Source organism: Burkholderia pyrrocinia (genome assembly GCF_003330765.1).
Lineage (GTDB): Bacteria > Pseudomonadota > Gammaproteobacteria > Burkholderiales > Burkholderiaceae > Burkholderia > Burkholderia pyrrocinia_B.
This window is the reverse complement of record NZ_CP024903.1, coordinates 2,903,350-2,961,020: the sequence shown is the minus strand read 5'-3', so window position 1 is coordinate 2,961,020 and position 57,671 is coordinate 2,903,350. Positions and strand designations below refer to the sequence as shown.

48 protein-coding genes and 4 pseudogenes (2 of these 52 only partly in view) are annotated in these 57,671 nt (G+C 65.1%); 26 read left to right on the top strand and 26 right to left on the bottom strand.

Features of this window, described 5'->3' with window-relative positions; genetic code table 11:
* The 4 genes from CUJ89_RS31055 to CUJ89_RS38115 form a co-directional block, all read left to right on the top strand.
* Positions 1 to 348: the 3' portion of a MarR family winged helix-turn-helix transcriptional regulator gene (locus tag CUJ89_RS31055; RefSeq protein WP_114180374.1), read on the top strand. It extends 78 nt beyond the left edge of the window; 348 of the gene's 426 nt are visible here — the last part of the coding sequence; its start codon lies beyond the left edge, outside the window; it ends in the stop codon at positions 346 to 348.
* Between the two features lie 128 nt (positions 349 to 476).
* Positions 477 to 2,078, top strand: a complete 1,602-nt coding sequence (locus CUJ89_RS31050; RefSeq protein ID WP_114181064.1) for an APC family permease — start codon at positions 477 to 479, stop codon at positions 2,076 to 2,078.
* A gap of 51 nt (positions 2,079 to 2,129) precedes the next feature.
* Complete coding sequence (locus CUJ89_RS31045) at positions 2,130 to 2,363, top strand: hypothetical protein (protein WP_114181063.1); 234 nt, start codon at positions 2,130 to 2,132, stop codon at positions 2,361 to 2,363.
* Positions 2,347 to 2,514 (top strand): hypothetical protein, encoded by a 168-nt coding sequence (locus CUJ89_RS38115; protein WP_161556576.1) that lies wholly within the window; start codon positions 2,347 to 2,349, stop codon positions 2,512 to 2,514. The genes CUJ89_RS31045 and CUJ89_RS38115 overlap by 17 nt, the downstream gene beginning before the upstream one ends.
* A 157-nt stretch (positions 2,515 to 2,671) precedes the next feature.
* On the opposite strand, the gene pal is transcribed toward CUJ89_RS38115, so the two are convergent.
* Positions 2,672 to 3,175: a peptidoglycan-associated lipoprotein Pal gene (gene pal / locus CUJ89_RS31040; protein ID WP_114181062.1), complete on the bottom strand. Its 504-nt coding sequence runs from the start codon at positions 3,173 to 3,175 to the stop codon at positions 2,672 to 2,674.
* A gap of 404 nt (positions 3,176 to 3,579) precedes the next feature.
* Between pal and CUJ89_RS31035 the strand changes: the two genes are divergently transcribed.
* Both CUJ89_RS31035 and CUJ89_RS31030 read left to right on the top strand, forming a co-directional pair.
* Positions 3,580 to 4,767: an MFS transporter gene (locus CUJ89_RS31035; protein WP_114181061.1), complete on the top strand. Its 1,188-nt coding sequence runs from the start codon at positions 3,580 to 3,582 to the stop codon at positions 4,765 to 4,767.
* Positions 4,768 to 4,825: 58 nt separating this feature from the next.
* On the top strand, positions 4,826 to 6,145 hold the full coding sequence (locus tag CUJ89_RS31030; protein WP_114181060.1) for a chloride channel protein: 1,320 nt from the start codon (positions 4,826 to 4,828) through the stop codon (positions 6,143 to 6,145).
* A 172-nt stretch (positions 6,146 to 6,317) separates the two neighbouring features.
* On the opposite strand, the gene CUJ89_RS31025 is transcribed toward CUJ89_RS31030, so the two are convergent.
* Positions 6,318 to 7,829, bottom strand: coding sequence for a SulP family inorganic anion transporter (locus tag CUJ89_RS31025; protein ID WP_114181059.1), 1,512 nt, complete (start codon positions 7,827 to 7,829; stop codon positions 6,318 to 6,320).
* A 528-nt stretch (positions 7,830 to 8,357) separates the two neighbouring features.
* Between CUJ89_RS31025 and CUJ89_RS31020 the strand changes: the two are divergent.
* Positions 8,358 to 8,510: pseudogene (locus tag CUJ89_RS31020) on the top strand (IS110 family transposase); the annotation flags it as partial.
* 223 nt (positions 8,511 to 8,733) lie between these two features.
* Here the strand turns inward: CUJ89_RS31020 and CUJ89_RS31015 are convergent.
* Positions 8,734 to 8,844 (bottom strand): annotated as a pseudogene (locus CUJ89_RS31015) (IS5/IS1182 family transposase); the annotation flags it as partial.
* Positions 8,845 to 8,899: 55 nt separating this feature from the next.
* The gene (locus tag CUJ89_RS31010; protein ID WP_152036681.1) at positions 8,900 to 9,406 is read right to left on the bottom strand and encodes an RICIN domain-containing protein; all 507 of its coding nucleotides are present in this window, start codon (positions 9,404 to 9,406) and stop codon (positions 8,900 to 8,902) included.
* A 271-nt stretch (positions 9,407 to 9,677) separates the two neighbouring features.
* Between CUJ89_RS31010 and CUJ89_RS31005 the strand changes: the two genes are divergently transcribed.
* From CUJ89_RS31005 to CUJ89_RS30990, 4 genes are all read left to right on the top strand, one after another.
* Complete coding sequence (locus tag CUJ89_RS31005) at positions 9,678 to 10,634, top strand: IS5 family transposase (RefSeq protein WP_114181660.1); 957 nt, start codon at positions 9,678 to 9,680, stop codon at positions 10,632 to 10,634.
* A gap of 419 nt (positions 10,635 to 11,053) precedes the next feature.
* Positions 11,054 to 13,510 (top strand): GH92 family glycosyl hydrolase, encoded by a 2,457-nt coding sequence (locus CUJ89_RS31000; protein WP_114181057.1) that lies wholly within the window; start codon positions 11,054 to 11,056, stop codon positions 13,508 to 13,510.
* Positions 13,511 to 13,607: 97 nt separating this feature from the next.
* Complete coding sequence (locus CUJ89_RS30995) at positions 13,608 to 16,292, top strand: GH92 family glycosyl hydrolase (RefSeq protein WP_114181056.1); 2,685 nt, start codon at positions 13,608 to 13,610, stop codon at positions 16,290 to 16,292.
* 154 nt (positions 16,293 to 16,446) lie between these two features.
* Entirely contained in the window at positions 16,447 to 17,268 is an 822-nt protein-coding gene (locus tag CUJ89_RS30990; protein ID WP_114181055.1) for an SDR family NAD(P)-dependent oxidoreductase, read from the top strand.
* Positions 17,269 to 17,335: 67 nt separating this feature from the next.
* Here the strand turns inward: CUJ89_RS30990 and surE are convergent, their stop codons facing one another.
* From surE to CUJ89_RS30975, 3 genes are all read right to left on the bottom strand, one after another.
* The gene (gene surE, locus CUJ89_RS30985) at positions 17,336 to 18,115 is read right to left on the bottom strand and encodes a 5'/3'-nucleotidase SurE (protein WP_114181054.1); all 780 of its coding nucleotides are present in this window, start codon (positions 18,113 to 18,115) and stop codon (positions 17,336 to 17,338) included.
* A 181-nt stretch (positions 18,116 to 18,296) separates the two neighbouring features.
* Entirely contained in the window at positions 18,297 to 18,605 is a 309-nt protein-coding gene (locus CUJ89_RS30980) for an AzlD family protein (RefSeq protein WP_114181053.1), read from the bottom strand.
* Complete coding sequence (locus CUJ89_RS30975) at positions 18,598 to 19,332, bottom strand: AzlC family ABC transporter permease (RefSeq protein ID WP_114181052.1); 735 nt, start codon at positions 19,330 to 19,332, stop codon at positions 18,598 to 18,600. Before CUJ89_RS30975 ends, CUJ89_RS30980 begins: the two co-directional genes overlap by 8 nt.
* 125 nt (positions 19,333 to 19,457) lie before the next feature.
* On the opposite strand from CUJ89_RS30975, the gene CUJ89_RS30970 reads away from it, so the two are divergent.
* A complete protein-coding gene (locus CUJ89_RS30970; RefSeq protein WP_006486309.1) occupies positions 19,458 to 19,916 on the top strand; it encodes an Lrp/AsnC family transcriptional regulator in 459 nt (152 codons plus the stop codon).
* Positions 19,917 to 20,133: 217 nt separating this feature from the next.
* The gene (locus CUJ89_RS30965; RefSeq protein WP_114181051.1) at positions 20,134 to 20,703 is read left to right on the top strand and encodes a hypothetical protein; all 570 of its coding nucleotides are present in this window, start codon (positions 20,134 to 20,136) and stop codon (positions 20,701 to 20,703) included.
* Positions 20,704 to 20,749: 46 nt separating this feature from the next.
* Here the strand turns inward: CUJ89_RS30965 and CUJ89_RS30960 are convergent, their stop codons facing one another.
* From CUJ89_RS30960 to CUJ89_RS30920, 10 genes are all read right to left on the bottom strand, one after another.
* Positions 20,750 to 21,037, bottom strand: a complete 288-nt coding sequence (locus CUJ89_RS30960; protein WP_114181050.1) for a helix-turn-helix domain-containing protein — start codon at positions 21,035 to 21,037, stop codon at positions 20,750 to 20,752.
* Positions 21,038 to 21,079: 42 nt separating this feature from the next.
* Positions 21,080 to 21,712, bottom strand: a complete 633-nt coding sequence (locus CUJ89_RS30955) for a LysE family translocator (RefSeq protein ID WP_114181049.1) — start codon at positions 21,710 to 21,712, stop codon at positions 21,080 to 21,082.
* 124 nt (positions 21,713 to 21,836) lie between these two features.
* Positions 21,837 to 24,668: a nitrate reductase gene (locus CUJ89_RS30950; protein ID WP_114181048.1), complete on the bottom strand. Its 2,832-nt coding sequence runs from the start codon at positions 24,666 to 24,668 to the stop codon at positions 21,837 to 21,839.
* Positions 24,665 to 25,063 (bottom strand): nitrite reductase (NAD(P)H) small subunit, encoded by a 399-nt coding sequence (locus tag CUJ89_RS30945; RefSeq protein WP_114181047.1) that lies wholly within the window; start codon positions 25,061 to 25,063, stop codon positions 24,665 to 24,667. Before CUJ89_RS30945 ends, CUJ89_RS30950 begins: the two co-directional genes overlap by 4 nt.
* A gap of 29 nt (positions 25,064 to 25,092) precedes the next feature.
* Positions 25,093 to 27,543 (bottom strand): nitrite reductase large subunit NirB, encoded by a 2,451-nt coding sequence (nirB, locus tag CUJ89_RS30940; RefSeq protein WP_114181046.1) that lies wholly within the window; start codon positions 27,541 to 27,543, stop codon positions 25,093 to 25,095.
* A gap of 312 nt (positions 27,544 to 27,855) precedes the next feature.
* A complete protein-coding gene (locus tag CUJ89_RS30935; protein ID WP_114181045.1) occupies positions 27,856 to 29,256 on the bottom strand; it encodes an MFS transporter in 1,401 nt (466 codons plus the stop codon).
* Positions 29,257 to 29,626: 370 nt separating this feature from the next.
* Positions 29,627 to 29,773, bottom strand: coding sequence for a hypothetical protein (locus CUJ89_RS38110; RefSeq protein WP_161556575.1), 147 nt, complete (start codon positions 29,771 to 29,773; stop codon positions 29,627 to 29,629).
* A 21-nt stretch (positions 29,774 to 29,794) separates the two neighbouring features.
* Complete coding sequence (locus CUJ89_RS30930; protein WP_201752428.1) at positions 29,795 to 29,956, bottom strand: hypothetical protein; 162 nt, start codon at positions 29,954 to 29,956, stop codon at positions 29,795 to 29,797.
* A 118-nt stretch (positions 29,957 to 30,074) separates the two neighbouring features.
* Entirely contained in the window at positions 30,075 to 31,031 is a 957-nt protein-coding gene (locus CUJ89_RS30925) for a Rieske 2Fe-2S domain-containing protein (protein WP_161556574.1), read from the bottom strand.
* 30 nt (positions 31,032 to 31,061) lie between these two features.
* Entirely contained in the window at positions 31,062 to 32,207 is a 1,146-nt protein-coding gene (locus CUJ89_RS30920; protein ID WP_114181042.1) for a Rieske 2Fe-2S domain-containing protein, read from the bottom strand.
* Between the two features lie 120 nt (positions 32,208 to 32,327).
* Between CUJ89_RS30920 and CUJ89_RS30915 the strand changes: the two genes are divergently transcribed.
* On the top strand, positions 32,328 to 33,215 hold the full coding sequence (locus CUJ89_RS30915; RefSeq protein ID WP_114181041.1) for a LysR family transcriptional regulator: 888 nt from the start codon (positions 32,328 to 32,330) through the stop codon (positions 33,213 to 33,215).
* 153 nt (positions 33,216 to 33,368) lie between these two features.
* Here CUJ89_RS30915 and CUJ89_RS30910 read toward each other — a convergent pair whose 3' ends face one another.
* The 4 genes and pseudogenes from CUJ89_RS30910 to CUJ89_RS30895 form a co-directional block, all read right to left on the bottom strand.
* On the bottom strand, positions 33,369 to 33,701 hold the full coding sequence (locus tag CUJ89_RS30910) for a DUF2322 family protein (RefSeq protein WP_027782121.1): 333 nt from the start codon (positions 33,699 to 33,701) through the stop codon (positions 33,369 to 33,371).
* A gap of 53 nt (positions 33,702 to 33,754) precedes the next feature.
* Positions 33,755 to 35,188, bottom strand: coding sequence for an MFS transporter (locus tag CUJ89_RS30905; RefSeq protein ID WP_114181040.1), 1,434 nt, complete (start codon positions 35,186 to 35,188; stop codon positions 33,755 to 33,757).
* Entirely contained in the window at positions 35,169 to 35,717 is a 549-nt protein-coding gene (locus tag CUJ89_RS30900; protein ID WP_114181039.1) for a MerR family transcriptional regulator, read from the bottom strand. The genes CUJ89_RS30905 and CUJ89_RS30900 overlap by 20 nt, the downstream gene beginning before the upstream one ends.
* A 151-nt stretch (positions 35,718 to 35,868) precedes the next feature.
* Positions 35,869 to 36,162, bottom strand: a pseudogene (locus CUJ89_RS30895) (flavin reductase family protein); the annotation flags it as partial.
* Between the two features lie 234 nt (positions 36,163 to 36,396).
* On the opposite strand from CUJ89_RS30895, the gene CUJ89_RS30890 reads away from it, so the two are divergent.
* Together CUJ89_RS30890 and CUJ89_RS30885 are read left to right on the top strand one after the other, a co-directional pair.
* Complete coding sequence (locus CUJ89_RS30890) at positions 36,397 to 36,723, top strand: thioredoxin family protein (RefSeq protein WP_114181038.1); 327 nt, start codon at positions 36,397 to 36,399, stop codon at positions 36,721 to 36,723.
* Between the two features lie 10 nt (positions 36,724 to 36,733).
* Positions 36,734 to 37,153: a secondary thiamine-phosphate synthase enzyme YjbQ gene (locus CUJ89_RS30885; protein ID WP_114181659.1), complete on the top strand. Its 420-nt coding sequence runs from the start codon at positions 36,734 to 36,736 to the stop codon at positions 37,151 to 37,153.
* A 21-nt stretch (positions 37,154 to 37,174) separates the two neighbouring features.
* Here the strand turns inward: CUJ89_RS30885 and atsR are convergent, their stop codons facing one another.
* Genes atsR through CUJ89_RS30870 form a run of 3 tightly spaced genes read right to left on the bottom strand, consistent with a single transcriptional unit; the run spans position 37,175 to position 40,416 of the window.
* Positions 37,175 to 38,995: a hybrid sensor histidine kinase/response regulator AtsR gene (gene atsR / locus CUJ89_RS30880; protein ID WP_114181037.1), complete on the bottom strand. Its 1,821-nt coding sequence runs from the start codon at positions 38,993 to 38,995 to the stop codon at positions 37,175 to 37,177.
* Positions 38,992 to 39,495: a molybdopterin-dependent oxidoreductase gene (locus CUJ89_RS30875; protein WP_114181036.1), complete on the bottom strand. Its 504-nt coding sequence runs from the start codon at positions 39,493 to 39,495 to the stop codon at positions 38,992 to 38,994. Before CUJ89_RS30875 ends, atsR begins: the two co-directional genes overlap by 4 nt.
* A gap of 42 nt (positions 39,496 to 39,537) precedes the next feature.
* Entirely contained in the window at positions 39,538 to 40,416 is an 879-nt protein-coding gene (locus CUJ89_RS30870; protein WP_114181035.1) for a response regulator, read from the bottom strand.
* A 356-nt stretch (positions 40,417 to 40,772) separates the two neighbouring features.
* Between CUJ89_RS30870 and CUJ89_RS30865 the strand changes: the two genes are divergently transcribed.
* The 10 genes from CUJ89_RS30865 (at position 40,773) to CUJ89_RS30820 (ending at position 56,031) form a co-directional block, all read left to right on the top strand.
* Positions 40,773 to 41,360 (top strand): tetratricopeptide repeat protein, encoded by a 588-nt coding sequence (locus CUJ89_RS30865; RefSeq protein WP_114181034.1) that lies wholly within the window; start codon positions 40,773 to 40,775, stop codon positions 41,358 to 41,360.
* Between the two features lie 119 nt (positions 41,361 to 41,479).
* Positions 41,480 to 42,307 carry a hypothetical protein gene (locus CUJ89_RS30860; protein ID WP_114181033.1) on the top strand — a complete coding sequence of 276 codons (828 nt, stop codon included), beginning with the start codon at positions 41,480 to 41,482 and terminating at the stop codon, positions 42,305 to 42,307.
* Positions 42,308 to 42,890: 583 nt separating this feature from the next.
* Positions 42,891 to 45,923: an ATP-binding protein gene (locus CUJ89_RS30855; protein ID WP_114181032.1), complete on the top strand. Its 3,033-nt coding sequence runs from the start codon at positions 42,891 to 42,893 to the stop codon at positions 45,921 to 45,923.
* A gap of 54 nt (positions 45,924 to 45,977) precedes the next feature.
* On the top strand, positions 45,978 to 46,205 hold the full coding sequence (locus tag CUJ89_RS30850) for a hypothetical protein (RefSeq protein WP_236655006.1): 228 nt from the start codon (positions 45,978 to 45,980) through the stop codon (positions 46,203 to 46,205).
* Between the two features lie 386 nt (positions 46,206 to 46,591).
* Positions 46,592 to 47,266 carry a response regulator transcription factor gene (locus CUJ89_RS30845; protein WP_114181031.1) on the top strand — a complete coding sequence of 225 codons (675 nt, stop codon included), beginning with the start codon at positions 46,592 to 46,594 and terminating at the stop codon, positions 47,264 to 47,266.
* Between the two features lie 41 nt (positions 47,267 to 47,307).
* Positions 47,308 to 50,349, top strand: coding sequence for a hybrid sensor histidine kinase/response regulator (locus tag CUJ89_RS30840; protein WP_114181030.1), 3,042 nt, complete (start codon positions 47,308 to 47,310; stop codon positions 50,347 to 50,349).
* Positions 50,350 to 50,919: 570 nt separating this feature from the next.
* Positions 50,920 to 51,513 carry a fimbrial protein gene (locus CUJ89_RS30835; RefSeq protein ID WP_236655005.1) on the top strand — a complete coding sequence of 198 codons (594 nt, stop codon included), beginning with the start codon at positions 50,920 to 50,922 and terminating at the stop codon, positions 51,511 to 51,513.
* 54 nt (positions 51,514 to 51,567) lie between these two features.
* Positions 51,568 to 52,284, top strand: a complete 717-nt coding sequence (locus CUJ89_RS30830; protein WP_114181029.1) for a molecular chaperone — start codon at positions 51,568 to 51,570, stop codon at positions 52,282 to 52,284.
* Between the two features lie 124 nt (positions 52,285 to 52,408).
* Positions 52,409 to 54,916, top strand: coding sequence for a fimbria/pilus outer membrane usher protein (locus CUJ89_RS30825; protein WP_114181028.1), 2,508 nt, complete (start codon positions 52,409 to 52,411; stop codon positions 54,914 to 54,916).
* Between the two features lie 47 nt (positions 54,917 to 54,963).
* Positions 54,964 to 56,031, top strand: a complete 1,068-nt coding sequence (locus CUJ89_RS30820) for a fimbrial protein (RefSeq protein ID WP_114181027.1) — start codon at positions 54,964 to 54,966, stop codon at positions 56,029 to 56,031.
* A 71-nt stretch (positions 56,032 to 56,102) separates the two neighbouring features.
* Here the strand turns inward: CUJ89_RS30820 and CUJ89_RS30815 are convergent.
* A pseudogene (locus CUJ89_RS30815) lies at positions 56,103 to 56,814 on the bottom strand (pyridoxal-phosphate dependent enzyme); the annotation flags it as partial.
* A gap of 13 nt (positions 56,815 to 56,827) precedes the next feature.
* Positions 56,828 to 57,671, bottom strand: partial view of an acyltransferase family protein gene (locus CUJ89_RS30810; RefSeq protein ID WP_114181026.1) — the 3' portion only. The gene runs 242 nt beyond the window's last position; 844 of the gene's 1,086 nt are visible here — the last part of the coding sequence; its start codon lies beyond the right edge, outside the window — the gene reads right to left on this strand; the stop codon is at positions 56,828 to 56,830.

Here is a 57,671-nt window from a genome sequence, read left to right as displayed (position 1 = left end):
CTGAGGCGCTTTCTGCGTTTCTCCGAGGAGATGCTGCGTACCGAGGGGCTGACACCGTTGCAGTACATGTTGATGTTGCACACCTGTGCATTTCCTGACCGATCATGGGCGACCGTGGGCGAGATTGCCGAGCGGCTACAGGCATCGTCGCATGGCACGGTGGCGCTGGTCACGCGCTGCGAAGCGGCCGGGCTCGTCAGGCGCCAGACGAGCCAGCATGATCGAAGGCAGGTGGAGATCCATCTGACGCAAAAAGGGGCGGATTGTTTGCGCAAGGTCGCGGCTTTGCACAAATCGGAAATTCAATCGTTCGGCTGGGCGTTCCAGGACGTCACGGATACGAACTGAACGCCGCGACGTCGACGTTCGCGGTATGAGTGACAAAGTGGTGAACGCAATCGGCCGCCGTCGCGGCCGGCAGAGGGGGATAACGAACACACATGCAGCAGGGGGAGGTCGTTTGCAAGGAGTGGGAAATGAGCACGACCTCGAGCCTCAATCTGGAAGGCAAGCTCCGGCGTGACGCCGGGATCATCGGGCTGCTGTTCGCCAGCACGACCAGCATGGTCGGTTCCGGCTGGCTGTTCGGCGCCTATCACGCATCCCGGATCGCCGGGCCGCTAAGCATCGGTAGTTGGGTCCTGGGTGCGATCATCATCATGCTGATTGCACTTTGTTTCGCGGAACTGGCTGCGCTGTTTCCTCGCAGCGGCGCGCTCGTGCACATGAGTCACGCGAGCCACGGCGCGGGACTGGGGCGCATCTGGTGCGGACTTCTGTTTCTCGCTTATGTGCCGGTCCCGGCAGTCGAGGCGGAGGCGATCGTCACCTACGCGAACAACTATCTCCCGTGGTTCATCCAGCCGGGAAGCGCAGGCCTGTTGACGGCGATCGGCTTCATGGCCTGTGGCGGGCTGCTCGGCATCATGGCCCTGCTGAATCTGATGGTGATCCGCTGGCTGCTGAGCGTGAACTCCACCATTACATGGTGGAAAGTGCTCGTGCCGCTTCTGACGATCGCCGGCCTGCTCGGGGCAAGTACGCACTGGGGTGTGATGCAGGCCGCACCCGACAGTTACCATGTGTCGGGCATGTTCACCGCACTGCCGGCCGCGGGCATCGTCTTCAGCTATCTCGGCTTTCGGACTGCGATCGACCTCGGCGGCGAAAGCGCCAATCCGCATAGAAACATCCCGCTGGCCGTGATCGGCGCGGTGCTTCTCGCCGCTGTCATCTACATCCTGCTTCAGGTGGCGTTCATCTATGCGCTCGCGCCGGCCGACCTTGCCGATGGATGGAACAACCTCAGCTTCAAGGGCGAGATGGGGCCGTTCGCCGGGCTCGCCGCAACTCTCGGCATGGGCTGGATGGCAACGCTGCTCTACATCGACGCGTATGTATCGCCCGGGGGAACCGGACTGATGTATGTCACGGGCGGCTCGCGCATCCTGTTCGCGGCGGGTGAACTGGATGCCGGCCCGCGTATGCTGACGCGGCTGAATGCCAACAGGATTCCGTGGGTCGCCGTACTGATCATGTGGGCAGTCGGTGTGCTGTTCCTGCTGCCGTTTCCGGCCTGGCAGCAGATGGTGAGCTATATCACGTCAATTACCGTTCTCACGTATGGGCTGGGGCCTATCGCGCTGCTGGTTCTGCGACGCAACATGCCTGAACTGCACCGACCGTTCAGGATGAGCGGAGCCAGGTTGATCGCGCCGATCGCATTCGTCTGCAGCAATCTCGTCATCTACTGGACCGGCTTCAAGACCAACAACTTCCTGTTCTCGCTTGTCGCAATCGGCTTTGTCCTCTACGCGCTTCACCACCACGTCGTCGCGCGCCGCAGCCCTCGAGACTTCGGCTGGAAGCATATCGCATGGTTGCTGCCCTGGTTTGGCGGGCTGTGGCTGTTGTCCTGGCTGGGTGGAATCGGCGGTGGCCTGGGCGTGATCGGATTTGGCTGGGACATTCTGCTGGTCGCCATCTGGAGCGCGGTTGTGCTTGCACTGGCCATGCGCAGCGCGCTCGATGCCGGGGAGACGTCGGAGATGATGGAGCGCATGAACGAGACCAGTTGAAGGATCCCTTGGGTTGAAGCGGAGCACGCACATTCGACAGGAACCGGGGCCATGGCGGTGGTCGTGCCCCGTCCCGATGTGGATGGCATGCTGGAAGCCACCGGTGTGATCGCGAAGGAGCACATTGCGGATGCGGTGGCGAGCAGCATCAGGATCTTTCCGGAGAACCGGGGTGGAGAGGTTCGGTGGTGGCGGTCGAGGTCGCAGCATCATGATGGCCGCGTGCCGACGCGCATGGCCGACCCGGATTCCGCAAAAGAGGTTCCGCATGCAACTGAGCGTTGAACGGGTCGTGCTGCGTCGGCGGCTTGCGGTCGCCTTGCATCTCGATCGATGGAAGGAAGTGTTGGCCGGCAATCTGGACAATGATGCGAATGACGATCGCGAGTGGGTCATCGTCTACCGAACGGCGAATGGATATTGCTGTCTCTACTAGGGGAAGCCGATTGCGTTCGACGCGCTCTCCGACGTGCAGTCCTGGTCCGGCGAGATCGATGTTCGGACGTACTTCATGGGCTTGTGATCAAGGCGTCGATGACGATCCGTTCCCGCCTGAAATGTGTGGCGGGGGCGGGGCCCGCCACAGCGACGTTTCAACGATAAACGATGTCCGCGCGACGATTCTGGGACCACGACGCTTCGTCATGGCCCAGTGCAACCGGCTTCTCCTTGCCGAAACTGACCGCCTCGATCTGTGAGTCAGGTACGCCGAGCGTTTCCAGCGTGCGAAGCACGGCCTGCGACCGGCGTTCACCCAATGCGAGGTTGTACTCGCTTGTGCCACGTTCGTCGGTGTTCCCCTGAATCCGAACGTGCCGGCTCGGATGAAGGCGCAGATAATCCGCATGCGCCTGCAGCTGCGACTGGTATTCAGGTTTTACGTCATAGCTGTCGAAATCGAAATAGATGCTGCGTTTCGCGAGCGGACTGTTGGGGTTGTTCAGCTCGTCAGCCATGGTCGACGGCGTGCCGATCGCCTGACCATTTGCAGCGCTCTGATTCATCATGCCGGCGGTGCCGGACGTCTTGGTTGCGGAGTGGCACCCGCCGAACAGCACGAGAATCAAAACGACCGCATATCGCATCAAGCCTTTCATCACTGGCCTCCCGAAGGATGTCTTCAGCCGCACGGAATGCGTCGCGGATCCTTGGAACAGGCGACAGCGAAGCTGCCGGAAAGCGCAGTGGACTTCGCTGTTCTTTTTGATGTGCGACGGAGTTTTGTAAATTGATTGCAGGGTGATCCAAAGGAATTTCGTGGACGGGCGGCGGGTGGAAGGGATCACATCATGTAGCGTAGGAGAAATGTCACATCATGACTAGTTGGCGTGCTACGATGCGGGAATTCTGCAGTATTGTGAATTCAGATGTGCTCTCTCAGCTTGCTGAACTCGACGTTCGGCCGTCCCGATACGAAAGGCCGGGGCGAGCTTCCAGAACCCGGCTACCCAGCTGGGTTTTTTTGTCCGTTGTTTGGTCTGTTCGGTAAATCGCATCAACGATGTCACAGTCGTCCGCCACGTCTTCCCGCATGACCGCGCCCGAACTGCGCGCGACCACGTCGCTCGCGGCGATCTTCGCGCTGCGCATGCTCGGCCTGTTCATGATCATGCCGGTGTTTTCGGTCTACGCGAAAACCATCCCGGGCGGCGACAACGTGCTGCTCGTCGGCATCGCGCTCGGGGCCTACGGCGTCACGCAGTCGCTGTTCTACATTTTCTACGGCTGGGCATCCGACAAGTTCGGCCGCAAGCCGGTGATCGCCACGGGCCTCGTGATCTTCGCGCTCGGCAGCTTCGTCGCCGCGTTCGCGCACGACATCACGTGGATTATCGTCGGCCGCGTGATCCAGGGGATGGGCGCCGTGTCGTCCGCGGTGCTCGCGTTCATCGCCGACCTGACCTCCGAGCAGAACCGCACGAAGGCGATGGCGATGGTCGGCGGGTCGATCGGCGTGTCGTTCGCGGTCGCGATCGTCGGCGCGCCGATCGTGTTCCACTGGGTCGGGATGAGTGGGCTGTTCGCGATCGTCGGCGTGCTGTCGATCCTGGCGATCGGCGTGGTGCTGTGGATCGTGCCCGACGCGGCGAAGCCCGTGCACGTGCCCGCGCCGTTCGCCGAGGTGCTGCACAACGTCGAGTTGCTGCGCCTGAACTTCGGCGTGCTGGTGCTGCACGCGACGCAGACGGCGCTGTTCCTCGTCGTGCCGCGCCTGCTCGTCGAAGGCGGGCTGCCGGTCGCCGCGCACTGGAAGGTCTACCTGCCGGTGATGGGGCTCGCGTTCGTGATGATGGTCCCGGCGATCATCGTCGCGGAAAAACGGGGCAAGATGAAGCCGGTGCTGCTCGGCGGCATTCTGGCTATCCTGATCGGTCAATTGCTGCTGGGCAGCGCGCCGCATACCATCCTGATTGTGGCGGCGGTCCTGTTCGTGTACTTCCTCGGGTTCAACATCCTGGAAGCGTCGCAGCCGTCGCTCGTGTCGAAGCTCGCGCCGGGTTCGCGCAAGGGTGCGGCCACGGGCGTCTACAACACCACGCAGTCGATCGGGCTCGCGCTCGGCGGCATCGTGGGTGGCTGGCTGCTGAAGCACGGCGGCGCGAACACGGTGTTCCTGACGTGCGCCGGATTGGTTACGGTGTGGCTCGCAGTCGCGGCCGGCATGAAGCAGCCGCCGCCGCGCATTTGAACGATCTCGAAGTCGTTCGACATTCGAAACAGGCAGACCAGTGTTTGGGGGGAGACCGATGATTCGCATTTCCGCGCTCGCGGATCGACGTGCGTTGCTGCACGCCCGGCGTCTGTGGCTTCACTACGGCGTGTTCTGGCTGGGCGCGGTTGCCGTGGGCCTCGTGGCGGTGCTCTACGCGAAGCTGATCGATTTCGGCTACGGGTTTTTTCTGGGCTACGCTGCCCGGCACGCGTGGCTGCCACTGATCGTCACACCGATCATCGGTGCGCTCACGGTCTGGCTGACGCGGCGATTCTTCGACGGCGCGGAGGGAAGCGGTATTCCGCAGGTAATTGCGATGCTTCACGCGCCGGGCAACGGGGGCGCACGGTTGCTCAAGTTCCGGATCCTGGTCGGGAAGATTCTCGTTTCGTTCCTGGCCATTCTCGGCGGTTTCACGATCGGACGCGAAGGTCCGACGATCCATGTGGGTGCTGCGCTCATGTTCAACCTGCGGAGGTTCTATCCGCAGCGGTTTCGTGCGATACGCCCCGGCGTGCTCGAGCATCGGCTGGCTCTTGCGGGCGCGGCCGCGGGTCTTTCCGCAGCGTTCAATGCGCCGCTCGCAGGCGTGGTGTTCGCGATCGAGGAACTCACGCGAAGCTTCGAGCAACGCACGAGCGGTGTCCTCATTACGGCGATCATCTTCGCCGGCATCGTGTCGCTCGGCATTCAGGGTAACTACGTCTATTTCGGCACGATCGACGTCGGGACGCACCTGCCCGAGTCGTTGGCGCTGGCGGTCGTGCTCATCGGCGTGATGGCGGGTGTCATGGGCGGGATCTTCTGCTGGATATTGCTCAACACGCGACGCTGGATGCCGAGCAGGCTCCAGAATTTCCGTGCCAACCGGCCGGTTCTGTTTGGCGCCCTGTGCGGGCTGGTCGTCGCGGTCGTCGGCGTCGCGACCCATGGCCATACGTTCGGCAGCGGATACGCGGAAGCCCGGGGCATGCTCGAAAGCCATGCGAATGTCAGCATCCTGTATCCGGTATTCAAGATGATTTCGATGATCGGATCGTACCTGCCCGGCGCGCCGGGCGGCTTGTTTGCCCCGTCGCTGGCGATCGGCGCGGGGATCGGCAATACGCTGCATATCCTGTTCTCGGGGATGCAGTTGCAGATGCTGATTGCACTCGGGATGGTCGGCTATCTGGCCGCAGTCACGCAAAGCCCGATCACGGCGTTCGTGATTGTCATCGAAATGATCAACGGCCACGCACTCGTCATCTCGTTGATGGCCACGGCCCTGATTGCGAGCCGCGTGTCGCGATTCTTTGCTCCGCCGCTGTACGAAGCGCTGTCGACGCGCTATTTTGCCGACGACCACCGATGACCTTTTTGGCGCATCGCGCCACCGAGGTGCTCGAACACGCGAGCGCGCCAGGGGCAGAGCGGCGTGAGCCGGCACCCGCACCGTAGCAACGCCCGCCACGCGGCCGATGGCCGGATCGGCCGGCGCGCGACTTGCCGAACGGGCACGGTGAGGATCGCCCGGCTTGTCGCCGTTACGACGAGACGCCCGCCTCGCCAAGCCGCACGTCGGCCTGTGCGCGCGCCAGCAAGCCGTGGCAACGCGGCGAGAGATTCGCGAACACGAGATGCTTGCCCATGCGCTCGTAGCGCGCCTGCACGGCCTCAAGCGCCGCGATTGCCGAGTGGTCGGCCACGTGCAGATGCGTGCAATCGAGTCGCACCTGCGCCGGGTCGAGCTCCGGATCGAAGAGCATCTGGAAATGTGCCGCCGACGCGAAGAACAGCGTGCCGCGGGGCGCGTAGACACGCTCGCCCAGGGCTTCGTCGCGCGTCTCGCAGCGGAACTCGCGCGCGTGCTGCCACGCGAAATTCAGCGAAGCGATGACGATGCCGCAGAGCACCGCGGTCGCCAGATCCGTGCAGACCGTGATCACCGTGACCGCGACAATTGCCACGGCGTCGTTGCGGGGCACCTTGTGCAGTACGCGCAGCGAGCCCCATGCGAAGGTCTGTCCCGCGACGATGAACATCACGCCCACCAGCGCCGCGAGCGGAATGCGCTCGATCAGCGGCGAGAGGCACAGGACGAACAGCAGGATCATGACGCCGCTCGTCACGCCCGAGATGCGCGATCGCCCGCCTGAGCCCAGATTGATGACGGTCTGGCCGATCATCGCGCAGCCGCCCATCGCACCGAACATCCCCGCCGCCACATTGGCCACGCCCAGCGCCACGCATTCGCGGTTCGGCTGGCCACGCGTGCCGGTCACGTCGTCGGTGAGATTGAGCGTGAGCAGCGTCTCCAGCAGGCCCACGACCGACATCAGCACCGCATATGGCAGCACGATGCGCAGCGTCTCCATGTTCATCGGCACGGCGGGCACACTAAAGACCGGCAGTCCGCCCGCGATGTGCGCCATGTCTCCCAGCGTGCGTGCGGGCAGATGCAGGAGCGACGCCGCCGCGCCGACGCCCACGATCGCGACCAGCGCGGGCGGCACGGCCTTCGTCACGCGCGGCACGACGAACACGATCGCCATGGTGAGCGCGACGAGCCCGCACATCAGCCACAGCGCCTGCCCGTGCATCCATTCCATGCCCGCGCCGTGGGGGCCGGGCGCCTTGAAATGCTCGAACTGTGCACGCGCGATGATGATCGCGAGACCGTTCACGAAGCCGAGCATCACTGGATGCGGCACCATGCGGATCAGCTTGCCGAGCTTCAGTGCGCCAAACAGCATCATCAACAGGCCGCCGAGCACGACCGTGGCGAACAGATATTGCGGACCGTGCTGCACCACGAGCGCCACGATCACGACGGCCATGGAGCCCGCCGCGCCGCTGATCATGCCGGGCCGGCCGCCGAACAGCGCCGTGATCGTGCAGATGAAGAACGCACCATAAAGCCCCATCAACGGATTCAGATGCGCGACGAGCGCAAAGGCGATGCACTCGGGCACGAGCGCGAACGACGATGTGAGGCCGGCAAGCAATTCACTGCGCAACGAAGAAAGCCGGCTGGGGCCGGAATGGACGGATTCCATGGCGACGGTACGATTGACTGGACAAAGCGGAACGGCGGTCGGGGCGAAGGTCGCAATCGCGCGCCAGGCGCCGCCGCGAGGTGATTCATTGGCGTGCCGGCTCGTACGAGCGCAGCGGGATCGGCGGCGTATGTGACGCGGGCGGAACCACTGGCTTGCTGAGGCTTGGCCCGGGCGCGTCCGGCGAGCAGCAGCGGCGAAACGCCGGCCGAGGTTGGACGAAACCGCGCATCCTAACAGAATTGGCACATACGCACAGGCGAGCGCGCAGGCGCTCGGACGGCGCGCATCCCTTAATGGGGGGGGCGAACAAGGTAAATGATATGAACGTCCTCCACCCGCAAGAGGTGGCCAAGAGAGGCAAGACGGCGGACTTTCCTGAGCCACCACATCAGGGCGCCTGAGTGGAAGATCATGCATGTCTTCACAGGCAACCGGAGGGGCCATGATCAAGTGCGCGACAGTGGGTGCGGGTATCGCCAAAAACGTTTTTCAGGTCCATCACGTGGATGCGGAAACCGGCGAGAGGCAGTGCTGGCGCTACACCGGATGCGCCAGCAACGGGTGAAATCTCGCACGATGCGGATTGATAGTCTGCGTGAGCTGCTGACCGAGTACGGCGAAGTGATGGGCAAAGGTCGGGCTGCGCTGGACAAGGTGATGCCGGCTGGGCTGGGAAGGTAACGTTACCGGGGATCAGTAAAAGAGGTGACCTGGAGCATCCCGACCGGGAAAATGCACGCAAATCAAAGGCACCCCGATTAATGCCTGATCGCGAGATGGGAGTCGATTTCGGAGGCAGTGCAGATAGCGACGTGGTTCGCTCGCATTTGTTTCATCGCTCAGTTGGGTGTTGTTGCATTAATCGGGCGTAGTGACGAGGTAAGGGCCTATGGTCATGATTTCAGGCAATGCGAACGGATTGCGGACGTGCGAGGTCCGCCATGCGGTTCAGCACGCCCACGCGGATGGCAACCTCGGCTGCTTGCGATTCGGTGCGTCGTGCCCACAGGCAGTTACGATGGTGCGCCGAATAAGTAAATCGGCGCACCATCGAAGCATGGGTCAGGTCACTTCTTGAAAGAATCCTGGGGGACCGGAACCGGGCTCCAGATCTCCGCATCCGATGCGTTTGCCGCGAATGTCCAGATGGGCGTGCCGTTCGCGACCTTTCTCCATTGGAGGTCGAAGACAAGTTGCGAATTGGTCACGTTTTCGATGTAGCCCGATTGCGGGTCGTCCGATTGCGGGTCGAATTGCCATTGCTGAGAGGCCGTCGCGTGGTTTTTCACGTAGGTGTTCAGGGCAAGGTATTGTTCGTCGGATACCGTTCCGCAGTCGATGGCGAGCGTGGGGTCGCTGTGCAGCGTGATTCCGCCATCCGGTTGGAAGTCCCACTCGGTATGCAGGTGGTCCGTACTGGCGGGAACGAGCACCACCCTATTGCCTTTGACGCGATCGGTGACGCCGATGAGCCAGTTGGTATCGGCCGTGTAATAAATTTTTGCCATTTTTTCCTCTGAGAGGTAATTGGATGAGTCGATAAATGAATGCTTCCTTCCCGACAGCAGCCTCACACGGAAATCATCCTTGCCATGTATCTGCATATAATCGACGAAAAATCGTCGGCGCTTTATTGGCAAGGTTTGAGGATGGGCTTCTGCCTGGGATAAACATTAGGTCCGTCACATCGCTGAATCAATTACATGCAATTACACGACAGGATGGCGTTGTCGCATAAATCGGGCGAGCAAGCGGCCGGCTGACGTTTACGCACATCAGCCGGTCCGGCACCCTTTTTAACAATTCGGATTCCTGCGTAGATTCTCGATTTTGGGCTTCGAGAAGATGCGCAGGGACAAGGGCAAGACGAGCGGACCGAAGGCTCGCTACCGTGTCAGGAACTGGTCGACCTACAACGCTGGCCTGATCAACCGAGGTAACGTCACGATGTGGATCGATGAAGCCGCCCTTGCGGGCATACCGGAGGCCGAGCCAACGCGCGGCCGTCCGCGTCTGTACAGCGCCGCGCTGATCCAGGCGCTGCTGGGCATCAAGACCGTGTTCCGCCTGCCGCTGCGCGCGCTGCAAGGCTTCGCGCAAAGCCTGCGCGAGCTGGCTTTCGCCACCTTGCCCGTGCCGAATTACACGACGCTCTGCCGCCGTGCGCAAACGCTTGAGGTCCAACTGCCGATCGTTGACGACGGCGAGCCGATCCATCTGGTGGTCGACAGCACCGGCGTGAAGGTCTACGGCGAAGGCGAATGGAAGGTGCGCCAGCACGGATACTCGAAGCGCCGCACGTGGCGCAAGGTGCATCTCGGGCCCGACGCGAATACCGGTCAGGTGCGCGCCGCGTTGATGACGCATCAGGACGTCGCCGACGGTGACGTCCTCGCCGAACTGCTCGACCAGATCCCGGACGACGAACTGCTCGATGTCATCGGCGGTGACGGGGCCTACGACACCAAGCCATGCCATGCCGCGATCGCCGCGCGCGGTGCAACGCCATCGATCCCGCCGCGCGAAGGCGCTGCTCATTGGCCCGCCAACACGTCGGGCGCGATATGGCGCAACGACGCGGTCGATGCGATTGCTCGACTCGGCCGCCGCGAATGGGAGAAGGACAGCGGCTACCATCGGCGCTCGCTCGCGGAGAACGCGATGTATCGCTTCAAGACGCTCACGGGTAACTGCCTGTGGGCACGACGCACCGAATCGCAGGCAGCCGAGGTTGCCATCCGCGTGGGCGTGCTGAACCGCATGGCGGACCTCGCACATCCGCAATCCGTTCGCATTGCCTGAAATCATGACCATAGGCCTTACCTCGTCACTACGCCCGATTAATGCAACAACGCCGCTCAGTTGCAAAACTGTCACGTCAGCCGCAATTGCTCTGGCATCCTGCATGAAAACATAAACATCGAGTAAAAACAGATATAACATTATTTTGTTTAGATAAACAAAATAAAAATTCGTAAAAACACGGGGTAGAGAAATCGCGTTTATTTGGGCACGCTTGTGTCCATTGTCCGTTCATGGGCGCCGGTATTTCGACATGCCGGCGCGTCTTTTTTTCGGACACTCGAATGCGGAAATAAATACGCGCACCCGGGATTTTCGACCGATTGGCCGGGCAAGCGACAAGTCACGAAAAGATTCCTGATTTAAAACTCAGTAGTTCGAATCAATAACTTGATTAAAGAACGATACGGAGACAGGCGATGTCGAGGAACTGGGGGTTGGGAACTGCGCTGCTGGCGTTGTGCGTTGCCGTGACGTCGTGCGGCGGCGATGCGGATTCGCCATCGGCAGCGGCTGCAAAGATGTCCGCCGCTGCGCAGGCGCAGGGCAACGGCAACGATAACAGCAGCGGTAGCGACAACAGCAACGACAACGGCGCACCGAAGAAGAACGCCGACATCCGTGTCGTCCAGTACGTCAATCCGTTGATCGGCACCGACTACGCCACCGACCAGCCGGCCGACCCGGTCGGCTCGGGGCTGGGTGGCGGCACGTTCCCGGGGCCGACGGTCCCGTTCGGGATGATGCAATGGAGCCCGATGACGCCGACCGCGCAGTACGACAGCCGCAAAGGCGACGGCTCCGGTTTCTCCGGCGGCTACTGGTACGGCGACACGTCGATCAACGCATTCAGCATCCTGCACCTGAGCGGCACGGGCTGCTGGGCGAACGGCGGTTACCTGAACGTGATGCCGCAGCTTGCGCCCGGCGACGCCGGCACGCCGGCCAGCTTCAGCCACGCAAACGAAACCGCGCAGGCCGGCTATTACGGTGTCACGCTCGGCAACGGCATCAAGGCCGAGCTGACGACCACGGTCCGCACCGGCTTCGCCCGCTTCACGTATCCGGCGCTCGCGCAGGGCCAGCAGGCGACGATCGCGATCGATCCGACCGTGCAGAACAACCGCTCGCAGGGCTCGACGGCGGATACGGTGAAGCAGGTCGGCGATCGCGCGCTGTCCGGCACGATCGCGGGCAGCGGCTTCTGTTGGGCCGGGCATGCGGTGCCCGTCTACTACTACGCGGAATTCAGCCAGCCGTTCGCGGCGAAGCCGACGCTGGCCGCCAATCGTCCGCTCGCCGTCACGTTCGCGGTCGACAAGCAGCACCCGGTCGTGATGATGAAGCTCGGCATCTCGTTCGTCAGCGAAGCGAATGCGAAGGCGAACCTCGACGCGGAAAATCCGGGCGCCGCCGCGCATGGCCGCGCCGGCTGGAATTTTGACAAGGTGCGCCACGCAGCGAGCGCCGCATGGAACGCGCGCCTGAACGCGATCCAGGTGACGGGCGGCAGCGAGGCCGACAGGACGAAGTTCTACACCGCGCTGTATCACGCGTCGCTGCACCCGAACGTGTTCAACGACGTGAACGGCCAGTATCCGGACTTCTACACGTCCAACGGCACATCGACCGCGCCGACGCGTCAGGTCGAAAAAGGCCGCACGATGTACGCGAACTTCTCCGGCTGGGACATCGACCGCTCGTTCATGCAGCTCCAGGCATGGCTCGATCCGGTGCGAACCAGCGACTTTGTGCAGTCGCTCGTGCTCGATGCGACCGCGTGCGGTGCGTTCCCGCGCTGGGCGTACTTCAATACGGAGACGGCCGTGATGCCGGGCGATGCGGGTTCGATCATCGCCGCGAACGCGTATGCGTTCGGCGCGACGAACTTCGACACGCAGCGCGCGCTGTCGATCATGAAGCGCAGCACGGCGCCGGGCGCCGCATGCGCAGGCACGCCGGTGATGGGCAGCCGCGCGGACTACGACCGGCTCGGCTATGTGCCGTCGTCGGGCAACGGCGACAACCAGACCGCGTCGAATACGCTCGAATACGCGCTGCGCGATTTCGCGGTGTCGCGCTTTGCGACGGCGCTCGGCGATACCGCGACGGCCGGCACGCTGCTGACGTCGAGCGGCAACTGGCGGAACCTGTTCGATCAGGGTGCGGTTCAGCCGAAGACGTCGGCCGGCGCGTGGGTCGTCGACGGCTCCGGTTTCATGGAAGGCAACTCGGAGCAATACACGTGGTACGTGCCGCACGATCTCGCCGGCGTGGTCGCGCAGGCAGGCGGCGCCGCGTCGGTCGTCAAGCGGCTCGATACCTTCTTCACGCATCTGAACATCGGCACCGTGCAGCCGTATTTCTACGTCGGCAACGAAGTGACGATGGCTGTGCCGTGGGCCTATGCGTGGGCCGGCGCACCGTCCCGTACGCAGCAGGTGCTGCACGCGTCGCTCGCGAACGAGTTCGGCACCGGCGCGGCGGGGCTGCCCGGCAACGACGATCTCGGCGCGATCTCGGGCTGGTACGTGTGGGCTGCGCTCGGCCTGTATCCGGTCGTGCCGGGCGTGAGCGGCGTCGCGGTGTCGAGCCCGCAGTTCGAGAAGATCGACGTGCGCGTCGGGCAGATGGACGGCAGCTACCGTCTGCTGCGGATCGCCGCGCCGGGCGCGGGCTCTGCCGACACCGCGTCGTTCTACGTCAAGTCGCTGAAGCTGAACGGCGCGTCCTGGCCGACCGCCTGGTTGCCGCTCGACAGGATTGCGAAGGGCGGCGCGCTGTCGTACGCGATGACGGCCGATGCGGCCGCGACGACATGGGGCACCGACGCGTCCGCGATGCCGTCGTTCCCGGTAGCGACCAAAACCCGTTGATAAGAGGCGAAACACATCGAATGGGTGGTGCAGACGAAGGCAGTTCAACGAGCGGTTCTTGCCAACAGGATCGACGCGGAGAGAGGGGGACGAACGAATGAAGCTACGTCATGTGGTGGGTATCGGGTGCCTTGCCGTGCTGTCGGGTTGCGGGGGCGATCAGGGTTCGACGGATGCAAGCGTGCTGGCGCAGGTGTCGGGCGCGGCCGGAGCGGGATCGTCGCAGGGCGACCAGAATGATCAGGGTAATCAGAACGATCAGGGCGAGAACGGAGGCTCGGGCAAGCGGTCGGTGCTGCGCAGCGTCGATCCGAGGATCGGCACTGCGAATCTCGACATCAATGCGGACTGGGGCAGCGGCGTGCGCGGCCATGGCCACGTCTACCCCGGTGCGACCGTGCCGTTCGGCATGGTCCAGCTCGGACCGGACACGACCGGCGGCGCGCATACGTTGCCGTGGAACTGGGATCGCACGTCGGGCTACCAGTACGACGATCCGTTCATCACCGGCTTCACGCATACGCACCTGTCGGGCACCGGCATTGGCTCCGGTGGCGAAGTGCGGTTCCTGCCGACGCTCGCGCCGGTGGACAAGGCTACGCTGGCCAAGGTCGCCGCCGACGCGTCGATCACGTACAACGCATCGTTCAGCCACGACGACGAAAGCGCGAGCCCCGGCTACTACCGCGTGCGGATGTCGCCCACCGGCAGCGGCAACACGCCGTGGAACGTGCAGGGCGCGAAGATCCTCGCGGAGATGACGGCCACCACGCACGCGGGCGTGCATCGCTACACGTATTTCCCGAGCGCGGCCGGGCAGAAGCGCAGCATGATCGTGAGCATCGACAACCCGATCGGCGGCTCGACCGCCAGCGGCAAGATCCAGGTGATCGATGCGCAGACGATCGCCGGATGGGAGATCACGAACAACTGGGCGAACAACAAGCCGACATATTTCGTTGCGCGTTTCTCGAAGCCGTTCGATACGAAGAACGTCGCGTTCAGCGCGGACGGCTACACGGCCTACCTGACGTTCACGGCCGACGGGAACGAGGGCGGCGGCGCGGTCACGGTGAAGGTCGGCGTCTCGCCGTCGAGCATCGCGGATGCGCAGGCCAATCTCGCATCGGAAGTCGGCGCGAAGACGTTCGACCAGGTGCGCGGCTCGGCCGAGCGCGTGTGGACCGCTGCGCTCGACCGGGTCCGGATCAAGGGCGGCAGCGCCGACCAGCGGACGATGTTCTACACGTCGCTGTATCGCACGATGCTCGCGCCGACGGTCTACAACAACGCGGACGGCAGCTACGTCGGCACGGATTCGACCAACAACGGCGCGACGTCGCCGCCCACGACGAGCAAGCATGCGAATCCGGGCTTCGACTATTCGTCGACGTTCTCGCTGTGGGATACCTTCCGTGCCGAGTCGCCGTTGATGACGCTGGTGCAGCCCGAGCGCGTCGACGGCTGGGTCAAGTCGCTGCTGACGCAGTTCAGGCAGAACGGCAAGGGCGAACTGCCGGTCTGGCCGTTGGCGCAAACGGAAACCTTCACGATGGCCGGCCACCCGTCGATCCCGATGATCGCGGATGCGTATCTGAAGCACCTGACGAGCGCGGGCATCGACGACATCTGGACCGCGTTGACGACCACGCAAAGCGCGAGTGCACACGGCTTCGACCAGTATCGTCAGAGCGGCCATGTGTTCGCCGGCGACAACGCTTCCGTGTCGACCACGCAGGACTATTCGTTCGACGACTGGGCGACGGCCGCGGTGGGCAAGGCGGCCGGCAAGAGCACGGCCGACTACCGGCCTTACCTGCAACGGAGCCAGAACTACCGGAACGTATTCAACCCGGCGTTGAACAACGGCTGGAAGTTTGCGCAGCCGAAAGACGCGCAGGGCAACTGGGTGCCGGGTTTCGATCCGACGGCCGCCGAGAAGACGGACTTCTCCGAATCGAATTCGTGGGTCGATACGTGGAACATCTTCCACGACTTTCCGGGGCTCGTTGCGCTGCTGGGCGGCAAGAGCCAGTTCATCGCGCAACTCGACCGCACGTTCGATCCGGCCAACCCGCTGACCTTTCTCAACAACCAGGGCTTTCCGGACCTGACCGGCCGCAGCGGCCAGTTCTTCGCGGGGAACGAGCCGGCGAATCATCTGCCCTACCTGTACGACGTCGCGGGCGTGCCGTCGAAGACGCAGGATCGCGTCCGCTCGGTGATGGACGACATGTACTCGCTGACGCTGACGGCCGGCGATCGCGCATTGCTGAGCGGCGACAGCCTGAAGGCCGCGCTGAACGATCCGCGACGGGTGCGGAACGCGGCGATTCCCGGCAACGACGATTGCGGCCAGTTGTCCGCGTGGTACGTGCTGTCCGCGCTCGGCATCTATTCGCTCAATCCGGTGGGCGGCGTGTTTTACCTCGGCACGCCGCTGTTCGAGGAAGCGACGATCGACATCCCGGTCGCGTCGGGCGGCGGGGGCGGCAATGCATTGAAGTTCGGCGCGTCGCGGCGCTTCACGGTGACCGCGCATACGGCCAGCGGCGGCGCACCGTCGCCGGTTAATCGCTATGTTCAGTCGGTCAGCCTGAACGACACGCCGCTGCACCGGCCCTACATCACCTATGACGAGATGAAGGCCGGCGGCAAGCTCGATTTCGTGATGGGTTCGACGCCGAACGATGCGTGGGTCGGCCAGTGGAACGGCCAGGATCCGAACAGCGCGCTCGCGCCGTCGCTGGCGCTGGCCGGCAGTGCGGTCAGCATGCAGTAGCGGGTCGCGTTGCCGTGACAGGTCGCAGCCGGTAGCGCCGCCCGATTCACCGGGCAGGCTACCGGCATGCGGCCGGGCCCGGGTCGGGCGGCGCGTCGATCCTGCCTCCTTTCGCGCTTATGATGCGGGAACGCCACTGACAGGGTTCCCCGATATGGACGCGCCGCTCCCGCCGATGCATGCCCCGATTTCCGAAACGGAACCTGAAACCGAAGCCGCCGGCGAGCCGCGCGCGTCGCGCCTGCATCGGCCTGTCGCGCTCGTCACCGGATCGACGTCGGGCATCGGCGCGGCCATCGCGCGCCGCCTGTCGGCGGACGGCTACGCGGTGATCCTGCATTCCCGCAGTTCGGCCGACACCGGGCGCGCGATGGCGCGCGAACTCGGCGGGGCCTACGTGCAGGCCGATCTCGCCGACGATGCCGAGCGCGTGCGGCTGATCCGCGACGCGCTCGCCGTGCACGGACGGCTCGACGTACTCGTTAACAATGCCGGGATCAGCCGCGTGATTCCGCATGATGACCTCGCCGCGGCGACGCCCGACGTGTGGCGCGAGATGCACGAGATAAACGTGATCGCGCCGTTCCGGCTCGTTGCCGAAGCGCAGGCCGCGCTGCGTGGCGCGGCCTCGCACGGGCGGGCCGGTTGCGTCGTGAACGTCAGTTCGCATGCGGGCGTGCGGCCGAAGGGCGCGTCGATTCCGTATGCGGCGGCGAAGGCCGCGCTCAATCACACGACGCGGCTGCTGGCGCGCACGCTCGCGCCGTCGATTCGCGTCAATGCGGTCGCGCCGGGGCTGGTCGATACGCCGCTGACCGCCGACTGGACGGAGGCACAGCAGCTCTGGCGCGAGCGCGCGCCGATGCGTCGCGCGGCGACGCCGGACGACATCGCGCACACGGTCGCGATGCTCGTCGCATCCGATTACGTGACGGGCGAGATCGTGATGCTCGACGGGGGATTGAACCTGACGTGATGCAGCCGGGCAGCCGCGCGCAGGCATCGCGCGCGCAACCGCCGAAGCCGCGTGCCGGCATGCGCGATCAGCCGATGCTCGATCGCAGCCGCGCGAGCGCGTGGTCGTGCGTGCGCTCGAACTTCAGCGGCGTGACCGCGATATACCCTTCGCCCAGCGCGACCGTTTCCGAATCCGCATCGTCGTCGCGCGGTGCGCGGGCGAGCTTCAGCCAGTGATAGTCGATCTCGCGCGGGTCGCGCCCCGACACGATCTCGATGCCCTGCAGCGTGCCGGCGCCCTGGTTCGTCACCTTCAGCCCGCGCACGTCCTGCGCGGGGCGCGCCGGGAAATTCACGTTGAGGCACGCGTCGCTGTCCCAGCCGGCGGCGGCGAGGCGGCGAATGACGTCCGGCGCATGCGCGAGCGCCGTGCTCCACGGCACCGCGTTGCGATCGGTGAACGCCTGGCTCAGCGCGATGGCCGGCACGCCGACCAGCATGCTCGTCATCGCGGCGCCGACCGTGCCGGAAAACACCGTTTCGGTGCCGAGGTTCGCGCCGCGATTCACGCCGGACAGCACGACGTCGGGCCGCGCGTCCTTCATCAGGTGGCTGACCGCGATCGCGACGCAATCACCGGGCGTGCCGCGCACGGCGAAGCGGCGTTCGCCCTTGCGATGCACGCGCAGCGGTTCGTGCAGGCTCAGCGAATGCGACGTGCCGCTCTGGTCTTCCGCGGGCGCGACGATCCACACTTCGCGCGCCAGTTGCGTGGCGACCTGTTCGAGCACTTCAAGGCCGGGGGCGTCGAATCCGTCGTCGTTGGTGAGCAGGACGCGGTCGAACAGCGGGCGGGTTTCTTGCATCGGGACGATCCTCGCGGAGATGGGCAATGAGAGGGGAGTGCATCGTGGCGCAAGTCACAAGGCTAGCATCCCCGCGCGAGAATCGTCGTGTCGCACCGTCGGCGCGGACGTGAAAACGGGCGCATCGCGCGCCCGTTCGTCGGTGTGGATGTGCCGCGACCGCGGCGGGCGGGAACAGGCCCTAGCCGAGCAGGTGCCGCAGCAGCCCGGCCGACACGACGCCGACGATGACGGTCGGCAGGATCGACAGGCGTGTCGCCGCGAGCAGTGTGACGGCGAGCGCGAGCAGGTCGGCTGGGCGCGTCGACACGAAGGCCGGCGCGATCACCGAGATCAGCACGCAGCCGGGCACGTTCTCCATCACCGATGCCATCCGCGGGCTGAGCGTGCGGTTGCGCAGCAGCACGTAGCCGAGGATGCGCGACAGGTAGGTCGTCGACGCCATCAGCACGATCGTCGCGACCGTGCCGACATCCGGGAAATCAGGCATCGCGCGGCTCCCACAGCAGCGCGGCGATCAGCCCCGCGCATGCGCCGGCCGCGACGTACCACGCGCCGGGCACGGCGAGGTGCGTGCCCGCCGCGACGACGAGGCTCACGAACCACGGGCGGCTCGCGCGCATCCCCTTCCACATCCCGCGCAGCAACACCAGAAACACGGCCGTGAACGCCATGTCGAAGCCGTATTGTTCGACGTTGCCGATCGTCGGGCCGACCGCCGCGCCGAGCGTGGTCATCGAGATCCACGTCAGGTAGAGCCCCGCGCAGACGCCCGCGTAATACGGAACGCTGATGTGCGTGGCCGAGCGCGAGCGCGCATCGGCGAGCGACATCGCCCAGCTCTCGTCGCACATGAAGAACAGCGCGACGAACGCGCGGCGGCGCGGCATGCGCCGGATGTAAGGCTCGAACGCCGCGCCCATCAGGATGTGGCGCGAATTCACGAGGAACGACATCGCGACGATCAGCGCGATGTGCGGCGGCGACGTCCACAGATGGATCGCCGCGAATTCGGACCCGCCGCCGAAGTTCAGGCCCGTCATCATCGGCACCTCGAACAGGCTCAGCCCTTTCTGCGCGGCCTGCGCGCCCAGCACCAGCGCGAACGGCACGAAACCCAGCATGACGGGCAGCGCCGCGCGCAATCCGCGACCCATCTCGGCGACATAGGCGGGCTTGTCGCGAAGCCCGGACGACGTTGAAACGCTACTGCTCATTACTCCTCCTTCGGGGGAGGGATTGTCTGCTTTTTTGACTCGAATCGGGTTGCGTTGTGGCCAGAACTTTCGGAGAATTTGGCATTGAACGCGTGATTTGCTGATTTTTTGGAATCGAATGCCAAATGAAACTTGACGCCATCGACCGGCGGATCCTGAGCGCGCTCCAGCGCGATGGCCGCATGCAGAACGTGGAACTCGCGCACGAGGTCGGGCTGTCGCCGTCGCCGTGCCTGCGGCGCGTGCGGCTCCTCGAGGAAGCGGGCGTGATCGAGAAATACGTGGCCGTGCTGAATCCCGCGAAAGTCGGCAAGGGGCTGACCATCTTCACGCGCGTGTGGCTGAAGGGGCAGGACGCGGAATCGGTGAACCGCTTCGCCGAGGCCGTCCAGCAGATGCCGGAAGTCGTCGAGTGCCACCTGATGGCGGGCGACTGCGATTTCCTGCTGCGCGTCGTTGCGGCCGACATCGACGATTACCGGCGCTTCCAGATGGAATACCTCACGCGCATTCCGGGCGTGCTCAGCGTGAAGACCGACATTCCGATGCAGAAGGTCAAGCTCACGTCGGCGTTGCCGACCTAGCGCGGCGCGGGCGCGATGACGAGTCGACGAACGGTCACGGCTCGGTGACAATCGCCCGATAGACTGGCGAGTCACGCCGCTTCGTACGTCACGCTCGCACCGCCGTTCGACGTTCGATGCGCAAGCAACTAACGGTCAATGTCAACGCGATCGGGCAGGCGCCGTGCGCGCCGGGTCATGCGCCGGCGCGGGTGCGTTTCTTCTTGTCGGGCCATTCATGCAGCCATTCAACTATCCGTGGAATTCGCTGGAAATCGTCAAGCTCGTGCTGGGCGTGCTGACGCCGTTGTCGGTTGCCTGTCTCGGCTGGCTCGTTGCGCGCCGGCTGAAGCGGCTCGAACTCGTGCAGTGGACCAACCAGCGGCTGATCGAGAAGCGGCTCGCGCTGTACGATGCGGTCGCGCCGCAGCTCAATGCGCTGCTGTGCTTCTACACGTGGATCGGCTACTGGAAGGACATCTCGCCGGACGACGTGATCCGCGCGAAGCGCGAGCTCGACCGCACGTTCCACATCTACCGCTACCTGTTCGACGACGACGTGTACGACGCGTATCACACGTACATCCACGCGTTGTTCGACATGCACACGGGCCCGGGCCGCGACGCGCGGATCCGCTCGCTGATCCAGGCGCCCGACGGCGACCGGAGCGTGCACGGTTCGTATGAATGGAAGCCGGCGTGGTCCGAGCGTTTCGCGACCGCGAATGTCGTGCCCAGGGACGACGTGCTGCGGCATTACACGCAACTGATGGAACGGCTGCGCGTGGCGCTGGGCGCGACGCGCTGAAGTCCTGCCGAAGGCCGGCTGATGCCGGTTCGGGTTTTGGGGCGATTCAGGCGAAAGAGATCACGAGTTTTTTGCCGCAAGCGGCGGCGTACTTGCGCAGCGTTTCAATCGACGGGGAGTGCTGGCCTGTCGCGAGCGAGCGTTCGAGCCGCGTGATGGCAGGCGCCTTCGTTCCCATGCGCTCCGCCATATCGGCTTGCGAAAGACCGGCGGCTCGCCGGGCGGCAAGCATCGCATCGAGCAGCGCGAATTCTTCCCGGTTCAACCTTTCGAACTCGGTGCGTACCTTCGGATCGGCAAAGGCGTGCTCGCGCAGTGCTTTATACGTTGTCATCTTGAACCTCCTTCAGTTGATGGCACGGTTTCTCGTTTATTACTACTGCCGCCCGGCCACCGCCAGCCGTGCCGCGAGACCGACGAACACCGTGCCGAGCAGATATAGCGGCAGCTTCGACGGACGGCGGCGCGCGCCGATCCGTCGGCTCAGCCGGCTCGCGGAGAGGATCACCGCGCCGTTCACGACGAGCCCGATCAGGTTGAGCACCGTCGCGAGCACGAGGATCTGCACGGCGATCGAGCCGTGTTCGGGCCGCACGAACTGCGGGAACAGCGCGAGCACGAACAGCGCCATCTTCGGATTCAGCAGGTTCGTCGTCAGGCCCTGACGGAAGATCGCGGCGGTCGAGTGCCGGCGTTGCGATGCGACGGGCGACAGCGCGGTCGCATCCGAGCGGAACGTCTTCCACGCGAGATACAGCAGATACGCGGCGCCGGCAAAGCGCACGGCGTCATAGGCGATCGGCACCGCGACAAAGAGCTGCGACAGCCCGAGCGCCGCCGCGAGCGCGTGGCAGTAGGTGCCGGCCTGAATGCCTGCGAGCGTGGCGAAGCCTGCGCGCCGACCCTGGCTCACGCTGCGGGACGCGATCAGCAGCATGTCGGGGCCGGGCGTGGCGGTCAGCGCGAGACAGGCGCCGGAGAACAGCGCGAGCGTGGAGAAGTCGATCACGGGAAGCCCTTTCGCCGATGAGGCGTAAAAGGGAGGTCAGTTTAGGAAGGCCGTCGCGGGCAGTCAACCGCGCGCAGGCGAGGCGGCCCGGACGACGGCGCGCCTGTCGCGCCGGAACCGCCTGCTACGGCAGAGCCGTCTCGGCGATCATCCGCCGCAGTTCGGGCACGCAGGAGCCGCACTGCGTGCCGCATTTGAGTTGTGCCTGCAAGCCGGCCAACCGCTCCGCCGACGTCGCGTTCGCGGGACAGGCCGACAGCGTCGCACGAATCTCGCGCTCGCCCACGCCGACGCAATTGCAGATCGCGCGGCCGCGTGCGGGCGCCGCCTGCAACGGCACGCGCCCGGCGAACAGCAGCATCCGGCCGATCGCGCCGACGCCGGTGCCGCTGTCGACATAGTCGCGCAGCACGGCGGCACTGTCCTCGGTCGCGTTGGCTGCGCCCGACACGGAGAACGCCGTCAGCGCCCCGTCGACGACGCGCACGCGGCGGGCGGTGCCGCGCCGCGCGTCGCCGTAGCTCATCACGTCGACCGCATGTTCCGGCAGGCCCAGCAGCGCTTCGATTTCGCGCTGCAGTTCGATGGGCACGGGCTCATAGGCCGCCGCGCGCCATGCGAGCCCGCCGCCGGCGTCGGTGCCGAACGGCGTGCAACTTGCATACGGGAAGCGCGCAAACAGCGCACGCAACTGGCGCTGCCGGGCCAGCAGTTCGTCGGCGGGCAACCGTGCGGCGATCAGCCAGCGCCACGGCAGGTCGGCCTTCAGCAGCTTGATCGCCGCGTGCTTCAGTTCCGGCTGACGCGAGTACGGGTCCAAAGCGGCGGAGGTCACCGTATTGACGCCCGCGCCAATGCGATTGCCGGCCACGCCGGACACGAACTCGTCGCCCCAATGCATCGGCGTGAACGCCTGGCCGGGCGCGATGGCGTCGTCGGCGCGCGCGGGCAGCAGCATGCTGCCGCGGCGCGACGTCAAGTGCACGAAGTCGTGCGGGCCGATGCCGAGACGCGCGCAGTCCGCGGTGTTCAGATCGACGGTCGGCCCCGGTGCGTGCGAGAACAGCTTCGGCACGCTGCCGGTTCGGCTGCAACCGTGCCACTGGTCGCGCAGCCGGCCGGTCGTCAGCGCGAAGCGGAAGCGCGAATCGACCGGTTCCGCAACCGGCTGATACGGCGTCGCGATGAAGCGGGCGCGGCCGTCGGCGGTCGGGAAATGCCCGTCGGCATAAAGGCGGGCGGCGCCGCGCGCCGCGCCGGCGGGAAAGGGCCATTGCTGCGGGCCGTCCGACTCGAGTCGCGACCACGACAGCCCGCCGATGTCGCAATCGCGTCCGGCCGTCGTCGCGCGATGCTCGTTCCAGATCGCTTCGGTGTTCGCATACGGAAACAGCGTGGGCCGGCCCGTCGCGAGCCGCGCTTCCAGCCGTTGGCCGACCTCGGCGGCGATCCGCCAGTCCGCGCGCGCGTCGCCGTACGGTTCGACGGCTGCCCGCACGCGCGAGATGCGCCGCTCCGAATTGGTGACGGTGCCGTCCTTCTCGCCCCATGTTGCCGCGGGCAGCAGCACGTCCGCGTACGGTGCGGTACCGGTGTGCGCGTACGCCTCTTGCAGTACGACGAATTCCGCGCGGGCGAGCCCCGCGCGCACGGTCGCCTGGTTCGGCAGCGAGTGCGCCGGGTTCGTGCAGACGATCCACACGGCTTTCAGTTCGCCTGAGGCGAGCCGGTCGAACATCTCGACCGCGGTCAGGCCAGGCTGTGTCGGCACGTCGTCGACGCCCCACAGTCGCGCGATTTCGGCCCGGTCCTCGGGATTCGCGAGATCGCGATGCGCGGATGCGAGCGTCGCCATCCCGCCCACTTCTCGGCCACCCATCGCATTCGGCTGCCCGGTCAGCGAGAACGGCCCTGCGCCGGGCTTGCCGATCTGCCCGGTGGCCAGATGCAGGTTGATCAGCGCGACGTTCTTGTGCGTGCCGTCCGCCGACTGGTTCAGCCCCTGGCAGTACAGCGACAGCGACGGGCCGTCGGCGAACCAGCGCGCGGCTTTGACGATGTCGTCCGCGCGCAGCCCGCAGACCTGCGCCGCGACGGCCGGCGACCATTCGCGCACGCTGTCGCGTACCGCGTCGAAGCCGTTCGTGTGGGCGTCGATGAACGCGCGGTCGAGCGAGCCGTCCCACACCAGCACGTGCAGCATCGCGTTGAACAGCGCGACGTCGGTGCCGGGCTGCAGCGCGAGGTGCAGCGTCGCGTCGCTCGCGGAATCGGTGCGTCGCGGATCCGCGACGATCACCTTCATCGCCGGATTGCGCTCGCGCGCGGCTTCGAGCCGGCGGTACAGGATCGGATGCGCGAACGCCGGGTTCGCGCCGGCGATCAGCACGGTGCCCGCGTGATCGAGATCGTCGTAGCTGCACGGCGGCGCATCCGCGCCGAGCGATTTCTTGTAGCCGACCACGGCCGAGCTCATGCACAGCCGCGAATTCGAATCGATGTTGTTGGTGCCGATCAGTCCTTTCGCGAGCTTGTTGAAGACGTAGTAGTCCTCGGTCAGCAGTTGGCCCGAAACATAGAAGCCGACCGCATCGCGGCCATGCCGCTCGACGATCCGCGCGAAGCGCGCGGCGACATGGTCGAGCGCGTCGTCCCACGACACACGCGTGCGCGCCGCGTCGCGCGCGTGTCGCAATTCCGGGTGCGTCGCGCGGGTCTGCGCATAGCGTTCGGCTGCGGCGGTCAGATGCAGCGTGCTGCCCTTCGAGCACAGCCGGCCAAAGTTGGCCGGGTGATCGGGGTCACCGCGCACGCCGACGATCTTGCGCTGTCCGTCGGCATCGGCACGCGTCTGGATGACCACGCCGCAACCGACGCCGCAGTAGCAGCATGTCGAACGTGTTTCGCGCAGGTCCGGTTCGGGGCGCCCATCGCATGTCGCTGCCGTTCCCGTCATGCAGCATGTCCCGGTTCGACGCATGCGGGTGCGCCCGATGCGTCGTCGCCGATGGCGAGCGACGCGAGTTCGCTGCGCCTGAGCAGCACCGCGTCGCCGTCGCACGCGACGCTGAACACGGGCGTGCAGCCGTCGTCGGGCGGCAGCGCGCAGCCGTTGCCGAATGCGACGTTGAAGCCGTGCAGCGGACACGTGACCTGTTCGCCGTGCACGATGCCTTGCGACAGCGGGCCGCCGCGATGCGGGCAGCGGTCGAGCAGCGCGAACACACGGTCGCCCGCGGTGCGAAACAGCGCGACGGGCGCGCCTTCGGGCCGCTTGACGACGCGTGCGCCGAGCGGGGGAATGTCGTCGATCCGGCAGACCGCGATCCAGTCGGGTTCGAAAGTGGGCATCGTAGGGTTTCCTGGCATTTGCGCCGGCATCAGCGGCCGGCCGTTTCGACGGCGATCGGGGTGAACTGGCGCAGGTCGACCTGCGCATCGTCGGTGTCGTGCCACGGATCGGGCTCGTCCTTCAGCGCGAACTGCAGGCGTTCCCACAGCGCAACGCGGTTGTCGGCATCGTCGAGCACGCGCGCTTTCACGTAGTCGAGCCCGACGCGTTCGATGTAGTGCACGGTGCGCTCCAGATACCAGCCTTCCTCGCGATAGAGCTGCAGGAACGCACCTGCGTACTCGAGCACTTCCTCGTGCGTCTTCACCTTGCAGAAGAATTGCGCGACCTCGGTCTTGATGCCGCCGTTGCCGCCGACGTAGATTTCCCAGCCGGAATCGACGCCGATCACGCCGACGTCCTTGATGCCCGATTCCGCGCAGTTGCGCGGGCAGCCCGACACCGCGAGCTTGACCTTGTGCGGCGCGTACATCCGCCACAGCGCACGTTCGAGCTGCTGCCCCATCAGCGTCGAGTCCTGCGTGCCGAAGCGGCACCATTCGGAGCCGACGCAGGTCTTCACGGTGCGCAGCGCCTTCGCGTACGCGTGACCGCTCGGCATCCCGAGGTCGTGCCACACGCCTGGCAGATCTTCCTTTTTCACGCCGAGCAGGTCGATGCGCTGCCCGCCCGTGACCTTGACGGTCGGAATCGCATACTTGTCGACCACGTCGGCGATGCGGCGCAACTCGTCGGCCGTCGTCACGCCGCCCCACATGCGCGGCACGACCGAATAGGTGCCGTCCTTCTGGATGTTCGCGTGCGCGCGTTCGTTGATGAAGCGCGACTGCGGATCGTCCTTTGCCTCGTGCGGCCAGGTACTGATGCAGTAATAGTTGAGCGCCGGGCGGCAGGTCGAACAGCCGTTCGGCGTGCGCCATTCGAGGAAGTGCATCGCCGCCGGCACCGACAGCAGCTTGTGCTCGCGAATCGCGGTGCGCACTTCCGCATGCGTGCGGTCGGTGCAGCCGCATACCGGCTTCGCCTTCGGCGACGCCGAATAGTCGCCGCCGAGCGTCGACATCAGGATCTGCTCGACCAGCCCGGTGCACGAACCGCACGACGCGGACGCCTTCGTGTGCTTGCGCACGTCTTCCAGCGTGAAGAGCCCCTTTTCCTTGATCGCGCCGACGATCGTGCCCTTGCAGATGCCGTTGCAGCCGCACACCTCGGCGGTGTCGGGCATCGCCGCCGCATGCGTGATGCCGCTGTGCCCCGTGTCGCCGAGACTGGTCTCGCCGAACATCAGCGTCTCGCGGATGTCCGCGATGTTGCGGCCCTCGCGCAGCAGCTTGAAGTACCACGCGCCGTCGGCGGTGTCGCCGTACAGGCACGCACCGACGATCCGGTCATCCTTGACGACGATCTTCTTGTAGACGCCCGCGAGCGGATCGGACAGCGTGATGTCCTCGGTGCCTTCGCCGCCGAGGAAGTCGCCGGCGGAATAGAGATCGATGCCCGTCACCTTCAGCTTCGTCGACGTGACCGAGCCGACATAGCGGCCGATGCCGAATTCCGCGAGATGGTTTGCCGCGACCTTGGCCTGCTCGAACAGCGGCGCGACGAGCCCGTATGCGATGCCGCGATGGCTCACGCATTCGCCGACCGCGTAGATGCGCGGGTCGTAGGTCTGCATCGTGTCGTTCACGACGATCCCGCGGTTGCAGTAGAGGCCGGTGCTTTCGGCGAGCTCGGTGTTCGGGCGGATGCCGACCGCCATCACGACGAGATCGGCTTCCAGCGTGTCGCCGTCGGCGAAGCGCACGGCGCGCACACGATCGCCGTCCGGACCGTCGCTTTCCAGCGCGGCGGTCTGCTTCCCCATCAGGAACTTCAGGCCGCGTGCCTCGAGCGACTTGCGCAGCAGCTCGCCCGCGGTTGCGTCGAGCTGTCGCTCGAGCAGCGTCGGTGCGAGGTGGACGACCGTCACGTCCATCCCGCGCACTTTCAGGCCGTTCGCGGCTTCGAGGCCGAGCAGCCCGCCGCCGATCACGACCGCATGGCGATAGTGCGACGACGCATCGATCATCGCCTGCGTGTCGGCAATGTCGCGATAGCCGAGTACGCCGTCGAGCCCGCTCCCGGGGATCGGCAGCATGAACGGATTCGAACCGGTCGCGAGCAGCAGGCGGTCGTAAGGCGCCTCGGTGCCGTCGTCGGCCACCACGACCCGGCGCACGCGGTCGATCTTCACGACCTTGCGGCCGGTCAGCAGCGTCACGCCATGCTGTTCGTACCACGCGTAATCGTTCAGGACGATCTGCTCGAGCGTCTGCTCGCCGGCCAGCACCGGCGACAGCAGGATCCGGTTGTAGTTCGGATGCGGCTCCGCGCCGAATACCGTGACGTCGTACAGATCCGGGGCCAGCTTGAACAGTTCTTCGAGCGTGCGTACGCCCGCCATGCCGTTGCCGACCATCACCAGCTTCATCTTCCGCATTCCGCCGTCTCCTTGACCTTGGGCGCGCAGGTTGCCCTGCCTGTCAAGCAAACAAAAAGCAAGCAGCATGCCAATGGCTCCGTGCTACAGCCCGGCGCGAGGCGCGCACTTTGGTGCGCACCTCGCGCATGCGCGGCACGGTCTAAGTTGGTGCATTGCAATGCGACGGCGGTGCACGGGAGCGGCAACGGTCGATTCGTCAGCGGATTCCTGTCGCGCGCTCGTCCGCATTGGCGCGGCGTGGTTCGACATTTCGTCCGCGGCATCGGCTACATCGGTCGCCCGGTCGATGTCGTATGCGTGCGGTGGCGATCACTCGGCCACATGCGTCATGTCGCGCGGCGCCCTGGCCGTTGCGCCGGTGGCCCGCGCGTCGGCGGGCGCGGCCCAGTAGAGCCATTGCGCACGAAGCAGCATGAGCGCGCCGCATGCGCAGGCAGCGAGTGCACCGAACGTCACGAAGCCAAGCTGATAGCTGCCGGTACTTTCCTTCGCGATGCCCATCACGACGGGCAGATAGAAGCCGCCGATTCCGCCCGCGGCGCCGACAATGCCGGACAGCAGGCCGGTCTTGCCCTTCCAGCGATGCGGCACGAGCTGGAATGTCGCGCCGTTGCCGAGCCCGAATGCGAGGTACAGGCAGATCAGCAACGCGATTCCGCCGGCAAGCGGCGGCATCCACGCGGCGAAGGCGAAATCGGCGGCGGCGATCGCGGCGAGCAGCACGATCAGGGCGCGCACGCCGGTGACGCGGTCCGCGATGAATCCTCCGAGCGGTCGCACGATTGCGCCGAGGAAGGCGAGCAGCGACATGAACAGGCCGGCGTCGATCTTCGGCATCTGGTACAGCGACGTCAGCAGCAGCGTGACGTATGACGACATGCCGACGAAGCCGCCGAACGTGATGCTGTAAATCAGCATGATGACCCACGTATCGCGCTCGGCGAGCACCGCGCGGTAGCGCGCGGGCAGTATCGCGATCGCGAGCAGCGCGCCCATCACCGGCAGCAGCAGCACGCCGGTCTTGCCGGTGCCGAACAGCCCGCCGTGCACGGCCAGGACCAGTGCGACGAGACCCACGAGCGTGATGACGAATGCGCCGAGCGCACGCGGCACGCTGCCGGATTTTTCGCCGCGGTCGTCGGCCCACGCGATGATCGCCAGGCCGGAGATCGCGAGCAGCGGCAGCGCGGCGGCGGTCGAGAGCTTCCAGCCGATCGCGGCTGCGATGTGCGGAAACATGAAGCCGTCGAGGACGGCGCCGATGTTGCCGGCCGCTGCGAGGCCGAGCACCAGACCCTGCACTTTCGGCGGATAGCTGCTGCCCGCCATCGGCAGCGCAACGGCGAAACTGGCGCCGCCCATGCCGAGGAACACGCCGAGGACGAGCAGCAGCGCATACGACGGCGTGCCGGGCACGCACGGCAATACGATGGCCGGCAGCGCGGACAACACCACGCCCATCAGGGCGATGCTGCGTCCGTTGGCGGATTGATACAGGTTGCCGAGCGTCACGCGCAGGATGGCGGCGGCGAGCACGGGTACCGCGACGAGAAAGCCCTGCTGTGCGGCGGACATCGCGATGTCCTTGCCGATAAACGGCGCGAGCGGGCCGTACAGCACCCAGACGGTGAAGCCGGTGTCGAAGTACAGGAAGCACGCGAGCAACGAGCGCCAGTTGCCGCTCTGCAGGGAGGTGCGCAAACGCGTCATGGTGGAGACCTCTGCGGATTGCCGGTCGGACACCGGCGGAGTCGGGGCGGAACATCGCCACGCGCCGCGTTGCGGCGCTGGATCATTGTTGGCAAGTTGTATGCCAGCACGTTCGGATTCCGACGGATGCGGCGCCCGGCCTTTTCCGGCGCGGTATGCGGAAGATCCACGACGATCGATACGACGCCGATGGCGGCACTGTCAGCGTGCGCGCGGCGCAGTGCTGGTGCGGCGATGCACAGGGACGATTCCGGATGCTGTCGCTCGCGGCGCGAGGGTGCCGGGATCGGGCGCGCAGTCGATGATCGGGGCCGGGCGTGTTCCCGCTAATAACGGGCCCTTCTGGTGGCCAGCCCCGCGAATGGCTTTTTCAGATCAGGGAAACGTGCGGTGCCGGCTGCACTGCGGCGTCGATCGTTGCTGTTTGGCAATGGTTGCAGCGCGGCGGGTCCGGCAGCACGGTGGTGAGGCACGCGCCGCAGGTATCGAAACGGAACGCTGCGATGCGTGCGCCCACGCCAACTGTCCGGCTCGTCGCTCAGCCCTTCGTGACGACGTCGGTCCGCAGCGCTTCGCCGCCGGCGACGATCGCCAGCAGACGATCGCCAGCAGACGATCGACGGCCGGTCGCGTCGAGCATGCGGTGGCTCTGCCACGCGAGCGACAGCACGAACCGCATCCCGTAGCCACTGAACGTCATCGCGCCGTTGGCGACGATGCAAGTAAATGGCCCGCGAGCCACAAACGAGTGGCGCACGGGCCGTCGCGGACCGGCCCGATTCCCTGTGAGCGATCTGGAGGGTATCGACTCCGCCGCCTCAGGTCACCACCGGGGTATCCGCGAAGAACTGCCGATACCAGTCACGCAACTGAAACAAAGGCCCGTCACCGTCGCACAGAAGCGGTGCCGTTCTGTAGATCTTCCTGCGCCACAACACCACATCCTGGTCGAAAGCGTCGTGTGCGAACTTTGCATACTGCCGTGCGATTTCGTCGGTATCCGGAAGACCCGGATCCCGCTGAATCTTTATGCCATAGCAGACGTCCACATGTTCGGTGTCGATAGGCGTATGAATGTTCACCTGCTTGCTCGCGTACGTCCCCTCCATCGACACATGCATTACCGCGGGCCCGTAGTAGGTCGCTTCGGTCATGAGCGTCTTCCCTAGCGTCGGGTGGCCACCGATCTTCGACCGTTGCGCCGCGACGTGACCGTCGAAATTCACGGTGATCTCTTCGATCGGCGATCCGTGGACGTACGTGAAGTGCGGTGCGTCGACCAGATTCTCGATAATCTCCTTGCCCTGGGTCCGCACGCGCCAACGCTTGAAATACCATCCGGTCCACCCTTGTTCCCCGTTCATGGCCGGATCCACCGGCAGCTCCCACGTTGGAGGACCGCCTGCCGGATCGAACCACATGTGAACGATCTGGTTGACTTCGCGCACCTGATGAGACTCGAGGGCACGCTCCTTGGCCTTGATCGGTATGCGTTTGGCATACGGAACGTCGACGCAGGCGCCCGTCTGCGAGAACTTCCATTCGTGAAACGGGCAAACGATCGTGTCACCCACACAGCGACCGTCTCCAAGATGGGCGCCCAGATGCGGACAGAATGCGTCGAGGATCGACACAATGCCGTTCTCGCCTCGAAACGCGACATACTCGTTGCCGAAGTAGCTCAGCGACTTGATTTCGCCGGCCTTGATCTCGTCAGAGAATAGTACTGCGAACCATCCTCGCGGATATTTTCCAGAGAAAAAATCTTCAGACACGTCCCCTCCTTTATGCGGTATCGATATGAATCACACGTGCTCGGTTGCACCGAGAGCAATCTCCTCGAAGGATCGGATAATCCCGACCGGCTCTTGTTTGTCGAGATCGAATCCGTGTTCTTCCAATACCCATTGACGGGTATCCTCCCGACGTCGAGTGACATACACGCGCTTTTCCTCCGTCGACGCCGGTACCTTGGCTCGATCCAGGTAGAACTGATGATACCAGTCGCGCAGTTGGTAAACCGGCCCGTCGCCGTCGCAGAGAATCGGATTGTCGACGCGTGTCTTCTTGTCCCAGATCCGCAGATCCTGGAAGAATGTCTCCTGCCCGTTCGCAATATAGGCAGCGATCAGTTTCTGATTCTCGGAGAACGAAAGCTCCGGAACGGCACGGACTTTCATTCCGAAATGCATCATGAACTGGTCCTGGTGAATGGGGACACTGCCGATCATCATGATGCACTCGAGCCGGTGTCCCCACATTTCCGCATCCATGTCCGCAATGACGTAGGACGGGCCATGGTAGTACGCAATGCTTCGAAGGCTGTCGCCCGTCCCGATCAGCTGATTGCCCCCAGTCAGCATCTGGCAGTAAGTGTGCCGCTCCGCGACGTTAACGAAGCTGCTGACGGGCGACCCGTGAACGGGCTCAAAATGGTAAACATCCGAAAGGTTGTCGATGAGTTCGCGGCAATTGGTATTTGCGGGCCGGCTGATCACGACCCAGTCGGACCAACCCGCTTCATTGCAGCAGCGATGCGGGGGAATGCGCTGGTCTTCGATCGAGGGTTTCTCTTCATGATCGTGCCAGATAAAAAGCAGTTCATTCTCGATCATCGTTTCCCATTCGCGAATCCGTGCCTTCATCGGAATTCGGGACGCGTAGGGGATGTGCTCGCAGCGCCCGCCTTCGCCCCACTGCCACGAGTGAAACGGGCATTCCAGGTTGTTTCCTTTGACCGCTCCGAGCGCGAGATTTGCGCCCATGTGCGGACAGACACCGTCGAATACTCTGATTTTTCCGTCCTCGCCACGATACGCCACCAACTTCGTTCCGAATGCCTCCAGGCTGGTCACTTCACCGGTCCGAATTTCGCGCTCCAGGCCGAAGCAATGCCAACCGCGCGCATAGCGAGTCGGCATTTGAGAAATAATTTTTGCATAAGTGGCCATCGTTGGATCCTGTTTTATTGAGAGGGAAATTTGTAGGTTATGCGCTGCACACTCCGATACACTGCGATAAAGTCTAGAGAACGTTGAATATCCAGAAAATGAGTTTATTTGCACCCCACTATGCAAAAACGCACACCCGGCGCAGTTAAATGGGACGACCTGCGCTATTTCCTCGCCGTCGCAAAATCCGGTTCGTACCTGGCAGCAGGAAAGGCACTCAGCGTGGATCGAACCACGGTCAGCCGGAGAGTCGATGCCCTGGAGAAAATCGTCGGATGTCAGCTTTTCGTGCTGGACGACAGCGGATTTCAACCGACCCCCGCCGGACGCGCAGTGCTTGCAGTCGCGTCTCAGATGGAACAAGAAGCGAGCGTTCTGGCAGCAGTCATGCAGCGAACGCTGGGTGGTGTCGAAGGAACGGTTCGACTTGCGATGTCCGCCTCCCTTGGCGACATCTTCATCTCGGACGTTGTCGCGTTTCACCAGCGGAATCCGTTCGTGAACATCGAGGTGAGCAATGTCAGTGACCCGCTCACGCTCGTATTGGAGCGACGCGCCGATATGGGTATCTGCGTGTCGTATGGGCCGCCGTCCAGGGTGGATAGTGTGCCCCTCGGCGAGGTAGAGGTCGCTGTCTATCGTGCAGTCGGGCATCGTGGTTCCGACACGCGGGAGACGTGGGTCGGTTGGGGTGACGATATTCCCAAGCCATTTGTCGACTGGCTCAAGGAATATGCGCCAGACGGTGCTCGCGTGAGCACAAAGGTCAATTCGTGGGATGCGCTTCGAAGCGCGGTCTTGTCTGGCGGCGGCATCGCGCCTCTATGGTGCATGCTCGCCGACCGGGAACCCGGACTCGAGAGAGTTTCTCCGGACGCACGGAAGCACTACTTGACGCTTTGGCTCACCGCCCACGAAAGTTCGAAACGCACGGGTGCGCAACAAGCGGCCTGGTTGTTTCTTGCCGAACGTCTGCGGCGAAACCTGATTGCGATCGGGGCATCGTAGATTCCGTCCAAGGGTAGAAGGCGCGGCACCGCTGGCCAGCAGGAGCGGGAAATTCCGGGCGGCGCACCTGTCGCTGCCCGGCTGGATTCTGGTCGCGGCCATCGAAAGAGGGGGGGGCGCCTCTTCGATTACCGCAGCACGTTGGTACGCCGCTCAGCCCTTCGCGACGACGTCGATTCGCAGCGCTTCGCCGCCGGCGACGATCGCCAGCAGACGATCGACGTTCGGATGTGCGCCGGGACGGTTGCGCGCGTCGGCCGTATGCTCGGCGAACACCGCGAGGCCGTGCTCGGCGGCCTTTGCGTCGAGCGCGCCGAATGCCTGTTTCAGGTAGTGGTACACAGCGAGCGAACCTTGCTTGCCCGGCTGGTTCTCGATGCTGGCGACCACGTCGCCGTTCGCGCCGACGAGATCGATGCGCGCGATGCCGTCGATGGCCGGCAGTTGCGCGAGGTTGTCCTTGAATACTTGGGTCGGTTGAATCACTGAAAACACTCCGTCGGTTCGGTCATGGGCCAAAGAGCGTGGCCGGCCGTATCTTATCCGATCGGCTTAGGCGCACCGGCCGGCGCGCCGGACCCGGCCGTGCGCCAGGCCAGTGCCGCGCACGCGAGCTGCACGGCGCTGCCCGCCAGCATCGCGACCCGCAGCCCGGCCGCGCCGCCGCCGCACGCGTCGTACAGCGCACCCAGCATGGCGACGCCGAACACCGCGCCGATCATCCGCATTACGTTCATCAGCGACGCGGCCGTGCCCGCGCGCGCGGCGTCGACCGCGCCGACGGCCGTCGCAGCCAGCGACCCGACGGCGAGGCCGAGCCCCGTGCCCGTGAACGCCAGGCCGGTTTCCGCCCAGCCGAGCATCGGCGCATGCGCATCCGTCGACCCGGCCGCGCCGATGCCGATCGCGGCGAGCCCGATGCCCATCAGCGCGACGCCGCCCGCGCCGACAGTGCGCCCGCTGAAGCGCGCGGCGACCGAGCCCGAGCCGAACGACACGAGCGCGAACAGCACCGACATCGGCAGCAGCGCGAGTCCCGCGCCGGTCGCGTCGAGCACGCGATGGCTCTGCCACGCGAGCGGCAGCACGAACAGCATCCCGTAGCCGCCGAACGTCATCGCGCCGTTGGCGATCAGCATCCCGCGGAACGCGCGGTTCGCGAGCAGGTCGAGCGGCACCAGCGCGGCCTTGCCGAGGCGTCGTTCGATGCGGATGAACAGCGCGATGGCGGTCGTGCTCGTCGCGACCAGCAGCGCCGCGCGCAACGTGTCGTGGCGCGCGTCGATCGTCGCGAACACGACGCAGCCGATCGCGATCGCACCGAGCGCTTGCGCGGCCGGATCGAAACGGCGGCCGTGCGGATCGGCCGATTCGGGTACGACGATGGAGGCCAATCCGATCGCCGCGACGCCGAACGGGATCACGACCCAGAAGATGCTGCGCCAGCCGAATGCGTGGATCAGCACGCCGCCGAGCGTCGGGCCGACGATCATCGCGATGCCGCCGCACGCGGCCCAGACGCCGAGTGCGCGCGCGCGTTCGGCAGGGTCATGCCAGATCACGCGGACGATCGCGAGCGAAGCGGGAATCAGCAGCGCGGCGCCAGCGCCGGCGAGCGCGCGGCCCGCGATCAGCATGCCGAGCGTCGGCGCGAGCGCGCACATGACCGATGCGCCGCTCAGCACTGCCGCGCCGAGGACGAATGCGCGCCGCCTGCCGTACAGGTCGCCGACGAGGCCGCCCGTGAGCAGCAGCACCGCATAGGCGAGGTTGTACGCGTCGATGACCCATTGCAGCGCGCCGACGCGCGCGCCGAACGCGGCGCCGATCGGTTCGGTCGCGAGATTGACGATCGCGGTGTCGATCTGCGCGATCAGCACCGCGATGCACAGCGCCGGCAGCACGAGGCGGTGCCGGGCAGGCGCGGCGGCATCGGCCGCGCTGGACGAAGCATTACGGATCGTCGGGTTCATCGGTGTTCTCCTGTTTGTTCGCCGCGCCGGCGGCCGGCGGCCCGTGCCGCCATTCGGCGGGCGCACCGCCGCGCGTCGCGCGGATGCGCTGGTGCGGCGACACGGCCGGACGCGCGCCGCTCGCCACCCACTCGTCGTAGAACTCGACCTTCGCGTCGATCAGTTCGAGCGCATCGGTCCAGCGGCGGATGTTGTCCTGCACGCGCGCACGGTGCGCGGCCAGCAGCGCGCGCCGTTCGCGCAGCGACGGCGGGCCTTGCTTCACCAGCGCCGTATACGCGCGCAACTGCGCGATCGACATCCCCGTGCAGCGCAGCCGGTCCATCAGGTCGAGCCAGCCGACGTGATGCCGGCTGTAGCGTCGCCGGCCAGCCGCGTCGCGTTGTACGCCCGGCAGCAGCCCCTGCGACTCGTACCAGCGGATCGCATGGATGCTGCGTCCCGTCGCCTGTGCGATCTCGCCGATCAGCAACGTGAGTGACTGCTCGCTTGCGTCGTCCGCGCCGACGCGGCGCGATCGGTTCGTCATATGCACTCCTTGCGGTCCTGTCGACCAGTGAACACCGTAGAGCACACTCTAGGTCAAGCGTCGCCGTGCGGAAGAGGTCAACCATCGAGGGTCGCATCGGGCTGGCCATCGCGTTTCGTTACCGCCCGGCGGCGGCCGGCACGCCCGCATCGCGCGAGCGCTCGATGTCGGGGCCGCGATACGTGCCCGTCGTGCGCGCGATCCGGTCGACCGCGTGCGCCTGCGCCGACGACGGCAGGTTCAGCACGCATTCGCCGGTGCGCAACAGGTTGCGGGTGGTTTGCGAACTGGCGGCGATGCCGAACACGCCGCGCCAACCCAGCCAGAACGCGGACGAGATCGGCGCGAGATTGGCTGTGCCGTCCTCGTTCAGCGTGCTGACCAGCACGACGGGCGTGCCGAAATAGAGGATGTTCGGTTCGGTGACGCGATGCGGAGCATTCATGGTCGGGGCCTTCGTTTCGTCGAGAGATCAGTCCGCATGCTGATCCCGTCGCGGCCGCGCGGCGCTCCGAATCTTGTCGTGTCATTCAGTTCGGTGCGCGCAGGCGGTGTTTGCGCCAGCATGGAGCCGTCGGCATCGTGCGCGCTTTTCCGCTAGAGTAGGAGATCGCAGGCCGCGCACGCCGTACCATGCGGGCGGGCGTGGCCACGTTCCGCCAACGCACACGAGGGCCTGATGGACACTGAACAACGCTACACCGCCAACGCGCCGACACGCGCGGAAGTCGACGCACTGGGCGGTGCAACCGTCATCGAATTCGGCGCGAACTGGTGCGGTATCTGCGCGGGTGCGCAGCCCGCGATCGTGGCGTCGTTCTCCACGCATCCCGCCGTGCGGCACCTGAAGATCGAGGACGGCCCGGGTCGCCCGCTCGGCCGCTCGTTCCGCGTGAAGCTGTGGCCGACGCTGGTGTTCCTGCGCGATGGTGTCGAAGTCGCGCGTGTCGTGCGCCCCACCGATGCCGGGCAGATCGAGGCCGACGGCTTCGCCGCGCTGGCCTGACGCCATGACCATGCAACAGGCCATTACGCACATCGTCGTCGACGCGGGCGGCAGCGGCCTCGTCGAATTCACGTCGCAGGTGCGCGCGTTCGTCGATCAGCAGTCGATCCGCACGGGCGTGCTTACCGTGTTCTGCCGGCACACGTCGGCCTCGCTGCTGATCCAGGAGAACGCCGATCCGTCGGTGCAGCGCGATCTCGAACGCTACTTCGCGACGCTCGCGCCGGAAGACGCCACACGTTACGAGCACGACACCGAAGGCCCCGACGACATGCCCGCGCACTTGCGCACGGCGCTCACGCAGGTGCAACTGTCGATTCCGGTCGAGCTTGGGCGCATGGTGCTCGGCACCTGGCAGGGGATCTACCTGTTCGAGCATCGTCGTGCCGCACATCGGCGCGACATCGTGCTGCATCTGATCGGCGAGTGAGCGGGCGAGTGAGCGCCGCGTTCAGCCGAGCAGCTTCTCGACGAGCGTGCCGAGTTCGCGCAGATGTACGGGCTTCGGCAGGAATGCGTCGAATACCCGCTTGTTCTCGCGCAGCGCGGCCGATTCGTACGCACTGACGCCGAGGATCGCCGGATGCCGGCCGTCGTCGTCCGGCTGCGCGACGGCGCGCATGCGCCGCGCGACCTCGAAGCCGCTCAGGTCCGGCAGTTCGAGATCCAGCACCACGATGTCGTAGTGACTTTCGCCGAAGCGCGCGACGCCTTCCTGGCCGGTGGCGCACAGATCGGCGTCGATGCCGAGCGCCGACAGCATCGCGCCGAGCGTTTCGCGCGCATTGTCGTTGTCGTCGACCACCAGTGCGCGCCGGTCGCGGTGCGCGGCGGCGTGCGGCATCGCGGGCGCTTCGCCGGCCGCATTGCCGGCCGTATCGATGCCGGGCACGTCGGCCGGCAGCGTCACGACGAACTCGCTGCCTTTGCCGACGACGCTGTGCACGTCCACATGCCCGCGCAGCGTCGTCACGATTTCGCGCACCACGGCGAGCCCCATGCCGATCCCGTCCACGTGCAGGCCGACCGCGTCGTTCGCGCGGTAGAACGGCTCGAAGATCTTCGACAGATGCTGCTTCGCGATGCCGGTGCCCGTGTCGCGCACGGCGATCTTCAACTGCGGGCCGGCCGGCGCGTCGGCGAGCGTGATCGACACGGCGATCGACCCGCCGTGCGTGTATTTGACCGAATTCTCGATCAGGTTCGACAGCACCTGCCGCAGCAGCTTGCGATCCGAGCGGATCGCCAGGCCGGGCGGCTCGACCTGTTGCGTGATCGCGATTTGCTTCGCCGCGATCTTCCCGCGCAGCGGGTCGATCACTTCGGCGAGCAGCGACGCCATGTCGACGGTTTCCAGTTCGGTGAGGCGCTTCGTCGAGCGCAGCTTGATGTAGTCGGTCAGGTCCCTGACGAGCGCTTCGAGTGACAACGCGGAATTCTGCAGCCGCCGGATCGTCTTCAGGTTCGCGTCGGACTGCGGGCGCGCGAGCAGGATCTCGATCGACCCGCAGATCGCCTGCAGCGGCGTGCGCAACTCGTGGCTGACCATGCCGAGGAACGCATTCTTCGCCTCGATCATCTCGAACGCGCGGTCGGACGCCTTGCGCTCCGCGTCGAGCGCCGCGTCCTGCCGCTCGAGCAGGTCGTCGCGCGTGCGCATCGTATAGAACAGCAGCAGGAACAGCGCGCACAGGATCACGCCGAGCACGATGCCGAGGATCAGGATCGCGCGCTGCTTTTCCTTCAGCTGATGGAACGTGAAGTCGCGTTGCGCCATCTCGATCGCGCGGAAGTAGTTCGCGAGGCCGTTGACCTTCGGCCAGTACGCACTGACGTCGTCGATCACGTGTTGCGCGTTCTTCGGCGCATCGCGCAGCAATGGCACGTCGTGCTTCAGGCGCGTCATGAACTCGCCGAGCGCGTCGATCTCGTTGCGCGCGCGCGGGATGCGCAGCCAGTATTCGGACACTTCGGACGGCCGCTGCAGGAACCCGAACGACACCGACAGGCTGTCGAGCTGCATCTGCACGTGATCGAAGTCGTCGTCCTCGTGCGTCGCGTAGAGAATCAGTTGCCGGTCGAACCGCGTATAGACGTTGCGGTATTGCGCGGCGGTCCAGAACACGCCTTCGCGCGGCCCTTCGAGCACGCCCTCGTTGACCGAGGTCGCGAGGAGGTCCGATAGCAGGAACGCCCACGCGGCGAATCCCATGATCCACAGCGACCCCAGGACAAGAATGATTTTTCTATTTCGCCATCGCCTGCGTTTCATTTGACGGTCAGGCCGATGATCTGCCAAGCGAACTTGGCTTCACCGATGGGCGTCTTCAGTTCGTCCGGATACTGGTCGCGCGGATACATGATCCACAGCGGGCCGTAGTTGTCGTTGCCGAGCACCTTGCCGTTCATCGTGCGCGCGAGGATCACGCCATACTTGGCGGCGTCCGACACGGGGATCGTGAACGTGTATTCGTCGATGCAGCGGAACTCGATCTGCGTGCCGTGCGCGCCGACGATCTTCAACACGTCGCTCAGGCGCGGGCCGGTGAAGGTAGCCTTCGGCGTCCAGCTCGTCGACGTGACGATCGTATGCTGCGGTAGCGCCATCAGCGCCTGCTCGGAAAAGACGTAGGACATCTTGCCGGACTGGTTGCTCTTGCCGATCTTGCCGTCGACGGTGAACGTAAACGACGAAGCGGCCCATGATGCGGCGGCCATGCCGAGCAGGCAGGCGGTCAGCAGGCTCTTGATCCAGATCGTCGAAACTCGCATGTGTCTCTCTCGGTCGTGTGGTGGTGGAGTGTCGTTGCAGGTTCAGTTCGCGGCGACGGGCGCGACGGCCGGCAGCGCGATCTTCAGCTCGCGTGTCACTTCGGCGAACAGGATCGGCAGGCGTACCGGTTTTTCCTCGCAGCGCGCGTTGTAGTGCGACACGATGTGCGCGATTTCGTCCTCGCTGGCTTCGCCAGTCGAGATCTTGCCGGTCAGCAGGAAGATCGGCGCGCCGCCGTTCTCGCTCGAGCGGATGCCGCGCACGAGATCGGCGGCCGTCTGGTCGCCGAGCATCCAGTCGAGGATGTAGCCGTCGAAATCCTCGACCTCCAGCGCCTTGCGGAACGTGGCGCCGTCATAGTACGGGATCGCGTTCACGCCTTTTTCGATGAAATATTCACATACCGTTTCGGCGACGTCCGGCGAATCGTCGACCACCGCGATTCGCGCGGCGTACACGCTCGGCTGGCTCGAACGCAGTTCGATCACGTCGACTGGATACGTGCGCCCTTCGCGCGCAAGTTGACGTTCTGTGACGATCCATTCGCCTTGCCACTGCAGCGCGACGAAGTCGGTTTCGCTCTGGCTGCTGGCCTTTGCCGAGATCGCGGCGCGGCAACGGAAGCGCCGCGACTCGATCACGAGCGTGGCGTCGATCATCTCGGCGGCGGCCGGCTGCGCGCCCTTGTCGTCGAGCAGGATCGCGGGCGGCACGCCGAAGTGCGTCGCGATGTCCTGCAACTGCGACAGGTTCCACGGGATCAGGCCTTTCATCTTGCGCGTGACGACCGAGAAACTGAGGCCGAGCACGTTCGCGATCGTCGTGTTGTGACTGCGCGGCGGGATGCCGTTCCGGTTGAGGAGATCTCGCACCTTGGTGGCGGTGATGAGATCGACGTTGGCCTGCTCGGTGTTGGACATCTCGATGGGGTCTCCAGGGGGGGCGAGGGAAAGCATATCAAAGGTGACGCGTCATGCAATCTTCTAAAAAGCGAATGACCTTGACATGCCATTTTTCTTCATTATTATTGCTCACCACGTCACTATTGTTTGTCGCGTCATGTTTGGGGGCGGTGCCGACCACGGTCGGTATCAGGAAAAAGCGGCGAAAAATAGTGGCAGATCGATTCGAAGAGGGAGCCTGAGAGAGCCTTGGACTGCGTGCCGGTGCGGCGGATTATATTCGCCGCACCGCGCGCTACCGGGTGCGAGACGAGCTCGCGGGGGCGGGATGGCTCGAAGAATTGCGGCGCAAATAAAACTAGAGGAAAGTACCAATGTATCGCCGTTTACTCGCACCGGGGCTGCTGTTGCTATTGGCTGCGTGCGCGCAGGATCCGTCCGTGACCAGCAACACGGTGCGGATCTGCGACGACACGGGTTGTTCCGATCGTCCTAAAGATCAGGTGTCCTATCAAAAGAAAGATGACGCCGAAGACCGGGAAGATCCGCGCATTGTCGCGCTGAAGCAGGCCGCGAAAACCCAGCCGAAGGCCGCCTACGACCTCGGCCTGCGTTATTTCCGCGGCGACGGCGTGCGCCAGGACAGCTATCAGGCCCTCAAGTGGATGCGCGATGCCGCCGAGCGCGGCGACCTGCAGGCGCAGAAGGCGCTCGGCAGTTTCTACCTGTTCGGCCTCGAGGAAATGGGCTCCGATCCGCGCGAAGCGGACAAGTGGCTGTCGATCGCGGCGGGCCGCGGCGACAAGGAATCGAAGAAGCTGCTCGAGCTCGCCCGCAAGGCCAAGAAAGAAGACGAAGACGACTGGAAATGGCGCACGCAATGGCGTGACGTCTATTACGGCTACTGGTACTCGGGCTATCCGTACTACGGCGTCTGGAATCAGACGAACTGGTACTACTGACCGGGCCGGAAGCAACGGGGCGGCAGCGGGGAGACCACCATCGCGCCATGCTCGGGGGGGCTTATCGAGGTTCGCACGAACACATAAGCCGAACAACGACTCTATCGATCGATAACGACATGAAGACCATCCTTTCCCATCGTCTTACCCAAGGTGCGCTGGTCGCAGCGCTTTGCGCTTCCGTGGCCGGCTGCGGCGGCATCGTGACGCCCGGCGGCCAGAACGCCGGCGTGACGGGCGCCGCGGCAGGCGGCACGAGCGCCGGCGCCGATTCGGGGCTGCAGCGCTGCGCGTCGCCGCTCGGCACGATCGCCGTCGACGACGGTCGCAACGCCGACTGGTGGGGCCCGTTCGGCAGCGCGACCAAGATGACGACCATCGACCCGCTGCTGCGCCTGGCCGTCCAGCAGTCGAACTGCTTCGTGATCACGTCGATCGGCAACCAGAAGAGCGACGCGCGCCTGTCGCGCATCACGCAACTGCAGCGCAGCTCGGGTGAATATCGCGCAGGCTCGAAGCAGCAGAAGGGCCAGCGTGTCGCGGCCGACTACTACATGGAACCGCAGATCGTCATCAACGATTCGCCGATCGCCGGCATCGGCAGCATGATCGGCGGGCTGATCGGCAACAGCGCGGTGGCGGCGGTGGCCGGCCACCTGCAGACGAAGGCATCGGTCGTGACGCTGACGCTGTTCGACGTGCGCTCGGCCGTGCAGATCGCGGCGGCGGAAGGCAGCTCGACAGCGACCAACTACGGCGCGGCGCTGGGCGGCTTCGGCGGTGGCGTGGGCGGCGCGCTTGCCGGCTTCTCGACGACGCCGGAAGGCAAGGCGACGGTCGTCGCGTTCATCGACGCATACAACAAGATGGTCGTCGCCCTGCGCAGCTACAAGGCGCAGGACGTCAAGGGCGGCCTCGGCCGCGGCGGCCAGTTGCAGGTCAACTGATCGAAGGGCCCGGCGGCGTCGCGCGCATCCCTGCGCGCGGCGTCGCTCCCTGCCAAGGCGGGCAACTGCAGCGGGCTCCCCGCGCGATGGCCAGTCCGTTCACACGGAACCGAGCGGCCGCAAACCGTCCCATATCGTCCGACACTGCCCGACACCGGAAGTCGCCCACGTACGTCGATCGATCCTGAATGATACGGATCACGAAGTATTGCGGTCGGAATCGGATTTCGCTGTATCCGATATTCCTCCGGATCGAGCAGGTGCGTGATGCATCGCCATGCGCGATCCGAACGCCGCCGCGCCGCGAGTCGACTTTCCAGCCGGCTTGCCGCCGGCACGTGCCGATTCAGGACGCATCCGATCCGCACGCTTGTCGCGTGAATTTATCCAGTGATTCTCGGTCAAGTTCAAAATTGCATTCCAAATCTATTTGACAAGTACTAAACCTCCCATTTCGCACTGATTTTCAGCAAGCCGTTTGGCATGATCGGGCCACCGCCACTTTTCCCGGCCGCATTCGTGCGAGACGCCGGGGCCCGGATCCGATCGCGTTCCGGTGCCCGGAGCGTCGTCGTGTTGCGTCATGCCTTACAGCCCGCTCCAGTCCATCCGCCGCTACCAGAGCATCTCGATGTTCGGCGGCGGCATTCTCGTCACCGTCCTGATCCTGATCGCCTGCGCGCTCGGGATGGTGTCGATCGTCTATGGGCACATCGAGGCCGAGCGGCGGAATTTCCTGACCGGCAGCGAAGAGACGCTCGAAGAAATCAAGGTGAGCGAGACATCGTTCCGCAACGGCGTCGCGAATACTCAATTGATCTGGCGGGAGATCTCGCGCGCGCCGGACAGCGTCGTCGACACGTTCTTCGACAACGATCAGCGGGTCACGATCAAACCGTATCCGTCGCTCGTCGTGGGCGTGCCGGGTCAGACCGGGAACCGCGCCGAAGTTTCGCGCTATCTCGCGTTGTCGATGCTGTTGTCGCGCATTTGCGCGGCAAGCTCGATCAATCGCGGCAGGCTGCTGGAGGGCTACCACTACAGCACGCGTGCCGGCGTATTCGGCCTCGTGCCGAGCATGGACGAAGACTGGCCGGCGCTGGCGACACCCGTGCAGCGCGCCCGCGTGCTCGATGCGCTGCGGATCGACTTCGGCGACGCGCGGCCGCCGGCGGCGGGCGAGCCCCCACGCGTGAGCTGGCTGCCGCCGTACGACGGCCCCGTCATGGGGCAGGCACGGATCCGGATTGCCGCGCAGGCGTATTCGGATGGCGCGCCGTTTGCGGTCCTCGTGACCGAATATGCGCCGGAATACCTGCTGTCGTGGCTGCCTGAAACGCCGTCGTCGGATGGCATCTTCTTCATCACCACCGCGGATAACCGGCTCGTGACGATGGAGCGCCGTGCCGCGGCCGATCAGGCGCTGAGCGAACGTCTGCTGGGTCTGGATGCACGGCGCGATCTGACGAAGCCGGACGCGCCCGTGTTTCGCGACGGCTTCGTGGTATTTCGCGGCAGGCTCGCTTCGACAGGCTGGATTGTCGCCTACGCGGTCTCGTGGAAGGCCGTCGCGGCGGGCGTCGCGTGGCAGGCGGGCACGCTCGCCGCCGCGACGCTGCTGGCCCTGGCGGTCATGTGGACGCTGCTGGTGCGGTTCTACCGGCGCACGCTGGTGCCCGTGTACGCACGCTCGCAACGCGTGTTCGACAGCGAGGAACTGTGCCGCAACGTGGTCGAGATGGCGCCGATCGGGCTCGGCCTGATTTCCCGGTCGGACGGCAGATTGATGCTCGCGAGCGGGACGCTGACGGACACGATCGCGCGATGCGGCGGTGACGGTCGGACGCTGTCCGCGCAGGTCGCCGCGCACTACGAAGCCTTTGTTGCGTGCGGCGCGCCCGAGGGGGCGATGCAGGTCGTTCTTCCGCTGGCGGGGCCGGACGACGCGTGGTTGCATCTGGACATCATCGCGCGCGGCGCGCGCTACCAGGGCGAGGATGTGTTGATCGCGGCGGCCGTCGATGTGACGGCGAAGCGGCAACTCGTCCGGAAGCTGGAGGAAGCGGTGCGCGCGGCCGATTCGGCGAATGCGGCCAAGTCGTCGTTCCTGGCCGCGATGAGTCACGAGATCCGGACGCCGCTCAACGTCATTCTCGGCAATCTGGAACTGCTCGAGCGTTCGGCGCTCGACGTAGCGCAGCACACCCGGGTACAGACGCTGCGCGCGTCGGCCGAAGTCCTGATGACGCTCGTCAGCGACGTGCTCGATTTCTCGAAGATCGAGGCGGGCGCGATGACGGTCGAATCGATCGAATTCGACGTGGTCGCGGTGATCGGGCGCGAACTGGCCGCCTATGCGCCGATCGCGAAAGCGAAGGGGTTGCCGCTGTTCGCCGAGATCGACGCGAGCAGCGCGCAACGCATGCGCGGCGACCCGACGCGTCTCGAGCAGGTGTTCGGCAATTTGCTGAGCAACGCGATCAAGTTCACGCGCGACGGCCACGTCACCGCGCGTATCGCGGTTCGCGAGACCGAATCCGGCTCCGCCGAGCTCTCGATCGCGGTCGACGACACGGGCATCGGCATTGACGAGTCGAACCGGCAGAAGCTGTTCAAGGCTTTTTCGCAGGTCGACACGTCGATTGCCCGGCGCTATGGCGGCACGGGGCTGGGCCTCGCGCTGTGCGACCGGCTCGTTGCCGCGATGGGGGGAACGATATCGGTGACGAGCGCGCCGGGCGTCGGCAGTAGCTTCACCGTGCGCTTGCCGCTCGGGACTGCAATCGTTGCGGACGCCGCCTGCGAGTCGTCCGGCGATCGCGCGGCGCTTGTCGTGTCGGCGCGGCAAGCGTGGCGCAATCTCGCACTGCCCCATCTGCGCACGTGGGGCTTCGACGTCGACTCGTACGACAGCCCGGCGCGCATCCCGCGCGAGCGCGTCGCGCACGCATGCGCGGTCCTGCTGTTCGGGGATGCCGACGCATGGCCTCACACCCAACTGGATAGCCTCGGCGGCGACACGCCGGTGATTCTCGCGACGCCGGACGGACCGCTTCAGCCCGATATCGCCGGCAGGACGATTCGCGTGTCGAGCTATTCGCTGGGGGGCTTGCGCGCCGCGATGATGCGGGTGGCGGAGATTGCCGGCCCGCGCGCGTCGCCGTGCGAGGCTGCGGACCGGGCGGACGAGGCGGAGAGCCAGCAAGCGTTGCGCGTGCTGCTTGCCGACGACGACGCGGCGAGCGTCGCATTGCTTCGGGAGCAACTCGATGTGCTCGGATGCGCAGTTCAGGCCGTGGGGCTCGGGAAAACGGCGCTCGACCGGCTGGCTGGCGGCGCGTGGGACGTGCTTCTGCTGAACGCCGATCTGCCCGACATGCCCGCCTGCGCGTTGGCCGAGCGGGTCCGCGATCTCGGCCTGTCCTGCGACGTGGTGGTGGTGACCTCGCATCTGGCGCCGGACGAGGCGGCGCGGTATGCGGCGGCCGACGTGGAGCAGCGGCTGACGAAGCCGGTGACGCTGGCGCAATGGATCCGCGCGCTGACGCTGGCGGCGCGGCGCCGGGGGAAACGCGTACCGGCAGAGCGTGTGCAGGATCAGGCCGTGTCGACGTGACCGCACGGCCGAAGTATCGAAGGCAGGCGTGCCGCATCGCAACGCGAGCGGCGCATGACTATTCACGAATGGGGGGGAAAGGCCGTGCGTTATACGGGTAAGGTGTTCGCACTGCTGCTCGGATTTGCAACGCTACCGGAGAAATCCAGGAAAGAATTTCTCGTGAAGATGAACGAGTTCCTGATGATGTCGCCGACACAGCGGCGGCGCGCCCTCAGCGAGTGGCAGCAGTTGGCGGAAGACGGTCAGGGCGACGGGAGCGATCCGGCGGTCGGGCGATAGTCGCGGCCGCACGGACGCGAGCGGAAGCGTATCGGGGCATTTGCGCAGGCGCACGTCACCCCCGTACACTGGCGTACCGGTGCCGTTGTCCGCGCCGGTTGCCCGATTGCATCCGGCGGGCACGCCGCGGGCGCGTATGCGCATGTGTCGCTCGCGGCTTGCGCGTGTGTGCCGGATTTTCCCGCGCGGTGGCGGGCGAAACCGCGACGTGATCCCGGCCGCCAGTCCCACGGCGCGAGGCGGTCCATCCCTTTTATCTTAAAATCATGTCGTGACTCATCCGGTTTGCCGGATGCGGTCGTTTTTCCGCATGACGTGGCGCCAACGGCGCCCGTCGATTCGGGAAATATGCAGCATGGCCGGAAGCTACGGGGAGAACAGCAACCATGGATGAATTTTTTGTGCGTGTGACGGTGGCGGACGATCATCCTTCGTCCGCGCTCGGGATGTCGCAGGCGCTTGCGGGAAGCAGCACGATCAAGCTGGTGGGAGCCGTCTCGAACTCGACAGACCTGGTAGCGGCGCTCGACGAGCAACCGTGCGACGTGGTCGTGGTGGACTACGTGATGCCGGGCGGCAAGTACGGCGACGGGCTTGCGCTGTTGTCGTTCCTTCAGCGTCGTTATCCCGCGCTTCACCTCGTGACGATCACGATGATCGACAATCCGAGCGTGCTGCGGGCGATCCAGAAACAGGGCGTCGGCTGCATCCTGAGCAAGTCGGACGCGATTTCGCATCTGGTCGGCGCCGTTCATGCCGCTTATGTCGGCGCGAATTACATGTCGCCGTTCATCAAGCAATTGCTGGACGGCAGCGAAGCGCCGCCGACCGTGCGCCAGTTGACGACGCGCGAGATCGAAGTGGTCCGGCTGTATTGCGCGGGGTACACGGTTGGCGAGATCGCCGCGCAGCTCCACCGCAGCAAGCAGACCATCAGTTCGCAGAAGTCCAGTGCAATGAAGAAGCTTGGCATCGTCCGCGACGCAGACCTGATCCGTTATGCCGACGAAGGCAAGCTCCAGAATGCGCCGGCCGGCGACGTGCCGCCGGAGAATGCGTAGCAGCAAACGCTGCGACCGGAAGCCGACGAGATCGTAACGACATGCCCGCAAAATTGAAGAGACTCGTTGCCCATCTCGCGTCGGCGGGGCACAAGCCATTCGAGCCGGGCCGGGTTCGGCGCCAGCAGCAGTCCCTGCTGTTCGGCAGCGGCGCGGCAATCACGGTGTTCATTCTGGTGTGCGCGGCGCTCGTCGTGCGACTCGAAGTGCTCGACTACTTCACGCAGGTGCGGGGGGCCTTTCTGAAGCGTGAAGCGCAAATGCAAGGCGAGCTGCAGTCGACGAAGCTGTTGTTCGGCCAGTACCTCAACAATTCGCAGAGCCTCTGGAAAGCCGGCGAGCAGGTATCGCCGGACGTATTGCGGAAATTCGCCGAGGATCACGGCAGGGTGGTCCGCTACCGGCTCGGCCACGCGGCGTTCGTCGGGCTGGCCGATATTGCGCCGGATCGCCCGGCCAGCCTGTATTCCCCTTATCTCGGGCTGATTTTCCGGCAATTCGACGTCGCAGCCACGCAGGCTCCGGTCGACGTGGGATTGTCCGGCTACCTGATCGGCCTGAACGTGGATTTTCTCGGCGTATTCGATCCGGAGCTCGCCGGGCGGGCGCTTGCCCTGCCTGACGGATTCGACCTGAAGCGCCTGATACGACAGCTGACGCCTTCGGACGCAAGCATCGTTTCGCGGCAGCCGGACGGGGCAGGCGTCCTGCTCGAACGGCACATCGATCCGCTTCTCGGACGTCCCGTGCTGCGATTTGCCAGCCGTCTGTACGACAGCAACGGGCAACCGTTTGCATGGGCCGTCGTCAACAGCCGTTCCCGAATCGATCGCATTCTTGAGCCGCAAGGCGGCGACGAGGAATACACGCTGATCGACGTTCGCGGCAACGTGCTGGCCGGCGCGCCGCGCAGCAGCGGGATGATCGCGCGAGCGCTCGAGTATGCACGGTTTCCGCGTGGCGAATATATTGAAACGCAGCGCGTCGGCACCCGCTTCGTCATCGTCGACCGTCTGCCGGATCCGGATCTCGTGCTGATGGTGACCTTCTCGTGGCGCACCGTCGCGGCGGCTATCGCCGTGCAAGCGGGCCTGACCGTTGGTCTGGCGTTGCTTGCCATTACGATGCTCTGGATCGCGATCTTGCTGTTCGACCGGCGTGCGCTGCGTCCGGCGAACCGGCGGGCGCTACGCCTGATCGAGAGCGAGGCGCTCAACCGCACGCTGATCCGCGTCGCGCCCGCCGGGCTCATGCTGCTGTCGCTGGCCGACGGCGACACGATGGTGCGCAACGACACGATGCTCGCGTACGAGAAGGCCGCCTCCGGGCCGCCGCTCGGCAAGCGGCTCTGGCACGCGTATCGGGAGAGCCGTCGCGGCTCGGGCGCGCCGCGCGTCGTGACGCACGAGCTGGCGGTCGAGCTGGCCGGGCAGGGCACGACCTTTTTCGCGGCGAACATCGTACGCACCCGTTTTCGCGGCGTCGACGTGCTGCTCTGCACGCTGCTCGACATCACCGCGCGCAAGCAGGCCGAACACAAGCTGCGGGAAGCGCGCGAGGCCGCGGAAGACGCCAACCGGGCCAAGTCGACGTTTCTCGCGACGATGAGCCACGAGATCCGCACGCCGCTCAACGCGATCATCGGCAATCTGGAACTGATGGCGCGCGCGGCGCTGCCGTCACAGGAACGGCGGCGCCTGAAGACGATCGTGTCGTCGTCGGATGCGCTGCTGCGCGTGATCAACGACGTGCTCGACCTGTCGAAGGCCGAATCGAACCAGATGGTGCTCGAGCACATCCCGTTCGATCTGCGCGGCGTGCTGCGCGACGTGGCGGCGATCTTTCGCCCGATCTCGGACGCGAAGCATCTGACGCTCGAATGCCGGATCGCGCCCGACCTGGCGGACGGCTACGTCGGCGACCCGACGCGGCTGCGTCAGCTCGTGTCGAACCTCGTCGGCAACGCGATCAAGTTCACGAAGCGCGGCGGCATCACGATCGACGCGCGGATGGAGACGAACGGCGCAGGCGTCCGCCGTGTCGAGATCGCGGTGCGCGACACGGGCATCGGTATTCCCGACGATGCGCTGCCGACCTTGTTCGACGTCTATATCCAGGCCGACCCGTCCGTGTTCCGGCGCTTCGGCGGCACCGGGCTCGGATTGCCGCTGTGCCGACGCATTGCCGCGTTGATGCACGGCGAGCTGACGGTCGAAAGCCGGGTCGACGAGGGCACGACCTTCGTCGCCGCGCTGCCGCTGCCCGCCGCGCCCGCCGGCTGGCGGGATGCGTTTGCGGAGCCGGACGCGGCGCCCGAGAGCGGGCAGGCGCCGGTGCAAGAAACGTACGACGACATGCCGCCGCTGCGCGTGCTGGTGGCCGAGGATCATCCGGCGAGCCGCGCGCTGCTGCGCGACCAGCTCGACGCGCTGGGTTACGACGCGACGATCGTGACGAACGGCATCGAAGCGATGCGGGCATTCTTCGAGCATCCGTTCGACGTCGTATTGACCGACCTGGGCATGCCGGAACTCGATGGCTTCGCGCTGGCGCGGTTCCTGCGCGAGCAGGGGGCGAAGGTGCCGGTGATCGCGATGACCGCGCATGCTACCGACGAGGATTACCGGCGCTGCGAACGGGCGGGGGCGGCGGAAGTCGTGCTCAAGCCGCTGTCGATCGATGCGCTTGACGCCGTGCTGCGGCGGCAGACGGCGCGTGACCCTGCGGCTGCTTCCGATGCGGCGCGTGCAGGCGGCGGGCATGCCGACAACCGGCCGGTGATATCGGACGAGATTCGCGAGACGCTGCGCGCGGCAACGCTGCATTCGCTGGCGGTGATCGGCGACGCGCTGTCGAGCGGTGAAATCGATCCGGTCAAGATCGAACTGCATTCGATGCGCGGCGGGTTCGCGCTGGCCGGCGACACCGCGGCGAGCGATGCATGCGCGCGAGCCGAACTGACCGTGAACGAAGGTGGCATCGACGCGATGAAGGCGCAGTGGCCGGCGCTCGAAGCCGAGATCGAGCGCGCGTTGAAACGGCTGTCAGGGGCCGGGCAACGCGAATCACACGAGGCCGATTGATCGACGCCTCCAAGGTTCGCCGTCGCCGTCGCCGTTGACGGCGGTGGGGTCGGGACGCCCGAATCGCGCCCATTCGCGGCAAACAAGGCGGCCACTGCTTCGGGCGCCCGCGCATCCGATTCAAACGCTTCGCGCCGATACATGAAGTATTCGTGAAAACCGCCGCTCATTGTGTTTGCGCTTCCAGGTCCACGTTGCCCGATTAGCCGCGCGACGCAGCCCCGCTGCGCATGGAAAGTTAAATTTATTTAACCGTTATCGCTGAGAAATCCGGGGGCGCGATGTCGTGTGCATGAGATTGGCTTCACTCGTAGCCGTACTGTTGCCTGCTCGTTGCAAAAATATAATTTTAATATTTGTTCAATGAAATCAATATGTTATGTATTTTTTTGCCGACGAGTGCGTAGCGATCGATTGGTGGTGAATATGCGCTCGCATAAGATTTAGTACAAGTACTACGGGTTTGATTCATAGTCTCGAACCATTACTATATCGCGATTTTTCTTCGGAAATTATGATTATTCCAGCTCTGACAAAGAGTTATTTCATGATTTTTAAACGGAGTGAATCGTGGCAATCAACATCAAGAAAATGACTATCGCAGCAGCGGTCGCACTGGCAGCAAGCAGCGCGATGGCTGCAGACGGCACCATCAACTTTACGGGTGAGATCGTCGCCGCATCGTGCGCCATTACCGGCGGTAACGGGACGTCCGTCACCGGCAGCAAGGGTGGCCAGTCCATCGACGTCAAGCTGGGCAAGGTCAGCGCGGATACGCTGGCCGGCACCGCCGGCGGCGGCATTGCGGCCGGTACTGCGATCAACCTCAACCTCGATTGCGGTGCGACCGGCAAGGGCCTGAGCTCGGTCAAGGTTCGTTTCGATCCGGCTGGTGGTTCGGGAGTGGACGGCAAGAACAACAAGCTGCTGCAAGTCACCGGTACCGCCACGGGCGTGGGCATCGGTATCTACAGCACGGCGGGCACGCTGCTGAACCTGAACGCCAACGAGACGTTCGACGCACCGCTGGTCCAAGGCGGCACGGCCGAAGCTCCGATCTACACGGCCAACCTGGCGCTGCGCGCTGCTTACGTGGCGAATGGCAACGAAATCGCTGCCGGTACCGCCAACGGCACGCTGCCTTTCACGCTGACCTACGAGTAATCAGCCTCTGGGCGGGGAGATCGCTTCCCGCCCACGCACTCTATCCAATTCAATATGAAACGCTTCCACTTTGCCGGGCTGGCCCTGGCCGGCTCGCTATTGCTGTCTTCGGGCGCCTCGCTCGCCGGCATCACGCTCGACGGAACCCGCGTCGTGCTGGCCGCGCCGAGCAAGGAGGCGTCCCTAATGGTCCGGAACCGCGCGCCGGCCGACGTCATGATCCAGACGTGGATGGATCCGAACGACGAGAAGGCGGACGTGCCGTTCGTCATCACGCCGACGCTCAGCCGCCTGGGCGGCGAGAAGCAGCAGACGCTGCGCGTTCTCTACTACGGTCAGGGCCTGCCCACCGATCGCGAGTCGGCGTTCTGGCTCAATGTGCAGGAGATCCCGCAGAAGTCCAAGGGCGACAACACGCTGCAGATTGCCGTGCGTCAGCGCATCAAGTTCTTCTACCGGCCTGCCGGCCTGCCCGGCAAGGTGGAGAGCGCACCTGCGCAGCTTCGCTGGCGCCTCGTCAATCGCGGCGGCAAGGCGCAGCTCGAAGTGAGCAATCCGTCGGCTTTCCATGTATCGCTGGCTTCGGTCAAGGTGCAAAGCGGCGGCCGGGATTATGCCGCGGCGGCCGAGATGGTGCCGCCGTCCGCCACACGCAATTTCGATGTCAAGGATCTGCCGGGCAGCGCCGCTGCCGCGGGTGCCAAGGTTCACTTCGAATCGATCAACGACTACGGCGCCGTCGAGCCCCACGACGGAACCACCGCTAGTTGAGGCGGCCAGCTTAACGCGCCGCATTCCTCTTCATCTTCGTCATCCCGAGGCCCTGCCTTGGGAGGGGAGCGCTCGCGCTTGCGATTCCGCTCGCGCCGGGAGGTGAACTACTGAGAGAAAGGGTATGGAAATCGTCAGGAAGGAAGCCGATGTTTGGACTGCCGGGCAGATCGGCGCATCGTGCCTCGCGATGCTTGGACTGGTGCTGCCTGCGCAAGGCCATGCCATGGAATTCAACGAGTCTTTCCTGCGCAAGGGTGAAGGGCCTGTCGAGCTACGCTATTTCGAGAAGGGTAGCTCGGTGCTGCCGGGCAGCTACGACGTCTACGTCTACCTGAATCGCACGCTGCTCAAGCGCCATCACATCGTGTTCCGCGCGGACGCCGACGGCGCCGTCAAGCCGGTGGTGACGCTCGGGCTGTTGCGTGCGGTCGGTGTCGACGTCGCGCGGCTGGAGAAGGACGGGCGCATCGCGTCGGGCGCTGACGATGCGACGGTCGTGGATCTGGCCAGCGTGGCGGACGGCGCTGCCGTGGATTTCGAGTCCAATACGCTGTCGCTGAACATCAGCTTCCCGCAAAAATATGTCGCTCGAACGTCGCGCGGCTACGTAGACCCGTCGCTCTGGGACGACGGCATTCCCGCCCTCTACAGCGACTACCAGGTCAACTACAGCCGCAACGACGGCCACGGATACAGCAGCGAGTACTACTTCGTCGGTCTGCGCAGCGGCTTCAATGCTGGTGGCTGGCGCTTCCGCAACGAATCGACGCTGACCGGAACCACAGGCGCGGGGAGCCGCTTCAGCAGCAACCGCAGCTTCGTGGAGCGTGATATACGGCGCCTGCGCAGCAAGGTGGCGGCCGGCGAGTTGTATACGTCAGGCGAGATCTTCGACAGCGTGCGCTTCGTGGGCGCGCAGATCGGCACCGATCTCGGCATGCTGCCTGATAGCGAGGTTGGCTTCGCGCCGACCGTGCGCGGCATTGCCGAGAGCAATGCCGTCGTGGAGGTGCGGCAGAACGGCTATGTGATCTATTCGACGCCGGTGCCGCCCGGTGCGTTCGAGATCACGGACATCTATCCGAGCGGCTCGAACGGCGACCTCGAGATCAAGATCACCGAGGCGGACGGACGTGTGCGCCGGTTCACGCAGCCATACTCCTACTTGCCGGTGATGGTCCGGCGCGGCAGCCTGCGCTACGCATTCGCTGCCGGCCAGTATCGCGTGCCGGGCCAGTCGAGCCCGAAGTTCTCGCAGGGTACGCTGGTGTACGGCCTGTCCGACAACTTCACCGGATATGGCGGTATTCTCGCCGCACAGAACTATATGGCGGCCAACGTCGGCGTGGGTGTGAACACACCCTTCGGCGGCGTGTCGCTGGACGTCACGAACAGCCGGTCGCGCACGTCGGCCGGCACCAGGCAAGGCCAGAGCGTACGATTCCTGTACTCGAAGACTCTTTATCCGACCAATACGACCTTCACGATGGTCGGCTATCGCTATTCCACGGATGGCTACCGCACGTTGAGCCAGCACGTGGAGGACACGGACCGTTCGTACGGCCCGCGCATCATGCGGCAGAAAAGCCGCCTGGACGTGAACATCAACCAGCCGCTTGCAAGTGGCTCGATGTTCCTCGGCGTCGGCGATACCACGTACTGGAACGGCGAGGGACGCAGCCGGCGTCTGCAGGTCGGTTACAGCAACAGCTACAAGAACGTCAGCTACAACATCGCGGCATCGCGCATCCAGGAATCGGGGCCCTTCGGGCGCCCGGAAACGCAGTTCAACGTATCGGTCAGCATCCCGCTGGGCAAGGTGTCGAACACGCATCGCGTCTATGCGAATGCGGTCTCGTCCACGGGCGGCGACTTCAACATGCAGACCGGCGTGTCGGGTTTCCTGAACGAGAGCAACACCCTCAGCTACGGCGTGCAGGCCGGCTACAGCCGCAATGGCGGCGGATCGGGCGGTGTCAGCGCCGGCTGGGATACGCCCAATGCAAAGCTGACCGGCAACTTCAACCAGGACCGCTCCGGCAGGCATCTGGATGTGGGCGCCGCAGGCTCGGTGGTCGTGCACGGTGGCGGCATCACGACGGGGCAGCCGCTCGGCGAAACGTTCGCCGTGGTCGAGGTGCCGAAGGTGCGTGACGTGACGTTCGGCGGATCGCAGACGGTCCGCACCGACCGGCGCGGCTATGCGGTCTTGCCGTACCTGCAGCCCTACCGTCAGAACTGGCTCAGCATCGACCCGTCCAGCATCGGAACCGAGACGGAAATCACCGACAACGCCAGGATGGTGGTGCCCACGCGCGGGGCCATCGTCAAGACCCGCTTCGAGGCCGAGTCGGGGCGGCGCGTGCAGTTCGAACTGAGCCTGGACGAAGGGGGCAAGATTCCGTTCGGTGCCCAGGCGTACGACGCGCAGGGCAAGACGCTCGGCATGGTGGACAACCAGTCCCGGTTGCTCGTGTTCGGCATCGAGGACCAAGGCAGCATCGACGTGCGCTGGGGCGACAAGCGCTGCACGATCGGCTACACCCTGAAGCCGCAGAACAAGGAGCTGGCCTACGAGCGCCAGGCGGTGAGCTGCATGCGCGGCGACACGGATGCCAGCGCCAACTGATCCGGGTCCGGAAAGCGCGTCCTTAATCACAGATACGAGAGACTGCAATGCATAGTCAAACCAATATCCAATACCGCTCCGGCATGTCGAGGCAGGGCATGGCACGGCTTCGCACGGCGATGCTATGGGGCATGCTGCTGTTCTGGGGTGGCTGGAGCGTGCAGGCCCGGGCCACGTGTGTGATGAACGGGCTCCAGCCGCCTTCCCAGGTACAAGTCGCGGCGTTGCCGGCCACCACCACGCTGAAGGCCGTCGCCATTGGCGCAGTGATGGCCGCCTATGACGTTGTCGTCTACGACAGAACCCCGTTGTGGAATTGCGATCGAGGCGACCTTTGGGGCATGGACGCATTGGTGACCACGCTGCCGCTGCAGGATGCGAGCAAGATGATCTACGAAAGCGGCGTCACCGGCGTCGGCATTCGGTTGAGCTTCATGTCGAGCCTCGGCAACTGGATGACCCCCATCCTTCCGCCCTTCGACCGCGAGTCCTCGGGGCCGACCATTCCCAACCCGTTCGCCAACAGGATGCGCGTCGAGTTCATCCGCACCGGGATGGAGGTGGGAAAGGGCAGCATGACGCCGTTCAATTTGAGTACCCACTTTCACATCGCCACCAACCCGAAGACCCGTATTTCCATCACGGGCACGCAGTTGACGACCACGCTGCAACAGAACTTCTACTACACGAGTTGCTATAACCCGGCGCTGCCGCCTACCGTCGATCTGGGGCGAGTCGCCATTGGGGACCTCAAGAAGGGAAACGTGACGCAACAGGATTTTTCGCTGGACATCCGCTGCGATGGCATGAATCCGACCACGAAGCCGGCGGTGAAGATCTATTTCGCAGGCAATTCGCCGCGCGACGGCATGCTGCTCACGGGCGGGCAAGGTCAGGCGGGCAAGGCTCAGGGTGTGGGTGTCGCACTGACCGACAGCAGCGGCGTCGCATTGCCGTTTGCCAAGGAGCGGGCGCTGAGGACTACCTGGACCTCCAGTGGCGCCGATAGCGAACTGTATCGATTCCGGGGCAAGGCCAGTTACGCCGCTAGCGGCGGCGAGATCAAGGCTGGCCGGGCGGATGCCACGCTGACCTACATTCTCGAGTACAACTGACCGGATTCGTGAAGCGGACGGCGATGCTGCTGCCCCGCTTCACTGCTTTCCCCATCGCCGGGCGTTGGGCTTCAGCCGTCGCGGAAAATGAAGCTGTAAGCGCTCAACGCCGGCACGCTGCCCAGATGCGTACGGTACCTTCGAGCCCGGTTCGAATTCGCCGGGCCGTACCTTGTCGAGCATCCCGTGCATCGACTTTCCTTCGTAGACCGGGTCGGTCAGCACACCTTCGAGCCGCGCGCACAGCCGGATCGCCTCGAGCGTGCCATTGTTCGGCAAGCCATATTCGGGGCAGCCGTAGCGCGTGTCGAGGGTCACGTCTTTCTCGTCGATGCCGCCCGAGACCGACCCGCTCGGCGGTATGGCGAGCGATCCGCGTGATCTGTTCGTGCGTTTTCTACGGCGTCGCGGATGCATCAATGCCGATCATGCGGTCGGGGATTCGTCCTCCGCGAAGCCGACGACCATCCCCCGCCTGCATGCTGCCCGTCACCGAGCACACGACGATGTAGTCGAACTTGGAGCCGAGTTCCGCGTCCTGTTGCCGCATTTCTTCGGCGAAGCCGACGAAACCGAGGCCGCGAGCGGGTGCTCCGAGCATCCGGCCGGAATCGGATATGGCTTGCCGCCCGCGCGTGGCATGCTCTCCAGCGCGTTTTCCCTGCTCGGGCGGATGCCGATGTCGAAGCCGTCTGGCGCGAGCCGCACGTCGACGCCCATGATCCGCGACATCTCGATGTTGCCGACGCGATCGTAGACGGCGTCGTAGTAATTGACCCAGCTTGATGATCGCGTGTCACACATACGATTTGCTCACGGCGTGCTGCGGATTGCCTTGGACCGGATGCCATGACGGATCCCTCGCCGGCCGCACACGCCTGAACCATCGATCAAGCATTGCAAGCATGGGTTTTTCGATCCAGACATGGCAGGCGAAGCCGCTTGCGCAGATCGCGACGAGGCAAGCGAATGTGACGGCGATCCCGGACGAGGTGCCGAGATCGGCGCGCGCCCCGATGATCTTGCCCGCGATGCCGATCACAAAAGGATGGATCAGATAGATCGAATAGCTGGCGGCACCGAGCGCCATCGCGAGCCGGTTCGCGATCTTTCGGCCGTGCAGCTCCAGTGCGACGAGCGAGACGATCAGCACGCATGCCGGGCCACCCCAGCCGGCCACGCGCGCGAAGCCGGACGGCACGTCGTGCAGGGCAGGGAGCAGCGCGAGCGCCGCGACGCTCGCGGCGGCGAGCGCCGCCCAGACGGAGGCGGCGATCCGGCTGCCGATACCGGTTTCCAGCGTCCAGTAGGCCAGCACGCCGAGTCCGAATTCCAGCATGAGCGGCATCCCGGGATGCGCCGCGACGACGGTCGCGCCCGTCGCGCCCAGGGTCACGCAGACGAGCGCGAGCAGCAACGCGGCGAGCGCGGTCGCGTAACGGGCCCGCACAAACCGCAGCGATGCCGCGACTGCGAGATAGAACAGCATCTCGTATTCGAGGGTCCATCCGTTTGGATTCAGCGGGCCGCGGTGGCCGCTGTCGTCGACGTAGGGGACGAACAACAGCGACTTCACGAGGTAGTCCAGCCCCGCCGTCGTCGTGTTCAGCCATTGCGGACGCAGCACTGCGATCGCATAG

Bases quoted from the DNA above. Each gene is read 5' to 3' on its own strand.
- CUJ89_RS31050 (WP_114181064.1), top strand. From the start codon at position 477: ATGAGCACGACCTCGAGCCTCAATCTGGAAGGCAAGCTCCGGCGTGAC.
- CUJ89_RS31045 (WP_114181063.1), top strand. From the start codon at position 2,130: ATGGCGGTGGTCGTGCCCCGTCCCGATGTGGATGGCATGCTGGAAGCC.
- CUJ89_RS38115 (WP_161556576.1), top strand. From the start codon at position 2,347: ATGCAACTGAGCGTTGAACGGGTCGTGCTGCGTCGGCGGCTTGCGGTC.
- pal (WP_114181062.1), bottom strand. From the start codon at position 3,175: ATGAAAGGCTTGATGCGATATGCGGTCGTTTTGATTCTCGTGCTGTTC.
- CUJ89_RS31035 (WP_114181061.1), top strand. From the start codon at position 3,580: ATGTCACAGTCGTCCGCCACGTCTTCCCGCATGACCGCGCCCGAACTG.
- CUJ89_RS31030 (WP_114181060.1), top strand. From the start codon at position 4,826: ATGATTCGCATTTCCGCGCTCGCGGATCGACGTGCGTTGCTGCACGCC.
- CUJ89_RS31025 (WP_114181059.1), bottom strand. From the start codon at position 7,829: ATGGAATCCGTCCATTCCGGCCCCAGCCGGCTTTCTTCGTTGCGCAGT.
- CUJ89_RS31005 (WP_114181660.1), top strand. From the start codon at position 9,678: ATGCGCAGGGACAAGGGCAAGACGAGCGGACCGAAGGCTCGCTACCGT.
- CUJ89_RS31000 (WP_114181057.1), top strand. From the start codon at position 11,054: ATGTCGAGGAACTGGGGGTTGGGAACTGCGCTGCTGGCGTTGTGCGTT.
- CUJ89_RS30995 (WP_114181056.1), top strand. From the start codon at position 13,608: ATGAAGCTACGTCATGTGGTGGGTATCGGGTGCCTTGCCGTGCTGTCG.
- CUJ89_RS30990 (WP_114181055.1), top strand. From the start codon at position 16,447: ATGGACGCGCCGCTCCCGCCGATGCATGCCCCGATTTCCGAAACGGAA.
- surE (WP_114181054.1), bottom strand. From the start codon at position 18,115: ATGCAAGAAACCCGCCCGCTGTTCGACCGCGTCCTGCTCACCAACGAC.
- CUJ89_RS30980 (WP_114181053.1), bottom strand. From the start codon at position 18,605: ATGCCTGATTTCCCGGATGTCGGCACGGTCGCGACGATCGTGCTGATG.
- CUJ89_RS30975 (WP_114181052.1), bottom strand. From the start codon at position 19,332: ATGAGCAGTAGCGTTTCAACGTCGTCCGGGCTTCGCGACAAGCCCGCC.
- CUJ89_RS30970 (WP_006486309.1), top strand. From the start codon at position 19,458: ATGAAACTTGACGCCATCGACCGGCGGATCCTGAGCGCGCTCCAGCGC.
- CUJ89_RS30965 (WP_114181051.1), top strand. From the start codon at position 20,134: ATGCAGCCATTCAACTATCCGTGGAATTCGCTGGAAATCGTCAAGCTC.
- CUJ89_RS30960 (WP_114181050.1), bottom strand. From the start codon at position 21,037: ATGACAACGTATAAAGCACTGCGCGAGCACGCCTTTGCCGATCCGAAG.
- CUJ89_RS30950 (WP_114181048.1), bottom strand. From the start codon at position 24,668: ATGACGGGAACGGCAGCGACATGCGATGGGCGCCCCGAACCGGACCTG.
- CUJ89_RS30945 (WP_114181047.1), bottom strand. From the start codon at position 25,063: ATGCCCACTTTCGAACCCGACTGGATCGCGGTCTGCCGGATCGACGAC.
- nirB (WP_114181046.1), bottom strand. From the start codon at position 27,543: ATGCGGAAGATGAAGCTGGTGATGGTCGGCAACGGCATGGCGGGCGTA.
- CUJ89_RS30935 (WP_114181045.1), bottom strand. From the start codon at position 29,256: ATGACGCGTTTGCGCACCTCCCTGCAGAGCGGCAACTGGCGCTCGTTG.
- CUJ89_RS30930 (WP_201752428.1), bottom strand. From the start codon at position 29,956: ATGACGTTCAGTGGCTACGGGATGCGGTTCGTGCTGTCGCTCGCGTGG.
- CUJ89_RS30920 (WP_114181042.1), bottom strand. From the start codon at position 32,207: ATGGCCACTTATGCAAAAATTATTTCTCAAATGCCGACTCGCTATGCG.
- CUJ89_RS30915 (WP_114181041.1), top strand. From the start codon at position 32,328: ATGCAAAAACGCACACCCGGCGCAGTTAAATGGGACGACCTGCGCTAT.
- CUJ89_RS30905 (WP_114181040.1), bottom strand. From the start codon at position 35,188: ATGAACCCGACGATCCGTAATGCTTCGTCCAGCGCGGCCGATGCCGCC.
- CUJ89_RS30900 (WP_114181039.1), bottom strand. From the start codon at position 35,717: ATGACGAACCGATCGCGCCGCGTCGGCGCGGACGACGCAAGCGAGCAG.
- CUJ89_RS30890 (WP_114181038.1), top strand. From the start codon at position 36,397: ATGGACACTGAACAACGCTACACCGCCAACGCGCCGACACGCGCGGAA.
- CUJ89_RS30885 (WP_114181659.1), top strand. From the start codon at position 36,734: ATGCAACAGGCCATTACGCACATCGTCGTCGACGCGGGCGGCAGCGGC.
- atsR (WP_114181037.1), bottom strand. From the start codon at position 38,995: ATGAAACGCAGGCGATGGCGAAATAGAAAAATCATTCTTGTCCTGGGG.
- CUJ89_RS30875 (WP_114181036.1), bottom strand. From the start codon at position 39,495: ATGCGAGTTTCGACGATCTGGATCAAGAGCCTGCTGACCGCCTGCCTG.
- CUJ89_RS30870 (WP_114181035.1), bottom strand. From the start codon at position 40,416: ATGTCCAACACCGAGCAGGCCAACGTCGATCTCATCACCGCCACCAAG.
- CUJ89_RS30865 (WP_114181034.1), top strand. From the start codon at position 40,773: ATGTATCGCCGTTTACTCGCACCGGGGCTGCTGTTGCTATTGGCTGCG.
- CUJ89_RS30860 (WP_114181033.1), top strand. From the start codon at position 41,480: ATGAAGACCATCCTTTCCCATCGTCTTACCCAAGGTGCGCTGGTCGCA.
- CUJ89_RS30855 (WP_114181032.1), top strand. From the start codon at position 42,891: ATGCCTTACAGCCCGCTCCAGTCCATCCGCCGCTACCAGAGCATCTCG.
- CUJ89_RS30850 (WP_236655006.1), top strand. From the start codon at position 45,978: ATGACTATTCACGAATGGGGGGGAAAGGCCGTGCGTTATACGGGTAAG.
- CUJ89_RS30845 (WP_114181031.1), top strand. From the start codon at position 46,592: ATGGATGAATTTTTTGTGCGTGTGACGGTGGCGGACGATCATCCTTCG.
- CUJ89_RS30840 (WP_114181030.1), top strand. From the start codon at position 47,308: ATGCCCGCAAAATTGAAGAGACTCGTTGCCCATCTCGCGTCGGCGGGG.
- CUJ89_RS30830 (WP_114181029.1), top strand. From the start codon at position 51,568: ATGAAACGCTTCCACTTTGCCGGGCTGGCCCTGGCCGGCTCGCTATTG.
- CUJ89_RS30825 (WP_114181028.1), top strand. From the start codon at position 52,409: ATGGAAATCGTCAGGAAGGAAGCCGATGTTTGGACTGCCGGGCAGATC.
- CUJ89_RS30820 (WP_114181027.1), top strand. From the start codon at position 54,964: ATGCATAGTCAAACCAATATCCAATACCGCTCCGGCATGTCGAGGCAG.